56 protein-coding genes, 1 tRNA gene and 1 pseudogene (1 of these 58 running past the window's edge) are annotated in these 57,671 nt (G+C 28.5%); 6 read left to right on the top strand and 52 right to left on the bottom strand.

The window, feature by feature from the left end; translation table 11 throughout:
* Positions 1–1,132, bottom strand: partial view of a DNA topoisomerase IV subunit A gene (parC, locus tag Q0371_RS01515; protein WP_251553140.1) — the start only. The gene continues 1,301 nt to the left of window position 1, outside the view; the window shows 1,132 of its 2,433 coding nt (coding positions 1–1,132); it begins with the start codon at positions 1,130–1,132; its stop codon lies off the left edge, out of view.
* The gene (parE, locus tag Q0371_RS01510; protein ID WP_251553141.1) at positions 1,129–3,099 is read right to left on the bottom strand and encodes a DNA topoisomerase IV subunit B; all 1,971 of its coding nucleotides are present in this window, start codon (positions 3,097–3,099) and stop codon (positions 1,129–1,131) included. Before parE ends, parC begins: the two co-directional genes overlap by 4 nt.
* A 443-nt stretch (positions 3,100–3,542) precedes the next feature.
* Between parE and plsY the strand changes: the two genes are divergently transcribed.
* Positions 3,543–4,148 carry a glycerol-3-phosphate 1-O-acyltransferase PlsY gene (gene plsY / locus Q0371_RS01505; protein WP_251553142.1) on the top strand — a complete coding sequence of 202 codons (606 nt, stop codon included), beginning with the start codon at positions 3,543–3,545 and terminating at the stop codon, positions 4,146–4,148.
* Between the two features lie 122 nt (positions 4,149–4,270).
* Positions 4,271–4,564, top strand: a complete 294-nt coding sequence (locus Q0371_RS01500; RefSeq protein ID WP_251553143.1) for a HesB/YadR/YfhF family protein — start codon at positions 4,271–4,273, stop codon at positions 4,562–4,564.
* A gap of 694 nt (positions 4,565–5,258) precedes the next feature.
* Here Q0371_RS01500 and Q0371_RS01495 read toward each other — a convergent pair.
* The 4 genes from Q0371_RS01495 to Q0371_RS01480 all read right to left on the bottom strand — a co-directional run bounded on the left by Q0371_RS01495 (position 5,259) and on the right by Q0371_RS01480 (position 8,282).
* Positions 5,259–5,876 carry a hypothetical protein gene (locus tag Q0371_RS01495; RefSeq protein ID WP_298467407.1) on the bottom strand — a complete coding sequence of 206 codons (618 nt, stop codon included), beginning with the start codon at positions 5,874–5,876 and terminating at the stop codon, positions 5,259–5,261.
* Positions 5,869–7,629 carry an ABC transporter ATP-binding protein gene (locus Q0371_RS01490; RefSeq protein ID WP_298467404.1) on the bottom strand — a complete coding sequence of 587 codons (1,761 nt, stop codon included), beginning with the start codon at positions 7,627–7,629 and terminating at the stop codon, positions 5,869–5,871. The genes Q0371_RS01495 and Q0371_RS01490 overlap by 8 nt, the downstream gene beginning before the upstream one ends.
* Complete coding sequence (locus Q0371_RS01485) at positions 7,623–8,087, bottom strand: MarR family transcriptional regulator (RefSeq protein ID WP_298467401.1); 465 nt, start codon at positions 8,085–8,087, stop codon at positions 7,623–7,625. The genes Q0371_RS01490 and Q0371_RS01485 overlap by 7 nt, the downstream gene beginning before the upstream one ends.
* Positions 8,088–8,205: 118 nt before the next feature.
* Positions 8,206–8,282 (bottom strand) — tRNA-Glu (locus Q0371_RS01480).
* A 162-nt stretch (positions 8,283–8,444) separates the two neighbouring features.
* Here Q0371_RS01480 and Q0371_RS01475 point away from each other — a divergent pair.
* Positions 8,445–9,203, top strand: coding sequence for a hypothetical protein (locus Q0371_RS01475; RefSeq protein WP_298467399.1), 759 nt, complete (start codon positions 8,445–8,447; stop codon positions 9,201–9,203).
* 37 nt (positions 9,204–9,240) lie between these two features.
* Here the strand turns inward: Q0371_RS01475 and murC are convergent, their stop codons facing one another.
* From murC to Q0371_RS01450, 5 genes are all read right to left on the bottom strand, one after another.
* A complete protein-coding gene (gene murC / locus Q0371_RS01470; protein WP_298467397.1) occupies positions 9,241–10,554 on the bottom strand; it encodes a UDP-N-acetylmuramate--L-alanine ligase in 1,314 nt (437 codons plus the stop codon).
* Positions 10,555–10,684: 130 nt separating this feature from the next.
* Positions 10,685–10,855 (bottom strand): zinc-ribbon domain-containing protein, encoded by a 171-nt coding sequence (locus Q0371_RS01465; RefSeq protein ID WP_021962732.1) that lies wholly within the window; start codon positions 10,853–10,855, stop codon positions 10,685–10,687.
* Between the two features lie 174 nt (positions 10,856–11,029).
* Positions 11,030–11,743, bottom strand: a complete 714-nt coding sequence (locus Q0371_RS01460; RefSeq protein WP_298467391.1) for a hypothetical protein — start codon at positions 11,741–11,743, stop codon at positions 11,030–11,032.
* 92 nt (positions 11,744–11,835) lie between these two features.
* Positions 11,836–12,465 (bottom strand): epoxyqueuosine reductase QueH, encoded by a 630-nt coding sequence (locus tag Q0371_RS01455; protein ID WP_298467388.1) that lies wholly within the window; start codon positions 12,463–12,465, stop codon positions 11,836–11,838.
* A gap of 19 nt (positions 12,466–12,484) precedes the next feature.
* A complete protein-coding gene (locus Q0371_RS01450; RefSeq protein ID WP_298467385.1) occupies positions 12,485–13,084 on the bottom strand; it encodes a histidine phosphatase family protein in 600 nt (199 codons plus the stop codon).
* 113 nt (positions 13,085–13,197) lie between these two features.
* Here Q0371_RS01450 and Q0371_RS01445 point away from each other — a divergent pair, with 113 nt between their 5' ends.
* Positions 13,198–13,944 carry a ZIP family metal transporter gene (locus Q0371_RS01445; RefSeq protein WP_021962728.1) on the top strand — a complete coding sequence of 249 codons (747 nt, stop codon included), beginning with the start codon at positions 13,198–13,200 and terminating at the stop codon, positions 13,942–13,944.
* Here the strand turns inward: Q0371_RS01445 and Q0371_RS01440 are convergent.
* The 3 genes from Q0371_RS01440 to Q0371_RS01430 form a co-directional block, all read right to left on the bottom strand.
* Positions 13,941–15,551: a helix-turn-helix transcriptional regulator gene (locus Q0371_RS01440; protein WP_298467383.1), complete on the bottom strand. Its 1,611-nt coding sequence runs from the start codon at positions 15,549–15,551 to the stop codon at positions 13,941–13,943. The genes Q0371_RS01445 and Q0371_RS01440 overlap by 4 nt on opposite strands.
* A 213-nt stretch (positions 15,552–15,764) precedes the next feature.
* Positions 15,765–17,387, bottom strand: a complete 1,623-nt coding sequence (locus Q0371_RS01435) for a hypothetical protein (protein WP_298467382.1) — start codon at positions 17,385–17,387, stop codon at positions 15,765–15,767.
* Position 17,388: 1 nt separating this feature from the next.
* Complete coding sequence (locus Q0371_RS01430; RefSeq protein ID WP_298467379.1) at positions 17,389–19,452, bottom strand: MMPL family transporter; 2,064 nt, start codon at positions 19,450–19,452, stop codon at positions 17,389–17,391.
* A 182-nt stretch (positions 19,453–19,634) separates the two neighbouring features.
* Between Q0371_RS01430 and Q0371_RS01425 the strand changes: the two genes are divergently transcribed.
* Positions 19,635–20,201 carry a TetR/AcrR family transcriptional regulator C-terminal domain-containing protein gene (locus Q0371_RS01425; RefSeq protein ID WP_298467376.1) on the top strand — a complete coding sequence of 189 codons (567 nt, stop codon included), beginning with the start codon at positions 19,635–19,637 and terminating at the stop codon, positions 20,199–20,201.
* A 27-nt stretch (positions 20,202–20,228) separates the two neighbouring features.
* Here the strand turns inward: Q0371_RS01425 and Q0371_RS01420 are convergent, their stop codons facing one another.
* From Q0371_RS01420 to Q0371_RS01290, 27 genes are all read right to left on the bottom strand, one after another.
* Positions 20,229–21,188 (bottom strand): Ig-like domain-containing protein, encoded by a 960-nt coding sequence (locus Q0371_RS01420; protein ID WP_298467373.1) that lies wholly within the window; start codon positions 21,186–21,188, stop codon positions 20,229–20,231.
* 96 nt (positions 21,189–21,284) lie between these two features.
* On the bottom strand, positions 21,285–22,154 hold the full coding sequence (locus tag Q0371_RS01415) for a DUF362 domain-containing protein (RefSeq protein WP_298467370.1): 870 nt from the start codon (positions 22,152–22,154) through the stop codon (positions 21,285–21,287).
* A gap of 68 nt (positions 22,155–22,222) precedes the next feature.
* Complete coding sequence (locus Q0371_RS01410) at positions 22,223–24,661, bottom strand: ABC transporter ATP-binding protein/permease (RefSeq protein WP_298467368.1); 2,439 nt, start codon at positions 24,659–24,661, stop codon at positions 22,223–22,225.
* A gap of 2 nt (positions 24,662–24,663) precedes the next feature.
* Positions 24,664–26,901, bottom strand: coding sequence for an ABC transporter ATP-binding protein (locus Q0371_RS01405; RefSeq protein WP_298467365.1), 2,238 nt, complete (start codon positions 26,899–26,901; stop codon positions 24,664–24,666).
* Between the two features lie 85 nt (positions 26,902–26,986).
* A complete protein-coding gene (gene cmk / locus Q0371_RS01400; protein WP_298467362.1) occupies positions 26,987–27,619 on the bottom strand; it encodes a (d)CMP kinase in 633 nt (210 codons plus the stop codon).
* Between the two features lies 1 nt (position 27,620).
* On the bottom strand, positions 27,621–28,295 hold the full coding sequence (locus Q0371_RS01395; protein WP_298467359.1) for a uracil-DNA glycosylase family protein: 675 nt from the start codon (positions 28,293–28,295) through the stop codon (positions 27,621–27,623).
* A 158-nt stretch (positions 28,296–28,453) separates the two neighbouring features.
* The gene (locus Q0371_RS01390) at positions 28,454–29,119 is read right to left on the bottom strand and encodes a phenylalanine--tRNA ligase beta subunit-related protein (RefSeq protein ID WP_298467356.1); all 666 of its coding nucleotides are present in this window, start codon (positions 29,117–29,119) and stop codon (positions 28,454–28,456) included.
* Positions 29,120–29,131: 12 nt separating this feature from the next.
* Positions 29,132–30,238: a tRNA 2-thiouridine(34) synthase MnmA gene (gene mnmA, locus Q0371_RS01385; RefSeq protein ID WP_298467353.1), complete on the bottom strand. Its 1,107-nt coding sequence runs from the start codon at positions 30,236–30,238 to the stop codon at positions 29,132–29,134.
* Positions 30,239–30,250: 12 nt separating this feature from the next.
* Positions 30,251–30,472 carry a heavy metal-associated domain-containing protein gene (locus tag Q0371_RS01380; RefSeq protein ID WP_021962716.1) on the bottom strand — a complete coding sequence of 74 codons (222 nt, stop codon included), beginning with the start codon at positions 30,470–30,472 and terminating at the stop codon, positions 30,251–30,253.
* A 14-nt stretch (positions 30,473–30,486) separates the two neighbouring features.
* Positions 30,487–32,679: a heavy metal translocating P-type ATPase gene (locus Q0371_RS01375; protein ID WP_298467348.1), complete on the bottom strand. Its 2,193-nt coding sequence runs from the start codon at positions 32,677–32,679 to the stop codon at positions 30,487–30,489.
* Between the two features lie 13 nt (positions 32,680–32,692).
* Positions 32,693–32,992: a metal-sensing transcriptional repressor gene (locus Q0371_RS01370; RefSeq protein WP_298467344.1), complete on the bottom strand. Its 300-nt coding sequence runs from the start codon at positions 32,990–32,992 to the stop codon at positions 32,693–32,695.
* A gap of 84 nt (positions 32,993–33,076) precedes the next feature.
* Positions 33,077–33,730 (bottom strand): CatA-like O-acetyltransferase, encoded by a 654-nt coding sequence (locus Q0371_RS01365; protein ID WP_021962713.1) that lies wholly within the window; start codon positions 33,728–33,730, stop codon positions 33,077–33,079.
* A gap of 107 nt (positions 33,731–33,837) precedes the next feature.
* A complete protein-coding gene (locus Q0371_RS01360) occupies positions 33,838–35,883 on the bottom strand; it encodes an FtsX-like permease family protein (protein ID WP_298467341.1) in 2,046 nt (681 codons plus the stop codon).
* Positions 35,870–36,637, bottom strand: a complete 768-nt coding sequence (locus Q0371_RS01355) for an ABC transporter ATP-binding protein (protein ID WP_298467336.1) — start codon at positions 36,635–36,637, stop codon at positions 35,870–35,872. The genes Q0371_RS01360 and Q0371_RS01355 overlap by 14 nt, the downstream gene beginning before the upstream one ends.
* Positions 36,638–36,724: 87 nt before the next feature.
* Positions 36,725–37,744, bottom strand: a complete 1,020-nt coding sequence (locus Q0371_RS01350; RefSeq protein WP_298467333.1) for an ATP-binding protein — start codon at positions 37,742–37,744, stop codon at positions 36,725–36,727.
* Entirely contained in the window at positions 37,741–38,403 is a 663-nt protein-coding gene (locus tag Q0371_RS01345; RefSeq protein WP_298467330.1) for a response regulator transcription factor, read from the bottom strand. The genes Q0371_RS01350 and Q0371_RS01345 overlap by 4 nt, the downstream gene beginning before the upstream one ends.
* Before the next feature lie 147 nt (positions 38,404–38,550).
* Positions 38,551–39,282, bottom strand: coding sequence for a hypothetical protein (locus tag Q0371_RS01340; protein WP_298467327.1), 732 nt, complete (start codon positions 39,280–39,282; stop codon positions 38,551–38,553).
* A gap of 3 nt (positions 39,283–39,285) precedes the next feature.
* Entirely contained in the window at positions 39,286–40,326 is a 1,041-nt protein-coding gene (locus tag Q0371_RS01335; RefSeq protein ID WP_298467324.1) for an Mbeg1-like protein, read from the bottom strand.
* Positions 40,327–40,370: 44 nt separating this feature from the next.
* Positions 40,371–40,625 carry a hypothetical protein gene (locus Q0371_RS01330; protein WP_298467321.1) on the bottom strand — a complete coding sequence of 85 codons (255 nt, stop codon included), beginning with the start codon at positions 40,623–40,625 and terminating at the stop codon, positions 40,371–40,373.
* A gap of 95 nt (positions 40,626–40,720) precedes the next feature.
* On the bottom strand, positions 40,721–42,328 hold the full coding sequence (locus Q0371_RS01325) for a hypothetical protein (protein WP_298467318.1): 1,608 nt from the start codon (positions 42,326–42,328) through the stop codon (positions 40,721–40,723).
* Positions 42,325–43,038, bottom strand: a complete 714-nt coding sequence (locus Q0371_RS01320) for an ABC transporter ATP-binding protein (protein ID WP_177542521.1) — start codon at positions 43,036–43,038, stop codon at positions 42,325–42,327. The genes Q0371_RS01325 and Q0371_RS01320 overlap by 4 nt, the downstream gene beginning before the upstream one ends.
* 78 nt (positions 43,039–43,116) lie before the next feature.
* A complete protein-coding gene (locus Q0371_RS01315) occupies positions 43,117–43,668 on the bottom strand; it encodes a transglutaminase domain-containing protein (RefSeq protein WP_177542522.1) in 552 nt (183 codons plus the stop codon).
* 29 nt (positions 43,669–43,697) lie between these two features.
* Entirely contained in the window at positions 43,698–44,189 is a 492-nt protein-coding gene (locus Q0371_RS01310) for an NUDIX domain-containing protein (RefSeq protein ID WP_177542523.1), read from the bottom strand.
* Between the two features lie 8 nt (positions 44,190–44,197).
* Positions 44,198–44,845 carry a putative ABC transporter permease gene (locus tag Q0371_RS01305; RefSeq protein WP_298467310.1) on the bottom strand — a complete coding sequence of 216 codons (648 nt, stop codon included), beginning with the start codon at positions 44,843–44,845 and terminating at the stop codon, positions 44,198–44,200.
* Between the two features lie 25 nt (positions 44,846–44,870).
* Positions 44,871–45,506 (bottom strand): DUF1287 domain-containing protein, encoded by a 636-nt coding sequence (locus Q0371_RS01300; protein WP_298467306.1) that lies wholly within the window; start codon positions 45,504–45,506, stop codon positions 44,871–44,873.
* A 15-nt stretch (positions 45,507–45,521) separates the two neighbouring features.
* Complete coding sequence (locus Q0371_RS01295) at positions 45,522–46,202, bottom strand: hypothetical protein (RefSeq protein WP_298467303.1); 681 nt, start codon at positions 46,200–46,202, stop codon at positions 45,522–45,524.
* A 64-nt stretch (positions 46,203–46,266) separates the two neighbouring features.
* Entirely contained in the window at positions 46,267–47,403 is a 1,137-nt protein-coding gene (locus Q0371_RS01290; protein ID WP_298467299.1) for a Fic family protein, read from the bottom strand.
* Between the two features lie 196 nt (positions 47,404–47,599).
* Here Q0371_RS01290 and Q0371_RS01285 point away from each other — a divergent pair, with 196 nt between their 5' ends.
* On the top strand, positions 47,600–48,433 hold the full coding sequence (locus Q0371_RS01285) for a hypothetical protein (RefSeq protein ID WP_298467296.1): 834 nt from the start codon (positions 47,600–47,602) through the stop codon (positions 48,431–48,433).
* Positions 48,434–48,504: 71 nt separating this feature from the next.
* Here the strand turns inward: Q0371_RS01285 and Q0371_RS01280 are convergent.
* The 11 genes and pseudogenes from Q0371_RS01280 to Q0371_RS01230 all read right to left on the bottom strand — a co-directional run.
* Positions 48,505–48,711, bottom strand: a pseudogene (locus Q0371_RS01280) (MGMT family protein); the annotation flags it as partial.
* A gap of 157 nt (positions 48,712–48,868) precedes the next feature.
* Complete coding sequence (locus Q0371_RS01275) at positions 48,869–49,378, bottom strand: hypothetical protein (RefSeq protein ID WP_298467293.1); 510 nt, start codon at positions 49,376–49,378, stop codon at positions 48,869–48,871.
* 112 nt (positions 49,379–49,490) lie between these two features.
* A complete protein-coding gene (locus Q0371_RS01270) occupies positions 49,491–49,676 on the bottom strand; it encodes a hypothetical protein (protein WP_021962692.1) in 186 nt (61 codons plus the stop codon).
* A gap of 106 nt (positions 49,677–49,782) precedes the next feature.
* A complete protein-coding gene (locus tag Q0371_RS01265) occupies positions 49,783–52,248 on the bottom strand; it encodes an ABC transporter permease (protein WP_298467288.1) in 2,466 nt (821 codons plus the stop codon).
* A 1-nt stretch (position 52,249) separates the two neighbouring features.
* Positions 52,250–52,960 carry an ABC transporter ATP-binding protein gene (locus tag Q0371_RS01260; protein WP_298467285.1) on the bottom strand — a complete coding sequence of 237 codons (711 nt, stop codon included), beginning with the start codon at positions 52,958–52,960 and terminating at the stop codon, positions 52,250–52,252.
* Between the two features lie 272 nt (positions 52,961–53,232).
* Positions 53,233–53,805, bottom strand: a complete 573-nt coding sequence (locus Q0371_RS01255) for a helix-turn-helix transcriptional regulator (RefSeq protein ID WP_177542532.1) — start codon at positions 53,803–53,805, stop codon at positions 53,233–53,235.
* Positions 53,806–53,904: 99 nt separating this feature from the next.
* Complete coding sequence (locus Q0371_RS01250) at positions 53,905–54,840, bottom strand: 3-hydroxyacyl-CoA dehydrogenase (protein ID WP_021962688.1); 936 nt, start codon at positions 54,838–54,840, stop codon at positions 53,905–53,907.
* Positions 54,841–55,178: 338 nt separating this feature from the next.
* Positions 55,179–55,667: a YbaK/EbsC family protein gene (locus Q0371_RS01245; RefSeq protein WP_021962686.1), complete on the bottom strand. Its 489-nt coding sequence runs from the start codon at positions 55,665–55,667 to the stop codon at positions 55,179–55,181.
* Positions 55,668–55,685: 18 nt separating this feature from the next.
* Positions 55,686–56,312, bottom strand: coding sequence for a pentapeptide repeat-containing protein (locus Q0371_RS01240; RefSeq protein ID WP_298467275.1), 627 nt, complete (start codon positions 56,310–56,312; stop codon positions 55,686–55,688).
* Between the two features lie 280 nt (positions 56,313–56,592).
* The gene (locus Q0371_RS01235; protein ID WP_298467272.1) at positions 56,593–57,024 is read right to left on the bottom strand and encodes a GNAT family N-acetyltransferase; all 432 of its coding nucleotides are present in this window, start codon (positions 57,022–57,024) and stop codon (positions 56,593–56,595) included.
* 411 nt (positions 57,025–57,435) lie between these two features.
* Positions 57,436–57,671 (bottom strand): hypothetical protein (locus Q0371_RS01230; protein WP_298467270.1); only part of this gene is annotated, 236 nt, incomplete at its 5' end.

The following is a 57,671-nucleotide window of genomic DNA, read 5'->3' as shown; positions in this document are numbered from 1 at the left end:
CAATATGGAGGCGCTCTTGAGCTTTATTCAGATCATGAATTGTTCTACGAGTAACAACCTCTTTTTGATGATTGATATATGCATCAAGTAATAAAGGCAATGTCATCATAGTTGGTCTTCGATTATGAATGGCGATCATATTAAAATTATAGGTGATTTGTAAATCTGTATTTTTAAATAAGTATTGTAATATACCATGAGCATCAATTTCTTTTTTCATCTCTATTACAATACGCAATCCAGTTCGGTCTGATTCATCTCGAACATCTGCAATTCCATCTAAACGTTTGTCTAATCGTTGCTCGTCAATTTTTTTGACTAGATTAGCCTTATTGATTTCATATGGAATTTCAGTTATGACGATTTGTTCTTTACCGCCTTTGATGGTTTCAATTTCAGCCTTAGAGCGAACAACGATTTTGCCTTTGCCCGTTTCATAAGCTTTTTTAATCCCCTCTACGCCTTGGATAATCCCACCTGTTGGAAAATCTGGCCCTTTAATAACGGTCATGAGTTCGTCCACAGTACATGCTGGATTCTCCATGCGCATTAAAACGGCATCAAGCGCCTCGTGTAGAGCATGTGGAGGTATATCTGTTGCATATCCTGCGGAAATCCCAGTTGCACCGTTTACTAGTAAATTAGGAAAACGAGCGGGGAGAACCATAGGCTCCATGTCCGAGTCATCGAAGTTAGGAATATAATCCACCGTATTCTTATTAATATCTCTTAATAGCTCATGAGAAATCGCAGAAAGCCTTGCTTCTGTATAACGCATAGCAGCTGGTGGATCTCCGTCCACTGAACCGTTGTTCCCATGCATTTCAACCAGCATATGTCGCAATTTCCAGTCCTGACTCATACGCACCATCGCTTCATAGACTGAAGAGTCACCATGAGGATGGTAGTTACCAATTACAACTCCAACGGTCTTAGCTGACTTACGAAACGCCTTGTCATTGGTGTTCCCTTCCTGAAGCATGGCAAATAATATACGACGCTGAACTGGCTTAAGTCCATCTCTAGCATCAGGTAAAGCGCGGTCTTGAATGATGTATTTACTATAACGTCCAAACCGATCACCTATAACTTCTTCTAAGGGTAAATTTTGATATCTTTCGGTTTGTGTCATACTAATTCATCCTCCGTGTGAATTCTGTCATTTTCTAAGATGTTAGAATCATCATCTAAACTAAAGTCAACATTTGCTTCTATCCATTTTCTGCGAGGTTCTACTTTATCCCCCATTAGAGTTGTTATATGTCTCTCGGCACGTGCCCCATCTTCAATCGTTACTCGTATTAAAGTTCGAGTGTCAGGATTCATAGTTGTATCCCATAATTGATCGGCATTCATCTCACCAAGACCTTTATAACGCTGAAGCATAACGCCTTTTCCAATTCTCTCCATCGCTGCATTGAGTTCTTTTTCGGTCCATGCATATTCGGAGACCTCTTTTTTCCCCATTCCTCTATATACCTTGTACAAAGGAGGCATGGCGATATAGATTTTGCCGTTTTCAATCAATGGCTTCATATATCGATAGAAGAACGTCAACAATAGTACCTGGATATGTGCTCCATCTGTATCGGCATCTGTCATAATGACGATTTTGTCGTAAGCAATATCTTCTATCTTAAAGTCTGCTCCAACTCCACCGCCAATTGCATGAATGATCGTAGCAATTTCGATGTTCTTCATGATGTCAGTAAGCTTAGCCTTCTCCGTATTTATAACCTTTCCTCTTAGGGGAAGGATAGCTTGGAAAGTTCGATCTCTACCTTGCTTAGCAGAACCTCCAGCAGAGTCACCCTCTACTAGATAAAGCTCGTTTTTCTTTGCATTTCTAGATTGAGCAGGAGTAAGTTTACCTGATAATAACTCGGATGGTTTGCGTTTTTTCCCATTTCGAGCATCTTCACGTGCTTTTCTTGCTGCTTCTCGAGCATGCTGAGCACGAATCCCTTTTCGGATTAAAGAGGCGGACAACTCGGAGTTTTCTTCGAGGATGTATTGTAGCTTTTCAGACACAACAGAATCTACCGCACTTCTTGCTTCACTAGTACCCAATTTCCCTTTCGTTTGCCCTTCGAATTGCAAAAGATTCTCGGGAATTCTAAGAGATACGATAGCGGAGATTCCTTCACGAATGTCCGAGCCATCTAAGTTTTTATCTTTTTCCTTTAATAATCCTGTTTTTCTAGCATAATCATTAAATACACGTGTCAACGCCGACTTGGCACCTGTTTCATGTGTACCGCCGTCTCTAGTTCTCACGTTATTTACAAAGGATAAAATCGTTTCTGAATAGCCGTCATTAAACTGGAATGCAAATTCCACTTCAATTTCTTCGTGGCTGCCTTCCATATAAAACACTGGATGTAAAACGTCTTTCTCTTCATTCAAATAAGCAACGAAAGCTTCGATGCCTGTTTCATAATAAAACACATCGTGGGCTTCGGTACGTTCATCAAATAATTCGATTTTTAATCCTTTTAAGAGGAAAGCGGATTCTCTAAGTCTTTCGCAAAGTGTTTCATAGTTAAATTTAGTAGTAGAGAAGATTTTGGTATCTGGTAAGAAATGTACGGATGTTCCCGTTTCTTTTGTAGTCCCTATTTGGTTTAGCGATTCGACTACTTTCCCACCATTTTCAAAGCGTTGTGCAAATTTTTTCCCATCTCTATGAATGACTACATCTACATATGAGGAGAGAGCATTTACTACAGAGGCACCTACACCATGTAGACCTCCACTTGTTTTATAGCCGCCTTGTCCAAATTTACCACCTGCGTGTAGTACAGTAAAAATCACTTCCGCAGTAGGAACGCCTGTCTTATGCATACCAGTAGGCATACCTCGTCCAAAATCTCTTACCGTTATACTTTGGTCTGAATGGATTGTAACTATAATATGTTCACCGAATCCAGCAAGGCTTTCATCCACCGCATTATCTACTATTTCATAGACCAAATGGTGAAGACCTCTAGAATCTGTTGATCCAATATACATTCCCGGTCTTTTTCTTACGGCCTCCAAGCCCTCAAGCACCTGAATATCATCATCGCCATAGCTTGTTAAATTATTGTTTTTACTCAATTCGTTCCCTCCAAAAAAACAAAACGTTTGTTCTTCTTTCTATTTAAGCCTACAAACAGATTGTCATTATGTCAATAGCGCTGAAGGACAGGCCAGACTTCAATTGTAGTGAAAGTTCAATTAGAATGCAATCTACCCTTTTCATGCATTCTCTATTCACCTAGATAATTCCTTCTTTACTTTTAAACAATGTTTTCATCCAGTTGCTTAAAAGACCAATTGTATATTAAGTATATCGTATAAACTTGGAATTTTTCATTAGGAACCTACTTAAAATTTTTTTATAATAGGTTTTACACTTACTTTGTGGTCCAAAAAGACTTATATTGCGCTCGAACTCTCCGTGATAACGACATTACTTGTCATTGAATAAAAAGTTGTCTACATGGTAAAATAAGAAAGTTATTATATTCATTAATAGATACATATAGAAGGAGCACACTATGACAATATTCATTTTACTTTTGCTTGCTTATTTAATCGGATCAATCCCATCAGGATTATGGGTTGGAAAGCTATTTTATAACATTGATATACGTGAGCATGGTAGTGGCAATCTTGGTGGAACTAACACTTTCCGAACGCTCGGTAAAAAGGCTGGATTGGCCGTAACAATTATGGACATTCTTAAAGGGACAGCAGCCACTTTGTTAGGCTTGCTTCCGTTTTTTGCTTCAACAAACGTGCATCCTCTAATTTTAGGGGTAGTTGCTGTAATTGGACATATTTATCCTGTGTTCGCTGGGTTTAAAGGCGGAAAAGCAGTGGCTACATCAGGCGGGATCCTATTAGGCTACAACTGGCCAATATTTGTAATATTAGTTGTAGGATTTTTTATTATATTAAAAATAACCAAAATGGTCTCTCTAACCTCTATGTGTTTAGCCATCATTGCACTCATCTACTCTATTGTTTACTATTTTACGGTCAAAGAAGATTGGCCACTAATCGTAATCGTACTTTTACTTGCAATCTTTATTTTCTATCGTCATCGTTCGAATATAGAGCGCATTAAAAATGGAACTGAGCCAAAGGTCAAGTGGATTTAACTATTGAATCGAAGCTTCCTGCTGCTAAAGAGTTAAACAAATTCTTTGCGGAACCTATTAAAAAGCTTTAGACTAAACCCATGAAAAACATCGTAAAATTTAAAGAAAGCTTGGTGGTTCGCATGAAAATCAATATCTCTAGTGATGCTTTAAAATGGTTCCGCGAGGAAATGGAAGCAGAAAAAGGAGACAAAATTCGTTTCTATGCTCGATATGGAGGCTCAAGTCCAATACAAGAGGCTTTCTCACTAGGTGTGACAAAGGATACTCCATTCGAACCATCTGTAACTCTCTTACATGAAGAGATCATGTTCTTTATAGAAGAGAGAGATGAATGGTATTTCACTGGACATGACCTTTATGTTTCATTTAATGACCAATCAAATGAGCTTGAATATTCCTATAAAAAAAGCTAGATAGCGAAAGGCAGTAACGTTTTCAAAAGCGTTACTGCCTTTTTTATTGAAAAGGCTATTTAAATGACTTGTTTGATTTTTCGTAAGATAGTTTTGTTTAAAGTGTTACACTTAAACATCATAGGTTAGTCTAAGTAGGATTGAGCATTAATACGTTGAATACTTTAGGACATATATTTACTTATCCTTCTTCAACCCGTAAATAAATATAATTAAACTTATTATAAAAAAGACAGAAAAAAATAATTTGAAAAGTATATGTGAGGTTACTGCTTCGGATACTTCTCCCGTCAGTTGTCCAATCCGTAAACATGAATAAATAAATCCTAATGAAAATAAGAAAACAAAGCCCATTGCCTTGTATGAAAATGAAATCATCATGTAACCTCCTCTTCTGGTAAATTTTATCATATGGATGAAGTTTTATATAGACAATATTATGATGAAGGTACTTAATTAACTAATGGGTTGTGTTAGAAAAAAATAATATCAAAGTAAAATGAGCCAGGATAAAATATCCTAGCTCATCTTTTATGAGTATTTTTATCAACCTATCCCTTTAACATAGCCATTCAAAAAAGAGCGGTTATTAGACATTCCATTGTAAGTATTTAAGGAATTTTAATTTTTATACTGTCTACCCTGGCTGATTTTATAAAAAACTACAAAAATCGTAATTGTGGTAAAATTAGGGTTATAGTACAATTTGAGGGAGTAGATTTTCACTAATATTTATTTTATTGTCTTTTAGCGAGTTTAATAGATCTATTTTTTCTCGTGTTGAAATGGTTTTTTCTTGGTATGTTGAATCTTTTAAGACTATTTCTAATATAGAATTAGGTAGTGTAGTTAGATTTTTTAGGGCTTCTTCTTGATTTTTGTTAATACTTGTTAAATAGTCTTGAAAGGCTTTTTTATCTGTTTGAGAAATATTACTATCTTGCATTATAGTTATTACTGTTTCATTTGAAAGATTAATATTTAATATTTCTTGTATTCTTTGTTGTTCTTCGTTTGAAGAGAAGTTTGTTGTTATTTCTTTTGTTACTAATTCTAAGTTTTTACTATTTACAACTAGTCCTTTAGAAATTTCATCTGTTAGATCCTTTATTATATTTGGAGTAAATATAGCAAGAATTGAACCTGCTGCTGCTAGAATTAGGGATACTAGAATTAGAAGCTTGAAATCTTTTAAGCCTTGAGTTAGTCTTTTAATAGCTTTTTTTAGATTTTTGGGTTTTTCCATTCCACCATGCATTCCTGGAGGACCATGTCTTCTAGATTCTTTTTCTGTATGTTCTTCGTTATTCATTTTCTAGTTCCTCCTTTGATAATTGAGATAAAGCAATTTGTTTATATACTTCACATGTTTTTAATAATTCTTTGTGTGTACCTATTCCTACACAGTGACCATTGTCTAAGACTACAATTTTATCGGCATTCATTATTGTTCCAATACGTTGAGCAACTATTAGACAAGTAGCATCTTTAGTATATTTTTTTAATTCTTTTCTTAAAACGGAATCTGTTTTATAATCTAGCGCTGAGAATGAGTCATCAAAGATGTAGATTTCTGGACGTCTGGCGATGGCACGAGCTATTGCTAGACGCTGTTTTTGACCACCTGAGACATTTGTTCCGCCTTGAGCTAGGTGAGTGTTGTAACCTTTATCCATTTTCTCGACAAATTCTTTAGCTTGAGCTACTCTGATAGCTTCTTCAATATCTTTTTTAGTCTTTTTCTTACCATTTTCGCCATAAGAAACATTGAAATTTACACTACCACTAAAGATTACAGCTTTTTGAGGAATGTATCCTAATTTATTATTTAGAATTTCCTCTTTATATTTTTTTACATTAATACCATCTACTAGAACTTCTCCTTCAGTAGCATCATAAAATCTTGGTACTAGGTTTATTAGAGTTGATTTACCTGAACCGGTTGAACCTATAAAGGCTATTGTTTCACCTTTATTTACTTTAAATGAAATATTTTTTAATAAATACTCTTCAGCATCTGGGTATTTGAAAGAAACATCTCTAAATTCTACTGTACCTTTCTCTTTAGTATCAATATTATCAAAAGTTCCTTCTTTTATAGAACTATCTTTTTCTAAAACTTCATTGATACGTTCAGCTGATACTTGGGCTCTTGGCATCATCATGAAAATCATTGCTAGCATAAGGAATGACATTATTACTTGCATTGAGTATGATGAAAAGACTACCATATCTCCAAATAAAACTATTTTATTAGCCATTAGGGCATTATTAATTAGTGAAGCACCAATAAAGTAGATTGCTAGGGCTAGACCATTCATTACTAAGTACATTACAGGAGATAAAATAGCAAACATTGTTTGATTAAATAATTGCTGGTTTGTTAGTTTGTTATTAACTTCTTCAAATTTATCTTCTTGATACTTTTCTGCATTAAAAGCACGTACTACTCTAATACCAGTTAAGTTTTCTCTTGTTACACCATTGATTTTATCAATTAATTTTTGAACTATTTTAAACTTTGGCATGACAATTATTGTTAGCATTCCAATTACTGATAGTAATATAACTACAGCTACGGCAGTAGAAACACTCCATTGCCAACTCTTGTTTAGTATTTTTAAGATAGCCCATCCTGCTGTTATTGGGGCTTTTAATAATAATTGAAGTCCCATACTTATTACAATTTCTATTTGAGTTATATCATTTGTTGTTCTAGTAATTAAACTGTTAGTTTTAAATTGTTTAATCTCATTCATGGAAAGACTTTCTACTTTATCAAAGAGGTCTTTTCTTAAGTTCATAGAAAATGATGAGGCTACATTAGCAACGATATATCCTACTATTATAGCGGCTATTAAGCTACCTAGAGCACAACCTATCATCCAGCTACCGTTTGTTATAATGTCAGCCATTTTACTGCCTTCTGTTTGAACGAGTTTTGTTATTTCTGACATGTAGTCAGGCATTTTTAATTCAAGCCATACTTCGACAATTATTAGTAGTAAGGCGATAAATGATAAGAACCATTCTTTCTTTTTAAATTTTTTCAGTAGTTTTAACATATTTTGTCTTTACCTTCTTCCTTTTTTATATTTTCTTTCATTATATTTAATACTTTTAAAAATGTTTCTAAATCTTCTTCAGAAATATTTTTTATTAGTTTTTTTTCAGTATGTTCAATTGTTTTACGCTTTTTTTCAAAAATTTCTTTAGTTTTTTCATTTAGAATAATTTTTTTAGTTCTTACATCTTCTCTATTAGTTACTCTTTTGATGAGATTTTTTTTCTCCATCGTTTGTAATACTCCAGAAATGGTTGCTCGACTTAGATTTAGATGCTTTTCTAAGTCTTTCTGATTTATTTCCTGGTTTTTATTTTCAATAATGCACTCTATTATTTGAAATTGTGTGGGAGATGGAAAAATGTTTTCTGGAATAGTAATATCTTTATTATTGATAAATGTACGAAGAATTTCTTTTTCTAAAGATTTTATTTCATATAAAACATTTATATCAGACATTTTTTACTTCCTTTCTATAATTGTTAGTTGCCTTACATTTATTCATTTTAGTCGTTATTAGATTTTTTGTCAATGGAGAAAAATAAAAAAAGTAGTATCCTACTTTTAGTTTACAATATGGTAGCCTGTACGGAATTCGAATCCGTGAATGTTGCCTTGAGAGGGCAATGTGTTAAGCCTCTTCACCAACAGGCCATATAGTTCGTTCTTTTTTCTAGAACAATAATATTTTAGCATGGAATATTTATTTTGACAATAGTAGATTTATATTTTATTTGTTTAGAGTGATACTAATGTATAAGTTGTTAGCTTTACTATTTAAATAAAATACTTTATACTAATATTAAGGGTGATTATATGGGTTTATTTGATAAGAAATTTGATATTAAAGATGACTTTTTAATGAGAAAGTTTAGTCCTGATAAGGGATATTATTATGTTAAATCTGATGGAAGAGAATTTCATGAGATTGGAATTGATAAGTTAAATAGACGTTCATTAAAAGAATTAAAAAGAGCTAATATTTCTCTACAGGAAGATAGAGAACTTTTAGAAAAAGAGCTTCATCAATATAAAATATCTAAGAGATTTGATAAATTAAAGTCTTTAGGCTTTTCTACTATTGGTTTTGAATATTTAGGACCAGTTAATGGTTCTATTTCTCCAATGCTTAGAGATGAACTTGAACAACTTGTGTCTGAGGAAAATGTTTTAGTTGGAATACATAGAACTAAACACGATACTTCAGTTGAGGCAATTAGTGACATACTTAATAATGGTTTAAGAATAGATGGACATATGGGTGGAATGGTTGCTTCTGAGAAAAAACTTAGTGATACTGTTAGTTATTATCCAGATAATAGTACGGTAATTAAAGAGGCAATGTATGCGAATGCATATAAAAATTCATCTGGGTCAATTATAATTAGAATTCCGGATGAGGATTTAGCTGATACAAGTAAGATTTATATAAGCAATGGAAATGATGTAAAAGTTAATCCTAAATATATATTGGGATATATTCCTGTTACTGCTGATCATCATATTGATAGAATGTATACAAAAAGTGATATAGCTGAACTTGGTAGGCAGATTGATAAACCTACACAAAAATAATTATGTAAAGAAAAACTCGTTTTTAATAACGAGCTTTTTATTTGTTATTTTCTATTACTTTTTTGTAGGCAGATATTAAGCCATCTACATAAGCACAACCCATGAAACATACTACTGATGAAGTTTCATTTTTTAGTTTATCCATGGTATCAACTGATACTATTTCACTATCTTTTAAATTATCTGTAATTATATGAGAAGTTATACCAGGATAATCTTCTTGTTTTTCTCTATTACAATCTATTTCTGTTAGATAAGCTTTATCAGCTACTTTAAAGGCAGCAATAAACTCATTTTTAAAGTCTTTTGTTCTAGAATATGTATTTGGAGCAAAAACTACTACAAGACGTTTATTTGGGTATTTTTGCTTAACTGCTTCTAGAGTTACTTTTATTTCTGTAGGATGATGAGCATAGTCATCAATGATAATACTATCCCCTACTCTTTGTTCTTCAAAACGTCTTTTGGCATTATGGAAAGTTTGTAATAACTTTTCGATTGTGTCTTTTTCTAGACCTAGTTCTTTGGCAATTATAATAGCTGCGGTTGCATCCATTACCATGTGTTTTCCAAATAGAGGAATATTAAAGTGACCATATAATTCATTGTTAATAAATAAGTCAAATTCAGAAGACTTTTCTGTTAAATTCATATTTTTGATTACAACATTATTATTTTCATTAAAACCATAAAATAATACTTTAGTTGCATAGTTGATTTTTCTTACTTCTTCATTATCACCGTTTGCTACAACTAGTTTTTTTGTTTGTCTTGCAAATATTTCAAAAGTATTTCTAATATCATCTAGATCTTTATAACACTCCATATGTTCTCTTTCAATGTTTGTTATAACGGCGTATGTAGGATGATAAGCTGTAAAATGACGATTGAATTCATCACTTTCAACAACATAGTACTTGTTATCTTTTGTAGCATAACCATCACCAGCACCAATAAAGTAATTGCAACCTACGGTTTCCTCTAGGAAATGTCTTATTAGGGATGAAGTTGTTGTTTTACCATGAGTTCCAGATACTCCAATGGTTTCAAACATATCAATTACATCACCCATAATTTCATTATATTTTTTTACGGTTAAACCTAGTCTTTTTACTCTTTGAAGTTCTGGATGATCTTCTTTAAAAGCAACACTATAAGTAACAATTGTATCTTTATCTAATTCATGATTGCCATCATAATAAATTGGAATGTTTCGCTCTTCTAGTCCATCTTGAGTAAACTTATGGCCTCTAGCGTCATCATAACCTGATACTTGATTTCCTAAATCACTCAATATTTGAGCTAAGGTTGACATTCCTGTTCCTTTTATACCAATACAATAATATTTCATTTATCCCACTCCTTGCACATACCAAAGTATATACTATTTTCGTTGATATGTAAAGTTTTCAGTATTTATTATATGTAAAGTGTTAGTTATTTAGAAAGAAAAAAAGTTGAAAAATCAACTTTTAGTTTTCTTATTTAAATTCTTTGTTTTCTCTTGCTGCTTTTCTCTTATCACGACATTCTTTACATCTTTTTGGTTCATTATCTAAACCTTTTTCTTTGTAGAATGCTTGTTCACCAGCAGTAAAAGTAAATTCTTTACCACAATCTTGGCAAACTAATGTCTTGTCTTCAAATTCCATATTCTTGACCTCCTTATTAAAGATTGGACTTTTAGGTAAAAAGATATAGTTTCCAAATTTCATAACGAGGAAAAATATTATCCAATTTTATATCAAAATCCAGTGATAACTCACATTAAATAATATAACATCTTTAATAATAATATGCAACGTGTTAAAGATTACTTTACATTTCTACTTTACTTTTTGATAGGCTTTTTTACTCTCTCCTATAGTTTTTATTTCTTGATTTGATGTATTTTCTAATTCAGTAATCATTAAGTCGAATAGTTGTTCAAAGTTATCACTTTCACCATTTCTTAAAGATTCTCTTAGAGCGATAATTTCAGCTGTTTGAAAATTATTAGCTACTTTAGAACCTATACTATTTAAGATAGTACTATTTAGGATTTGATTCATAGTTTTTGAATATAGATAGTCAGAGGAAGCATCTTTTGCGACTAGACTTAGTTCTAAGTCAATTATACTCATGTGGTCTGATAATAGGATATTGTCTCCACCGATATCTTCTGTTTTAATACCTTGTTTTGCTAATTCTTTTATTTCTGGTTTGATTCCTTTTAGAGAGTCTCTTATTAGAGATAGTTTTGTGTTTTCTGGTAGTTCTTCTAAAGAGATACCTGGCATTATTTTAGATGTATAACCAAATAGTTGTTCTTTACTACAATAGATAGTAACTGGTATTGCGAGTGAAGGTGTTTTTACTTGTTGTAATTCTAATAAGGTTTCTAGTACTTCAACATTTTCTGGTTCATATAGATCTCTATAATCTTCATTTAATAGTTTAAAATATTCATCTGGAGCTACTTTATATATTTTACTACAACTTCCACCATTAATTGGTGTTGTTAGATTTAGTCCTGATATTGAACTGATAATTTTTGACATATAGTCATCCCCTTTTTTATGGCTCCATATTATAACATATTTTTAGAAAAAAATAAAGACATAATGTTTTATGTCTTATTTAGTTTGAGTTTTTAAGTTAGGCGTATCTGTTTATTTTTCTCTTCTTCTCGTTCTAGTTTTGAATAGATACAGCCACAGTAATCTTGACGATACAAATTATATTCTTTTGATAGCTCGATACTTCGTTTATAACCATTTTTCTTTTTAAAATCAGAATATAAGTAAGAAGTTTGATATTTATTAGATAGGTTTTCTCCTATTTCATTAAGCCAGTCAGTTTTTTTATAAGGACTTAGAGTAAGAGTAGTTGCGAAAAAGTCAAAGTTATTTTCTTTAGCAACTTTAGCTGTTTCTTCTAGACGTAATTCGTAACATTTGTAACAACGTTTGCCACGTTCTTTTTCTTTTTCTAGTCCTTTAGATATTTCAAAGAATTCTTTTGGATCATATCTTGTATCTATTATATTGATTGGGTATTTTACTTTAATTTTTTGAATAAAGTTTTTTAGTTCTTCTAGACGTTTTAAATATTCTTTTTCTTCAGTTATATTGGGATTATAGTAGATAATTGTTATCTTAAAGAAATTACTTAGTCTTTCTAGACAAGCTGATGAACATGGTGCACAACAAGCATGTAATAAAAGTGTACTGCCTTCTTTAGTTGATGACATTTGTTCTTCCATTAATTTATCGTAGTTCATATGATCACTTCTTTTCTTTTTAATTATTTGGAGTTTGATACGTATTTAATTTATTTAAATGAATTAATACTGGAGTAAAATCAATATCAATAAATTCTTCTATTTTACCAGTTTTAATATGAGGAGTTTTTAAATTTAGAATTCTTTTCATGTATGAAGTTATTGAACCGTGGGAGATGATTAGAATAGTACTATTGCTGGAGTTTTCTGTTGAAATATCTTTTAAAAATGTAGATAGTCTTAATTCTATTTCAAATTTATTTTCTCCGTAGTCCCCAAACTTAGTGAAATAGTCTCCATTAATTTGTTGTAGACGAATGTTATCTAGTTCTTCATTGTTTTTCTTACCAGAATATTTTCCATAGTTTATTTCACGTAAACGGTTATCTATAATTACTTCGGTAGTTTTATATTTTTCGTAGACTAGATGAGCAGTTTCAATAGTTCTTGGTAAGGGAGAGACATAAATTTTATCAATATTTTTTGGTAAAAGGTTTATTGAGTCTTTTACTTCTTTTATGCCTTTTTCAGTTAGAATAGACCAATATATTTCTTTGTCTGAGAAAAACTCTTCTTTATTATTAGTGGCTTCGCCATGTCTCATAAAAATTAGATTCATTTTATATACCTCGTTTCATTATAATAATATACAAGTTAATGTTTTTCAATATAAAATTTGGATTAGTTTTTTGATAAAGTCATATTTTTTTGATTTTATGTATATAAATTAGTATGAATAGAATTATATTTAGTTTTTTAATTACAACTTTAGCTGGTTTAGCAACACTTCTTGGTATTATACCATGTTATTTGCATAAGTCTAGAGAAAGTATTATTAGCAAATCTTTGGCCTTTTCTGCTGGAGTTATGATTACTATTTCTCTTACTTCTTTAATACCAGAGTCTGTTAGTCTACTCTACTTTGATTATACAAAAGTTTTTGTCTTTTTGATAGTGTTTATTTTTGTAGTTTTAGGAATTATGTTTTCTAGTTCTATTGATCAAAAGATTGATGAGCATTTTTCTAATAATAATCTTTATAAATTAGGACTTATTTCAGTAATTGCTTTAGCACTTCATAATATACCAGAGGGAATTACGACTTTTATTTCGACTAATAGTAATCTTTCTTTGGGTATTACTTTGTCTTTAGCTATTGCTCTTCATAATATTCCAGAAGGTATTTCTATAGCGGTTCCAATATATTATGCGACTTATAACAGAAAGAGGGCTTTTTGGTATACTTTTTTATCTGGATTTTCAGAGTTGTTTGGAGCGATACTTGCCTATTTATTTCTTGCTAGATACATGAATGATTTTATTTTAGCTTTGATACTTGGAGTTACAGCTGGAATAATGATTCATATTAGTATTTATGAATTGTTACCTAATTCTTGGCAGTATAAAAAGAGAAAAGCAACAATATTTTCTTTTCTCTTAGGTATTATGACGATGTTAGTATGTGAGATGTTATTTTAATCATTACTAGTTGCACAATAGAATTTTATAATTTGACCTTTTGAAGTATCTATTTTTTCTTTTTTACCTTCACACCAACTAGGACAAGTTAGAGTATCTGTTGCGGCACTGTAGTATGCAGAACAACCTTGATCATCTTCTTCTAAACGAAACTCAACATTAGAAATTTTATAACCAGTTTCAGTTTTTTCTTGTTCAAATAAATATAGTTTAGAAAAGTTAGTCATTAATTTATTAATTGTTTCTTCATTAGCAATTAATTTCATACTATTATTAAATTCACTAGTAGAATAATCTCTAATAGTATTTTTCTTTAGGTCGTCTAATAAAGTTTTAAATTGTTTTGGAAAATTATTAGTGCTAGTCAAATATGTATCATATTCACGCATATCATAGCTGTAATCTACACTATAAGATATTTTATAGTAATCAGGGTTATATTTATATCTTACTTTTATATCATTTAGACTCATGTTGTTATCTATTATAATTTCATAGTTATGTTCCCAAGTATTCATAATTAACATATTGTCTTTATAAGTTAGATCTATTTCATTTTCTTTGATACTTTTCTCGTCAAAGCCTATAAAATCAATATTTTTAAAACCAAGTAAACCTATACCTAAACCTATTCCAGCTATTGTTATAGCGACTAAAAGGATAGTTATAGGTATTTCTGCTGTTATTTTTTTATTTATAATAAAATTTACAATTAAAATTAAGACTATTATATGAGCTATTATGATACCAAGTGAAGTTAGAGTTGCTCCAGCAAATATTAAGGAATGTAGGGATAAAGATAGACTTATTACTAAACTAATTAGAGATAGTGTCAAAGTAAAGACTAAGAATAAGCCGATAAATGCGATAGTTATTTTTACAAAGAAAATTACTATTTTTGATAGGAGACTTAAGAAAGCAAATGGTTCATGATTAGGATCTCTTAAGATTATTTTTTCTTCATCTTTTCTTTCAAAACTAGTTGTAGTATTTGTTTCTTCTTTTTTATTTTCTTTAACTTTTCTTGAGAATACATTCTTTTCCTTTTCAACTATTTCATCATAGTAATTTAAATAACGAAGTTTAAAAATATGAATAATAGCAATTATAGATATAATAAGCCAGATAGTTTGACATAGACCTTTTATTACATTATAGACAGTATAGTAGCGTCCTGATAGGATAAAGTTTAGAGTTTTACAAATTACATTAGGAATAATTGATGATATTATCATACCAATGAATGCTAGAAGTAGAACAATAATTACTTGTTCAATAAAACATTTTAAGATTGATGAGAATTTCATTCTAGATAACATGTTTATTGTTTTAGTAATAAATTCTAATAGAGAGTCTAGAGCAATATTTAGATTGTTTTTTTCTTTTCTTTCTACTTCTTCTATATCTGTAACTTTGTCATTGATTAAGTCATCCATACTACAATTAAAGATATTACAGATTTGAACTATTTTATCTGTTTCAGGATAAGTATTATTACTTTCCCATTTAGATACTGATTGTCTTGAAACATTTAATTTGTTGGCTAAGTCTTCTTGAGATAAGCCATTTTTCTTTCTAAGTTTAATTAGTTTGTCACCAAACCTCATAATCTCACCTCTTTCGCTATTAATAGTACGATAATTAATGGTTGCTTTCTACCAACTTTGATTGGAAATTTGTAAACTTTAGGTTGCATGTACCTATATAATAGCATATTTAAAGTAGATTTTAGTAAAAATGTTTTTCTTTTAAATGAAAAAAATAGACTAATGAACTTAGTACTATTTAGTTCCATATAGTCTATTTTTATATTTCAATTATTACTTTGTTAATGATTTTATCTTATAGATAAATGTTGAGTTATTAGCAGTAGATGTTTGGTAACCATTATACTCTTTTGATAATTTTACTAGAGATTTTACTTTAGAAGAGTAATTAGATACTATATTTGTATATGAAGATAATTTATTTATTCCTTCGTTATTTATTTGAGTAAGTCCTTCTTCTAGAGCTGTTGTTCCAGTTAAAGCTGAATTTAGACCAGTTGATAATTCTTTAGTTCCTGCTTCCAGTAAAGTTAGACCACTTTTTAATTCATCTAATCCAGCTGTTAGACCAAGCGAACCATCTTTTGCGTCTTTTAAGGCTTCTTCTAGAGTTGCTATCATGGTGTTGATTGTTGTAACAGATGAAGATAATTTTGCATTTAAAGTAGTTATAGCTGTACTATTATTTTCAATTAATAATAGATATGGAATTGCAGATATTTCTTCTGTAGTTAAGCCATGTTTAATTAAACAAATACCTAGTTTTTGTTCATCTGTTTCAGTAGTTAAATTACATTCTACAGCAGCTTTTTTAGCATTTAAAATTCTTGTTTCATCATTATTAAATGCAACTTTTAATTTTGTTAACATTTGAGTATTTGAAGCTTGTAACTCTTTTAAAGATTCTGCTTGAGCAATTGCTTCAGGACTAGTTTGTTCAGCTACTAGTTGTTCTTTTACAGCTTCTAGAGAAGCAATAATTTGTTCAATGCCAGAAGTTAAGTCAATTGAACCATTTTTTATTCTTTCCACTCCACCTAATACTTCACTATATTTACTAGTTAAAGTAGAAGCACCTACTGATAATTTTTCAGTACCAGTTTTTAATTCAGTAGTACCAGATACTACTTTATTCATACTATCTTGTAGAGTATTAATTGAGGAAGATAGATTATCCATCTTATTGAATACAGATAAATCACTTTCAGATAGTAGTTTTGGAGTTGCTACTAAGTAGATATTATTTAAAGTAAAGTTAGTTGTTGTATAGTTAATTTCAACATTATTTAGACTCTTTAAATCCTCTAGACCAATACTTTCATATAATCCAGGTGTAGCAAGAGCTACTAACATACTCTTATTACCAGTTGATGTTACTTTACCATTTGTTACAGTAATATTTGAATTGTTTTTATTAGAAAGAGTTGTGCCAACGGTTACAACAAATGGAGTATATTGTTTGTAATAAGTGCTGTATGAGTTATTAGTTAAATTTAATTTAATAGTAATATTACCTTTTTTACCAATTAAATCTTTTACTTTAGTTTCTTTACCATTTAAATAGTATTTAGCTTCTACTGTAATTGGTAGACTTTCTTTAGTTGTTCCTTGATAATAAATATCTTTACCAGTTGAGTTCCAACTAATTATACCATTATCAAGACTATATTTTTCTTTACCATTAATATTTAGAATTTTTTGTAAATCTGTATCATCAGTAATTGTTCCTTTTTCTAGATTAGATAAATGATTATTAACAGTAGTTTTTTCTACTTTACCATCATAGTTTAAGTTAGCATAAATTGTTTCTTCTTTTGTTAAGGCAAATGTAGAAATTGGGGTTAATAACATACTAGATATTAGGATACCCGAAATAACTTTATTCATATTTTTCATATTATTTTCCTTCTTTCTTAACATTTTTATTTTTTAGAATTATCTTATCACATAGCATTAATAATGATGGTAAGATAAAGATAACTGATATCATACTAATTAGAGAACCTCTTGCTAGTAAGTTACAAATTGAACCAATCATATCTATTTTTGTATAGAAACCAACACTTGCTGTTGCGGCAAAGAAGCATAAAGCTGAAGTTATGATAGATGGAATTGTAAACTTAAGAGTTTCCTCCATACATTTTTGTTTATTGGCACTTTTTTGTCTTTCTTCAATATACTTAGTAGACATTAAAATTGCATAGTCTATTGTTGCTCCTAACTGAATTGTTCCAACAACGATTGAGGCTATAAACGGAAGAGATGTTCCTGAATAGTAAGCAATTGACATATTTACAAAGATAGCAAATTCAATCACTAAACTTAAGACTACTGGTAAACTTAATGATTTTAATACTAATACCATGATTATAAATATTACAGCAAGTGATGTGTAATTAACCATGTTAAAGTCATGATCAGCAATAGTTATTAAGTCTTTCATTAGAGCACCTTCACCGGCTACAATAGCTTTTTTATCATATTTATGAACGATTTTATTTATTGCAGTTAACTGATTATTTAAATCATCAGATGCTATTTCATAAGTAGAATTGGTTAAGACTAATTGATATTTATCATTGTTTAGTATTTCTTGTAGGTTGTCTGGAATTATTGTTTCTAGACCATTGTTTACGAATTCACTTGGTGATAAGACTAAGTCTATTCCTTTAACTGATTTTAATTCATCTGTAAGGGATTCAATATCACTACTTGAAACATTTTTATCCATAATAATTATTTCTGGAGATGTTATACCAAACTTTTTAGCTAAGTCATTGTTTGCTACATTAAAGGCTAAATCTTTTGGAAGTGACTCATCAAGTTTGTAGTAAACATCATAATTACTATTACCAATGTATGCAGGTATCATTAATAGGACAAAAGCTATTAAAATGAATTTTTGTTTTGATATTATAAACTTTGGTAATTTTTCAAATTTAGGTAATAATACTTTGTGTTTTGTTTTTTCTATTTGTTTATCAAAAATTAATAGGAATGATGGGAATATTGTGACAACACATATTAATCCACATAAAACTCCTTTTGCCATAACAATTCCAATATCTTTACCTAATAATAAGTCCATAGTACATAGTGCTAGGAAACCAGCAAATGTAGTTAAGGATGAACCTAATATTGATTTAAATGTTTGAACTATGGCGTCGGCCATGGCTTTCTTTTTATCTTTGATTTTCTTTTTAGAATCTTCATATTTATGATATAGAAATATTGAAAAGTCTGTTGTTACTCCTAATTGTAGTACGGCTGAGATAGACTTTGTAATATAACTTATATCTCCTAAGAAGTAGTTACTTCCCATATTATAAATAATTGCTATACCAATATTTCCTAGTAATAAAAAAGGTATTATGTAGGAATCTGTTGTTGCTAGAAGTATAAGTAAACAGAAAATTACAGCTATTGAAACATAGGCTACTAATTCACTATTTGATAAGTCCATGGTATCAATTACCATAGCGGTCATACTACTTACTTTGTTAGCATCTTTTACAACTTCTCGTAATGATCTAACGGCATCTATTGTTGAGTCTTCAGACGTTGAACCATTAAATGTTACGAAGATTACTGTTTCTTTGTCATTATATAATTTATCTTGTATTTCATCTGGTAACATATCATATGGAATAGTTGTTCCTAAGACATCGGCAATACTACATACTTCTTTAACGTTCTTTATATCTTTTATTTTTTCCTCTAGGGCTAATATTTGTTCTGAATCTCTATCATTTGTCATTACGAAGGCATATGAACCAAGACCGAACTCATCAGTTAAAATGTTTTCTCCCTTTATAGTTTCGATTGTATCTGGTAAGTAAACTAAAATATCATAATTTACTCTAGTGTTTACATAACCAAATATTGATACTATGAAAAGAAGTAAACTTATCACTAGAACTATAACACTGTTATTGGTTATTTTTTCTGCGATTTTTTTCATACTTTTTCCTCCTCTTTGCATAATTAATTCTATGCTTTAAAAGAAAAAAGACCAGTAAAATATATTCTTTTATGTTTGATAACCGACAGTTGTATGCTAAAAGTAGTGTATTTAACCAACTTTGTGTTGTTTATCTTTACATTAGAAGTTTTAGGTATATAATAGTGTATAGGTGATGGAAAATGGATAAAAAGGAAGATTTACGTGTAATTAAGACAAAAAAGAGTTTATATGACGGATTATTAGTCATGATGAAGGATAAACCTTTTGAAGATATTAAAGTGGCGGACATATGTAGAGTGGCTTTAACTAATCGTTCTACTTTTTATGATCATTTTAATGATAAATATGAACTTTTATACGCTTTAATGAAAGATATGGAAATTGCTTTAGTTGATAAGTTAAAGTCTAATACCAATATTTCTAGTACAAAAGATTTTTATATGAAAATGATTGAGTTGTTATTTGAGCATATTAGTGAGAATGTATCTTTCTACTCTTCTATTATTAAGAATAACAATAATAGTGTTGCGAACGACATGATTAGAAATACTTTGTTAATGGATGTTAGAAGTCATATTGAGAGTGAGAAGAATTATAATAGTGAGGTACCTGCAGAGGTACTTACAATGTTTTATGTAAGTGCGGTTATGAATGTATGTTCTATGTATCTTAGAGAACCTAATAAATATACAAAGAATGATATTTTAGGTTACTTAGATAAGTTATTACCTGATAATTTGTATTAAAAGAAAGAGACTAGATTTTAGTCTCTTTTAGTTTGTTTGGTCTTTTAAATAAATTGTTGTTCCGGATATTAGGATGCCGATTACACAAAGTATCATAATAATTGGAGAAGCTGTATCTGGATTTGTTACCATGTCTTGGGTTACTCTTAAGTGTAGTATGTATTCTACTCCGTTTGCTGTTGCGATAATTTCTGTTTCTCCTACTTTTAATGGTTTAATGTTTCCTTCACTATCTACTTTAGCAATACTCGTATCTAGGACTCTGTAGGAAACTGTGGTTTTGGTACTTTCCAAGTCTTTGAAATAACTTTTCATTTTAATGTTTTTTATTTCTGAGATGTTTACTGTTTCGTTAGATTCTTGTTTGACATTTTTGTAATAAAGTCTTATTATTTTTCCACCACATCCATAATTATGTTTGTCTGTATCATAACTTACATAGGTATAGCCCGGCATTTCTTCTATTATTTCATTAATATCATCAACTAAGCCTTTAATTTCATTTGATTCTTTAAGTTCTTCTCCTACTACTTTTCTAAAAAGTATATCGGTAGATATGTAACTAGTACTTGTTGATGATTCAATTAATGCTAACTTGTTTTGATTGTAGGAAAAATCTATATCATCCATGGGCGTTGCTCCATTTTTTACTTCATCTGTATACATTGATACTTTAATTATATATTTACCAATAATATCTTTATAGCATTCTTTATATACACAATAATTGTTTAGTCCAACTATTTTACCATCTTTTATTTCATAAGAATCTCCATAAATTGCATATATTACAAAATTATTATTATCAATACCCCATATTTCATGCGACACATTTTTTGTTTCTTGGATGTCATATTGTTCTTCTGGAAGTAATTCATCTGCATTTATGTATTCTATTATTGTACTTGGCATACAAGCAGCTTTCGTGTTATAAAATGGTGCTATTGCTAGTAACAAAGCAGTTAGTAAAAGTGTTTTCTTTTTCATTATCTCACCTATTCTTCTTAATCTATAATTATTATATAATTAAATCTTTTTTATTTCAAGGTTGTTTAGGTATGAAAAAAGACATCTAATGATGTCTTAATCTATGTTAATTAATTCGTATTCTGTTGTACCAATACCTAGTTTTTCAGCTGATTCTATAGTATGATATCCGTTTCTTGATTCAATTCTTTCTATTAAATGATGTTTTCCTGGATCACTACTGTTATATACCATATCAAGACAAGCTTTATCGATAGCAACGGGATCTGTTGATAGGACTATGCCAATATCTTTCATACATGGATCTTCTGCTACACTACAACAATCGCAATCTACGGACATGTTTGCTAGAACATTTATGTAGACAATTTTATTATTGAATAATTTTACAACAGATGAGGCTGCATCAGCCATGGACTCTAAGAAACTATCATGATCTGCTGTCCATAGATTTTCTGGTACTCCTACTCCATGGATATAGGCTTTACCATATGATGAAGCACAACCAATTGATAATTGTTTTAGAGCTCCACCATAGCCTCCCATAGGATGACCTTTGAAATGAGAAAGAACTAACATTGAATCATAGTTTTTAATGTTTTTACCGACATGATTTTCTTTTATCTTTTTACCATTTGGAATTTGCAAGACTAAATCTGGTCCTTCAGCATCTAATAAGTCAACATCAAAATACTTAGTCCAACCATGATTATCTAATAACTTCTTATGCTTTTCAGTAGTATTTCTAGCACCATCATAGGCAGTATTACATTCTACTACTGTACCATTTACATAATCAATAATATCTTTAAAATACTCTGGATGTAAGAAGTTTTGATTACCTTCTTCACCTGAGTGAACTTTAACAGCGACTTTACCTTCTAGATTGCATTTAGCAGTTTTATATAAGTTTACTAAACTTTCTTTGGTTAAATTTTTTGTAAAATATACTTTTGCTTTTTCCATTATTTATCCCTCCTATATTTATTATAACAAAAAGTAGACAAATTTACTTGTCTACTTTGTATTTTTTTTTAATCTAGATCGGTTCTAGCTAGAATAGCAGCTGGTGTTTTACGTAGGGTAGCAAATACTGGAATTAGTCCTACTATTAGATTAAAAGTATAACAGATTATTATAGAGGCTAAGACAGTTGGAACATTTACCATAATAATTCTTTGCATATATGGTACTGTTGTTAGGACTTTCATTATGTAAGCACAAATTAGAATTCCTGTTAAACTTGTTAAGGTTGTTATAGCGATTATTTCACCTGAGAACATAATGTAAATATCTTTTTTCTTAACACCTATAGCACGATAAATTCCTACTTCTTTTACTCTAGATAAGAATGATGATCTACTCATTAAGAATATTTCGATTAGAGATATGGCTAGAACGATTGTAGCACTAGCTAACATTATGTTATTACTTTTTGCACGTGATGCAATATAATTTTCTCTATCCTTTTGATAATTATCATAAATATTTATTTCATAATTATTTCTAAAGTTTTCAATTGTTTTAGTTTTATTGTCTGTATAGATTGTTAGCTTTTTAGTTTTAAAAATTAGACTTGTTTCTATAGTGTTGGTATTTACAAAGTAATTATTTATTTCATCTGCTGAAGAATAGTAACCAACTACTACTAGTTTACGCTCACCTATTTTAGTTGAAATTTCCTTATTTAATTTCATAGATTCTTCATTACTTATATTGACAATAGTTTCATAATCATTTGTTGGTTCTCTACCCTTGGTAATAGTTATTTTGTCTTTAAATAAGTTATAATCTTGAATACCTGTTGTTCCTTCATTTTCCTCTGCATAAGCATCGTTTACATTTTTTGAGTTATATAACATATCAATAAACATATCTTCACTTACATATATTGAAGGTGATACTAGGTCTGTTATTCCTACTATTGTAAATTCATTCATAGAAGTTATTCTGGCTTTTCTATTTAGGACATCTTTAATAGTCTTAACATTGGCCATTTTGTTAACTCCGTCGCTTGATGAATACATTTTTTCAATAGCTAGTTTATCTACTACTATTTCATAATTATTTTCTGGCATTCTACCATATATCAGATCATCTTTAGTAATCATATTAATTGAAGACATAGAACCTTTTAAAAGCATATTTTGTTTACTCGTTTGATAATAGTCACTTAAAGGTACTCGCATACTTATATTAGAACTTCCTGGTAAGATGTAGTTTACTCCTTCTACTTCTGTATATTTTTGATATGTAGATGGGTCTGTTTTGTTAGTCTCAATAGTTATATAGTTTTTATTAGTTTCAACAAATTCTTTTTCATTTACTCTTGAAGCTGCTCCCATACTACTAGTTGAAATCATTATAAAGATACCAGATAGGAAAAAACCAATTAATAGAATCTTTTTAATTAGAGAATAAGCAAATACTTTTTTAAAACCATTAGTTATAAAAGTAAGAGGATTAAATATTGAAGAGTATCTTAATTTTCTACTTTTATCGATAACATTTTCAAAGTCAAATTCATATTTTTCCAGTTCATTTTTATCAAGTTTATGATAATGGTCATTGATAAACTCAATACTAGAGTCTTCGTCCACTACTTCAATTGAATTATTATTTTTACTACGAATATAAATATTATTATTTTTAATTACTATTTCTACTTGTAGTTTTTCATCATTATCATGATAGATTGTTATATCATTAGTTTTGTCTTTAAAGTTATCTTCTTTTTTAAAGTCTTTTAGATAGAATCTATTATCGATAGCGTAGTCTAGTTCATTAGTATGAGTGTTTTCATAGTCTTTTACGACTTTACCATCAGATATTTCAATAATTCTACTAGCGTAAAAGTTAGCTAAATTTGTTTCATGTGTTACTAGTATTACTAATCTATCTTTAGAAATGGCTTTGATAATATTCATTATTTCTACAGAGTTTTTACTGTCTAAGTTACCTGTTGGTTCATCTGCTATGATGATATTGGGATTTTTTACAATTGCGCGAGCAATACCTACTCTTTGACGTTCTCCACCAGATAACATATTAGCTGGTCGTTTTCGATAACGATACATTCCTACTTTTTCTAGGACATAAGTTACTCTTTTATCTATTTCTTTTTTATCTTTAATACCAATTATTTTTAAACTTAAGGCAACATTATCATAGACAGATAAATTATCTACTAGTTTATAATCTTGGAAAATGTAACCAATATTTAAGTTTCTTATTTTATCTACTTTGTAACTAAACTTACTAGTAATCTTTTGATCATTTATGAATATTTTACCTTTTTGTACCTTGTCTAGACCACCTATAACATTTAAAAGAGTTGTTTTACCAGAACCAGATGGACCAAGTAAAGCTACTAGACCAGTATCTTCTAAAGTAAGAGATGTATTATCAATTACATGAATTTGGTTTTTCTTATGACGATTAAAATACTTATTAATATTTTCTATTTTTATCATTATTACACCTCTTCTCTATAAGAGTTCATGACACTCTTTTTAAATATTTTAGCAGCATATTTTTCGCTTATTAAGAATGATAATAAGACTAGTATTAAATATATTAGACCATAGTCATTAAATGTTAAGTATTCATTTATAGTTTGAAGAGTTGAATTTTTTATAGTACCTAGATGATTTAAATATACACATAAATCAAAAGCAAAATATGCGATATTAGCAACAATAAATAATTCAATTATTAGTAGTTGTCTAGCGACTTTTTTAGGAGCACCTAACATTCTAATGGTTGTATAGTAAATATTTCTAGATTTTAAGATTAGTTTTATAACAAAATATGTGATAAAGAAAAGTGTTGCGACTAAGATGATTGTAACTATTATTTTTAAGACTCTAATAATTACTGAGGCAGTTGGTTGAATTAGAGTGTTTTTAACGACTAGGGTTTTATAATCTAGTTTGTTTAATTCTTTTTCTGTTTCAGCAATTTTGTGAGCATCTTTTACGTAAACACTCATTTGATAGGTATCTTTGTTATATAAATTATTATAGTTTTCAGGATTTATAAATATGATGCCATTATATAAATCAAATTCTTCTTTGTTGTAGTTTGGTAATTCTAGAATGGAAGATATGTTTTTAGAATTATAATACTTAGTTACATGAACATCTATTTTATCTTCATAATATAAGTTACTTATATGGATATTTATGTTTTGGTTTAGACAATTTTCTTTAGGACACTCGTATTTATAATCTTCAGTAATATATGCTTCATTTAGTGGCACCCAGTTATTTGGGACTATTTTATATGCTGGATTCCAACTATTTATTTTATGATTTTTACCTAAGAAGTTAACTATTGTTGTACTGTAGGATTCATTACTTTGTACTTGAAATTTATCAATAGCTTTTTCTGTAAAATATAATTGATATTGGTAGTCTTCAATATCCTTTTTATATTTAATACCTACTATTTTATAGTCCTTTATATCATCTTGAATAAGAGATGAAGAGTTGTTTTCTATATTGTAGGTTTTACTCATTAATTCATCATATTGTTGTCCTAGGTAATAGTCTTTTTTACTACCAACAATAACTATCTCATTATCAGATTCTGGCATTCTACCAACATCTAATTTACCAGATAATTGCTTAATACTTTTTGGAGTTCCATCTATATAGTAACTATTATCTGATGATGATAAGTAGAAAGTTTGGTCAACAATGGAGTCGTTTTTCATAATATGTTTTATATTATCTAGGGAAGCAATTTTATTTATTTCTTCTTCAGAAATACTAGATTTATCTTTTTTATTTACTATGATACGACTTTCATCTAAGTCTTGGAATAAGTAATTATAGCCTGCTTTAGAAGACTCGTATTCACTCTTTTTAAATGATGAGTATTCTGTCATTAAAGCAACAACAATAAATAAGTAAACTATTAATAATAAAATAAATTTAGGAGCAACATTAAAGGTATTTCTAAAACCTAATTTTAGTTTATTGAAGAAGGTAATGTTTTTATAATGATTTTCTTTGGCTTCTCCATATTTTACTTCTTTTAGTTTTTTATCTTCTAATACTTTGCCATCGTGCATAGTTATTTTTCTTGTAGCATAATCACTTATTTGTTCATAGTTATGAGTAACAACAATAACTAGTTTATCTTTTGATAGTTCACTTAGAAGTTTAATAACGCTTTCAGCTGATCTTTTATCTAGACTTCCAGTTGGCTCATCAGCAATTATAATTGGAACATCTTTTGCTAGAGCTCTTGCTATGGCTACACGTTGTTTTTGACCACCTGATAGTTTAGATACTTTAGTCTTGCGGAATTTAGTTAGACCAACTTTGTCTATTAAATCTAAGACTTTAGGTTTAGCCTCTTTTTTAGTTAGACCATTTAATATTAGAACTAATTCAATATTTTGATAAACGGTGTAACTATTTATGAGGTTGAAGTTTTGGTAGATGTTTCCGATATATTTACGACGGTAATCTTCCCAATCTTTTTCTAGGTAATGGCTAGTTTCTTGACCATTAATGTACATTTCTCCTTCTTCGTAAGTATCAAGACCTGATATTACATTTAATAATGTAGATTTACCAGAACCTGATTCACCAGTTATCGCAATAAATTCACCTATTTTAAACTCAAGATTTACTTTAGTGAAGCCTGAGGCAATAACTCCTTTACTATAATAGAATTTTGAAACATTTTTTAACTTTATCATATACTGTTTCCTTTCTTTTAATTAAGATAATTATATGTATTTAGTTGGTTGCATACAAGCAATTTTACTTGGAATTTTGGTAAGTTTACTTTACATTTTTGATTTTTTCTAACATAAGGTCTACTACTTCATCAACGTTTGATGTTGAGGTATCTATTTCAATAGCGTTTTTTGGTTTTAAAAAATTAAGAGATGCTATATCTTTTTGATCGTTTTCTTTTATAATTTCAATTGCTTGTTCAAGAGTTAGTTCTTTTCTTTTTTGAAGTAGACGTTTGGCACGTTTATTAGTACTAGCATATAAATAGAACTTTATGTCAGCGTTTGGCATAATTCTTTCTGAGATGTCTCTTCCTTCCATAATTAAGTTTTTGTTTTTACTGATGAACTCTTTTTGAATAGTTCTAACATACTCTTTTATCTCTTTAATAGTAGAAAACTCTAAAACATTTTGAGAGACATCTTTGTCTTCAAGTCTATTAGTTACATTTTTTTCATTTAAATATAGTCCTTGTGGAGTAATATTTATTTTTATATTTGGTAATCGCTTGATTAGTTGTACTTTATCTTTTGGAGTAATGGAGTTTTCTAATAGATCAAGAGTAATTAGACGATAAATATTTCCAGAATTACAGACTGAATAATTTAGTTTTTCTCCTAGTTTTTTTGAAATACTTGTTTTTCCTACTCTAGTTAGGCCATCTATCGCTACTAACATATTACTCTCCTATTCCTACTTTTTCTTTTAGTTCTTGTTCTATTATCCAGTTTATATCCTCGATTGATTTATCAATATTGAAACGACCATTACCTATTGGATAATAGACCGGATATGTTTTGTATGTTTTATCTTTTATTTTTAAAGGGTGCATTTCTTTTCTAGAAGCTGATACAGATATCTTTTTGTTTAAAACAATACTACTTACTTGGTTACCAAATAGGATAATGACTTTAGGATTTACTATTTCTATTTCTTTTAATAATAAATCTAAATATTCTTTATAGACTCTATCTGGTAAGGGTCTTGCATCTACTTGAGTACATTTACCAAGATTAGTTATAAAAACTTTATGCTTTGCTACATCATCGTAGACAAGAGTGGCAAACTCTTCTGTCCAAGATGATCCTGGTATTTTCTTTATTGTTTTATATAGTTCTTCATCAATTAAGTTAACGGCAGAAAATAAGTCCCAGATGTTTTTAGTACCAATCCAAGGAGACTTTAAACCGTGCCAAGTTTTTTGTGAGGCTATATTTCTACCAGTTGGATTCATAAAAACAAAGCAAATATCAGGATTAGTTTCACAGCCTCCATTATAGATAGAATCTAAATCAGGAGAACCGTATTCTAGTTGAAGTTTGTCATAGTACTTTTGCAAGTCTTTTAATTTCATTGATATCACCTACTAATATAAGTATATCATAGATGTAATTATTATTTGTTTGTTTAACACTATTTTTTAAGACTTTACATAGAAAAAGAATAAAAGTAAAACTATTTTAAGCTTAGCTTTTATCCTTTTAATTTATTATTTAATTTTTTTTTTAACTTTTATCTTACTATTTTAGCAGTGCCACCAGCAAATTTAGTAGTTAATTCAATTAACTTTTCAGCAACAATTTCTAATTCTTCATCTTTAGTTTCTTTATTACCAATGATTAGATATAAAACATTTTTAGATTTTTCCGTTACTTTGGTCTTATCAACTTGTCTAATATCTAGCCAGCAGATGACATCATTATCGTCATCAACGAATGAATATTCTCCAGAATTAATTGGTTTTAACTCTTCACTACCTAGTGGTAAGAACTTTTCTGTACCATCAGTTATTTTTAGAGAAACATTTCCAGATACTTTATCAATGTCATGAGCTCCTAGACATAGTTTTGATTCTATTGATAAGATATTATAAATATCTACAGCTTTATTGATACTAACTAAATCTTCTCTTTTAGTTAGTAATTTTATTAAGTTTTCTGATGAAGGAAGATTTTTTCTTCTTGGTACTCCTACTTCTTGATGTAGTTCATAGAAGCCTTCAACTACTTTATCATTTTTAATATCATAGTCTTTATATTTAGTTATTAGTTCTTGAACTTTGTTTTTTCTCCATGATAAGTATTCTTCAGAAATTGATTCATTATCAATACCTTCAATAATAACTGCTTTTATTTTTACTCCTAATTCTAGGACTTTTTCATCTACTATAAACTTCATATATTACTCCTTTTATAAATACCATAATTTTTTGTTGTTCTTTTGAACTGTTTTAATTATTCCTCCGCCAAGACATTCATCATTATGATAAAGTACACAGGCTTGACCTGGAGTTACTCTTTTTACTCCTTGGGGGTATTTTACTAGTATTTCGTTATTATCTAGCCAAGTTAGTTCAACTGGGACATCTTTTTGACGATATCTGAATTTGGCTGTACAATTAGTAATTTTTTCATCACCTAAGTAATTAACATCTTCAATAATACAAGAGTCTGAAATTAAATAGTCATTATCTTCGCCAATACAAACATATAAAATGTTCTTATCTAGATCTTTTCCAACTACAAACATTCTATCTGAGGTACCACCAATATTTAGACCTTTTCTTTGACCAATTGTGTAATACATTAGACCGATGTGTTTACCAAGTACTTCGTTAGTATCAATATTTACAATATTACCTGGAGTGTTTGGTAAATAATTTTCTAGAAACTTAGCAAAGTTTCTTTCACCGATAAAACAAATTCCAGTTGAATCTTTTTTAGTAGCAGTTAATAGACCATGTTCTTTGGCAATTTTTCGTACTTCATCTTTTTTGATATCACCTATTGGAAATAAAACATTTTTTAATTGTTCTTTACTTACTTGAGATAAAAAGTATGTTTGATCTTTATTTTCATCAATAGCTTTTAATAGTTTACCATTTTCAATACGGGCATAGTGACCAGTTGCGATGTAGTCTGCTCCTAGCTCTTTTGCAGTTTTAGCAAACATATCAAATTTTATATACTTATTACACATAATATCAGGATTTGGAGTTCTACCTTTTTTTAACTCATCTAAGAAGTAAGTAAAAACATAATTCCAATACTCCTTTATAAAGTCTTTACGATGTAGTGGAATACCCAATTTATCACAAACAGCTTTAGCGTCATTATAATCTTTTTCTTGAGGACAAATGCCTTCAGATGTAGTTTGAATTGTATTATATTCTCCATCAGCAAGGGAATCCCAATTACGCATGAATAATCCAATTACATCGTAACCTTGTTCTTTTAATTTTATGGCAGCAACAGAAGAGTCTACTCCTCCTGACATACCTATTACTACTTTTTTCATATTATTCCTCTTTTATTTTACAGATACAAATACGTATCCTAGATTTTCAATAATTTCTTTTATTTTATCTAGTTCTAATTCTTTAGAACTAGTAAATGTTACAGTATTAGTCTTTAAATCTACTGATACTTTTTTTATGTCTTTTTCTTTTTCTAGAGCACTTTTTACACGAGAAGCACAATGCTCACAGCTCATGCCTGATACTTCAATTATAGTTTTTATACTTTTAAACATATTCATATCTCCTTTTAATTTTTTCTTATTTTTATTCTATTTAATCTTAGAGCATTTAACATAACGGTTAGACTACTTAGAGTCATGGCAATGGATGCTAGCATAGGATTCATAGTTATATATTTACTAAGTAGTCCTGCAGCAACTGGAATCATACAGATGTTATAGAAGAAAGCCCAGAAGAGATTTTCTTTTATATTTATGACTGCTTTTTTACTGATATTTAGTAAGTTAATTATACTTACTAAGTTATTATTCATTAAGATGACATCAGCTGAATTGTTTGCTATATCAGTACCGGATGATAATGATACACCAATAGTTGCTGTCTTTAGTGATGGGGCATCATTAATACCATCTCCTACCATTAGGACTTTTTCACCTGATGTGATTAAATCTTTTATTTTAGCGGTTTTTTCTTGCGGTAAAAGACTAGCATATACTTCATCAATTCCTAGATCTTTTGCAATAACACTAGCAGTTATTTCATTATCACCAGTTAGCATTAAAACTCTTTTATTTTGATATTTTAACTCTTTAATTATTCTTTTAGCGTTATCACGTGGAGTATCTTTTAGACCAATTAAGGCAATTATTTTGTTATTTTCTAGACAATAGATAATACTATTGCCTGATTCTTGAAGGGACTTTTCTTTTTCTTTGTGGTTGTTATCAATAGATAGTTTTTCTAAGAGTTTACCGTTACCAAGATAGTAGTCTTTATCGTTAATAGTTGCTTTTACTCCGTAGCCAGAGATGTCTTTAAAGTTAGTTACTTCAAGAGATGAATTTATTTCTTTAAAGGCTTTAGCAATAGGATGAGATGATTTATTTTCAATACTAGCAACTAATTCTAGAAGGGATTTTTCACTATATGAACTATAGTTATAAATCTTATTCACTTGTAATTTACCATAAGTTAAGGTTCCTGTTTTATCGAAAATAATAGTTGTTACTTTATGAGCATTTTCTAGTATTTCACTTGACTTTATTAAAATACCATTTTTAGCAGCAAGACCTTCACTTATTACTATCGCAACGGGTGTTGCTAGACCTAGTGCACAAGGACAAGCTACTACTAAGACTGTTACAAAGTAGATTAAGCTACTAGATAGTGGATCTCTTAATACTAGATGAATTATAAAAGTTAGGACTGCTAAAGCGATAATTACCGGTACAAATACACCTGATACTTTATCGGCTATTTTAGCAAGTGGAGCTTTAGTATTTGTTGCTTCTACTACTAGTCTTACTATTTCAGAAATGGTTGTATCTTTACCGATTTTTTCAGCTTTATACTCTACTGTACCATCAATATTTAGACTACCTGCTATTACTTTTTGTGATGGACCTTTCTTTAATGAAGCACTCTCTCCAGTTATGAATGACTCATCGAAGTGCGATTTTCCTTTAGTAATTGTTCCATCTACAGCTATTTTCATACCTGGTTTGCAAATTAAAATATCTCCTTTTTTTACTTCGTCTATTGTTACTTCTTTTTCTTTATTTCCAATTTTTAAAAGGGCAAAACTAGGAGTTATAGTAACTAGTTCTTGAAGTGCTTCTTTAGTCTTTTCTTTACTCTTTCTATCAATATAACGACCTAATTTTATAAAGTAGATTACAGTTACTACCGATTCATAATAAATAGTTTCCATATAGCTTGTTGATTTGAATAGTACTAGGAAGGTTCCTACTAAACTATAGATAAAACTAGCTAGGACTCCTATAGATACTAATGTATCCATATTAGGAGACTTATGAAGTAAGTTTTTATAACCAGATTTAAAAATATCAAAACCATATATTAGAAAGGGAACTGTTAATACTAGTAATGATATGGTGTAGTTTATGGGATGATGTTTCATGCTTAGAAATGGTATTTCTGGAAGACGTGCCATATGAGCCATAGAAATATATAAAACTAAGATTACTAAAAGTGTGAAAATTATTAAGATTTGTTTGTTGTTTTCTTTTTTTGTTTCTTTCTTTTCATTATATATTCCTAGACTTTTGAAACCAGCTTCTTCAACAAACTTATTTAAATCAGTAATAGTTAGGGACTCATCATACTCAATTAAGGCTTGAGCTAAGACGAGATTTACTGTAGCGTTTTTTATACCCTTTTGTTTGTTTAGATATTTTTCTAAGCTATTGGAACAAGCACTACAACTCATACCAGAAATACTTAAGATTACTTTTGCCATAGTTTTCCTCCTTTTATTTTAATTTACTAAATAAATCTATAATATCATCTACTACTTCGTATTTTTCATCTTTTATATCTTTTACCATACATGTTTTCATATGACTTTTTAGTATTTCATTACCTAGACTTTTTAGTGCGTTTGTAGTTGATGAAATTTGAATTAAGACATCATCACAGTAACGATCGTTTACAATCATTTGCTCTATACCATTGATTTGGCCTGAGATAATACGAAGTCTTCTTATTAAAGCTTTCTTTTCTGCTTCAGTTCTGTGTTTGGATCTAGTGCAATTTTGGCACTCTTTTTTCATATTTATCACCTAGAATTCATTATAGGGAGGGAGGGTATTTGTGTCAAGTGTTTTTAATTAAAAAAAAGTATACTTTTTCGTATACTAATTCAATATTTTATCAACTTCATTTAGAATCTCTTGTATATTATTAAAAGCTTTAGAAATATGAAGACCATCTACAAAGATGTGACTTACAGTAATGTTTAGAGTCATTTCGTATTTACCATTATTATTAACATATTTGCCCCAACATATTCTAGGAACTGTTTGAGAGTGTAATTCTTCAGTCATTGGTTGATTGGCTCCAGTAAAGTTTAGCCAAGGAAGACATGTTATGTAGTATTCGTTCCAAGCATCAGTAAGATTATAACTACTATCAGTTAGCTTTGTTTCGTGCTTGGCTTTATCAATTTCTTGCTTAGATAGATTATAGAAGTCTTGATAATTTTTCTTATTTTCAAAGCGGACATTTTCAAAAACTTCATTTTCAGTCATAACAGTAATTGCAGGATTTATGTCATCAAAAATTACAGGTTTATTATTAACAAAACGCATACGCATTTCTGGTACTTTGTTTAGTCCATTTACAACGATGTATAACATATTAATAAAGAAAGATGTATTGGTTGCTTTAGTATAAGCGACTAATTTAGTTACATCCATAGTAACGTTTATTCCATAAGTTGGATTTTTAAATGACTTAAACCAGTCATAGGTTTTTTTACGTGGAGAATTTTCTATATCTAATTCATGCATTTTATCTACCTCTTTTCTTGATGTTAATTATAGCATGAATAGTACTTTATAGTAAATGTTTATGATCTGTATGATTGCAGCACTTAACACATAAAAAGACTAATTTTTTAATTAGTCCTCTTAGAAATAATATTTTTGCTACATAAATAAGTTAAGATAAAGTATCCTCCATAGATGGTAACTAAAAAGATAGCAGTCATGATATTTGATAAAAGTAGACCTTTAGTACCCATTGATTCTAATAAGAAGTTAGCAAACTTTATACCAAATATGGAATGAATGATTGCTAGAAGGAGTGGTGTTGCAAAGAAGATACCAATTTGTTTAAATAAAGCACTATTTAGCATTTCTTCACTAGCTCCTATTTTTCTTAACATATTATAACGTTCTTTATTATCAGTTGATTCAGATAATTCTTTTAAAGCTAGAATTGCGGCACTTGATATTAAGAAAATTATACCTAAATATAGACCAACAAATGTTACTAGGGAACCTAGACCAACTGATGCTTTTGCTATATCTATTTTACTATTGTAAGTTAACCAAGTTGTTTTGTTGTAATTGTTTGATAGAACTTCATCTATTTTATCTTCTGTTTTTTCTTTATCGTTTTTGTAGTTAGCTACTAAGAATTCTGCTATGGATGTATGATTTTCTAGTGCTTTATCTGGTAAAACGATAAAGCCTGTGTTAGAACGAGAACTATTTAATTCGTAGAAACCATCTTGACATTTTTTATATTTTGAATGATATGTTTCATTGTTTAATAGTAATTCGGGATTATTTTTAAGGCCTGTATTTATAATGCTTGCCATGTAGTCATAATTAACTATAACAATATATTCATTTTCTTTTAGATTGTACTTTTCTAAATTGAATTTTTCAGCTAGAGCATTATAGTCATTTAGTTTCATTAAATCTATTGTTTGATTATATAGAAGGAATGGATATTCTTTATATATTTCATCTAGACTATTAATAAGTAATGATTTTAAAATAATACTTTCATCTTCATAGATATTAAAGGAAAGTGTATCTTTAAATTCTTCTTCTGGATTTAGATTAAGATTTTCTAATGTTTTTTCAATAGAAATTTTTGAGTCGTTTGCTTCTATTTCACTAAAACCATTTCCTTCTTCTCTATTTACTGGTTTAGTAAACTCAATATCCATAGGGACTAATTCTTTTAGATTTTTAGTCATAGAATTTTTTAAAGATAAGGAACTTGATAAAACACAAATTGTTACAAATAACATTAAACAAATGATTGTCATGGAAAAGACCATGGTATTTATTTTACTACTTATTTGTCTTACGATAAAACTATTTAGTCCTTTATAATAGATATTTTTTAGAGACATTACTAGTTTTAGAATTAGACCTGACATAGACCAGAATAAAGTAAATGTTGAAACTATTCCCATAATTATTGGAATTAGTATTTGATCTGCTGTTGTTAGTTTTTCAAAGCCATCTGTTACTAGGTAGTAAGCTAGTCCTAAGACGATTACTGATATAATAAATATTACTATACAGACGTATGGGTTTTTAAGTTTTACTTTTTCAGATTTTTTAGATGATGATAATAAGTCAATTAATTTATATTTATTTATGATTATGGTATTAAAGATAATTACAATTAAGTACATAATACCAAAATAAATTAAAGTTTTAAGACAAGCACTTTGTGAAAAAACAAATTGGAACTTGGTCATATCTGCTTCAAACATATTAGCAACTAAAACACTCATTAATTGAGATAGGAATACACCTAAACCTAGGCCAATTATTAGGGAAATTAGACCTATTAGAAGTGTTTCAAAGAATAAAATTAGGGATATCTTTCTTTTACTCATACCTAGGGTTAAGTAAATAGCAAATTCTTTATTTCGTCTTTTTATTAAGAATCTTGAGGCATATATTATTAGGAAGCCTAGGATAAAGGAGACAAAAACACTTATAGCTGATAAGATACTAGTCATTAATTTTATTATTTCATAGGTTCTTCCTGAAACTTTAAACATTACTGTTTGAGAGTCTATGGCGTTAAAAACGTAAAAGATTGCAACTCCTAGTATTAGAGTAAAAAAGTAGATGGCATAGTCTTTCATACTCTTAGTAATGTTTTTTAGAGATAGTTTACAAAGCATCATTTAGATCGCCACCTAGTAGGGTTACAACGTCTATTATCTTATCAAAAAATTCTTTACGAGTTTGCGTTCCTTTATAGAACTCATTAAAAATTTTACCATCTTTGATAAAGATAACACGACTAGCATAACTTGCTGTAAAGGCATCGTGTGTTACCATTAGTATTGTTGTTTTTAATTCGGTGTTTAAGTAGTTAAACTTCTCTAGTAACATTTTCGATGATTTGGAGTCTAGAGCTCCTGTTGGTTCATCGGCTAAAACTAAGGTTGGTTCAGTTATGATGGCACGAGCTGCTGCTACTCTTTGTTTTTCTCCACCTGACATTTCATATGGATATTTCTTTAGAATTTTTTCAATATTTAATTCTTTTGCTACCATTTTTATTCTACCCTCTATTTCAGGAATAGAACAGTTTTGTATAGATAGTGCAAGAGCAATATTTTCATAAGCAGTTAGAGTATCTAGAAGATTAAAATCTTGAAAAACAAAGCCTAACTCTTCCCTTCTAAATTTGTTTAAATCATTTCCTTTTAATTTAGTAACATCTTGATCATTTACATAGATATGACCTGATGTTACTTTATCAATTGTTGAAATACAATTTAGAAGAGTTGTCTTACCTGAGCCAGAAGCACCCATTATTGCTACAAACTCCCCCTCTTCTACTTCAAAAGAAATATTATCAATAGCTTTAGTTAGACTAGATCTATTGCCATAATACTTTTCTATTTTTTCTATTTTTAATACTTTTTTCATAATTTTACTCCTTTCAATAGCTAGTTTATTATAGATAATAGATTTTGTCGTTATTCTAATATTACAAAACATTTCAATATTGTAAGATTAGTTTTCTATTTTATAATAGTTATTTTTAGAAAAGGTTATAGTGACTTTGGTATATTTATTTACTTCGGATTCTATTTCTATTTTATGACCTAGTTTTTTTAAAAGATTTTTAGCAATATATAACCCTAATCCAGTTGACTTAGTTGTAGTTCTACCATTGGTACCGGTAAATGATTTGTTAAAGACTTTTGGTAGATCATTTTTAGGTATACCAATACCATTATCGGTAATAGTTAAAATTACTTTTTGGGTGGCCTCTTCTACTTTAATTTCTATTTTTGGTACTTTTATATTTCTTTTGTATTTAATACTGTTATTGATTATTTGATTTAGAATAAATTCTAACCACTTTTCATCTGTTAAGACTTTTTCGTTACTAGTTTTTACAATGAATTCAATATTGTTTTCTAGTAGGTCATCTTTATTTTTTAAGGCAACGGAGGTAATTATCTTTTGGAGAGAAACTTCTTTAATAAAAAAGTCTTCTTCAGAAGTATTACTTCTTACGTAATATAGCACTTGATCAATATAATTATCTAGTCTATCTATTTGAGTTGTATATTTCTTTGGAAGTGTTTCTTTAGAGTTATGAGTCATTAAAACAAGACTGGAGATAGGTATTTTTACTTCATGAATCCAGAGTTCAATATATTCTTTGAAATTAGTAAGACTTAGTTTATAGTCTTTTAATTCTTCGATATAGGATTTATTTATGTCATAGAAGATTTGGTAGATTAACTCTTCTTCTGTAGTTTTTGGCTTATCTAACATTTCTAGGACTAGGTACTTTTTATCTAGGTTTATTAGTTTTGATTGAATAGTTTTATAAAATGAGTTTTTCTTGGAGTATTCTATTAATAATAAAGTTAGGACTAGAATAATTTGAAAAGTAATAAATACTAAGATTAGGGATTCGTTACTTTTAAAAGCTATTAAGAGCATAGTAATTATTAAGATGTTTATGATATAGATAAAAATGGGTAGAAATTTATCTTTTAAGTAGTTAGTTATTTTCATAATAATTTATAACCTTGACCTTTCCTAGTTTCAATAACATCTTTTAAACCAAACTCTTCTAATTTTGTTCTTAACCTACTTATATTTACCGTTAAGGCATTATCATTTATATATTCATTATTATTCCATAAGTCTGTCATTAGTTCATCTCTTTTTACAATGTTACCTTTATTATTTAAAAGATAAAGAAAAATTATCATTTCATTTTTAGTTAGGGACAATTCTGATGTTTCACTTTGTAAGATACCTTTACTAGGATTTACAATGATGTTGTTGTAGATAAGAGAAGATGTTGTATTTTCGGTTCTTTTAAGGACATTTTGAATTCGTAATAAAAGTATAGTTGGATTATAAGGCTTAGTTATATAGTCATCTGCCCCATAGGACATAGAAAGTATTTCATCTACTTCTGTTACTCTACTCGTTAACATAATAATGGGCATAGTCGTTTTTTTACGTAGTTCTTTTAAGATTATTTCTCCATTGGCAGTAGGTAGATTAATATCTAGAAGGGCTAGATCTACTTTTTCTTTTAAGATTAGTTCTACTGACTTTTCATAATCAGTAATAACTAAAACTTGGTATCCAGCATTTTTTAATAATTCTTTTAGTTCTAATGCTATAGAAGTATCATCTTCTAGTATTGCTATTTTTTTCATATGAGACCTCCTTAACTATATTATATCATTGAAAGAGGTATTTATTTGTTACAAAAATGTAAGGATAAGAAATAAGTTTTAGTAATAAAAAAAATTGTGTAAAAGAAAAAATATGATACTTAGAGTACCATATTTAAACTTTTAATATTAGATATTTTCGTTATTAATTGCTGCTAAAAGCATATTATATTCGTCTATTAGAGAATCTGATGTGAAGGCAATTGAACCATTTTCTACTTGCCAGTTATCTTTATTTTCTATTAAGAAATTAATTACTTCTTCTTCAGCATTTATTAAATCAATTATACTATTTAGTGAGTCAAATAACTTTTCATCTTCTTCATCACTTTCTAGATTACCTACTACTTCATCTTTATAAAAATCTATGTAATAGTCATCTAACTCTTTATCTAGATATGACATAGCTTTTTCTTCTGTAAAATAATCATTATATTTAATCATACTCTGCTCTAGTGTTTCTTTAGCACTTTTTAGGTATTCTTTTGTTTTTACAAAGTCTTTACCATCTTCTTGGTAATTATCAGCTGTTAAGACGTATGATAGGCGATCATTTCCTAAAACGCTTGTAATATCAGTTAAAATAGTAAAACAATCTTTGGTATATTTTTTGTAAGCTACTTCTACCTTTTTGTAATCGCCTGTTGTTACAGTTCTATTTAGTATTTTATTAACTTCTTTTTCATCATAGTCTTCTTTATTAGTTATTTCATATAGATAATCTAGTTCTTCTTTTAACTTTTTTTCTTGGTTTAGATCAACTACTACTCCATAGATAATTAATCCTGCTATAACTGCTACTATGGCACCAATTATAATTAATATTTTCTTTTTACTTTTCTTTTCTTTCTTATTTTTCATAAACTACTCCTTTTCTTTTGTATAAGTTGATTTTATCATAGAATCAACAATTGTGTCTAAATAATTTCTTACATCCGGATCAATGTTACGCATGTTTTTGTAAAACTCTTTGAAATCATTAAGATTAAGTTTTAAGTCACTAGAATATTCACTTGGTAGATTGGAAAAGATAGTTTCAACTGTATCTTTTACTTTTTCTTGATCAAGTTTTTCATAGGCAGTAGTTGTTGTTTCATGGAACTGTTTACTGATGCTTGATAGTTCGCCTTTTATAAAATGTTCTCCAAAACAACACCAAGAAGTTGGATAATGTTCATTGAAGGCATACTCAGTACTTTTTATTACATGATAATCTTTATTATTTAAAATAGTTCCTACTACTGAACCTGTTGGGATAATATTTACTAGCTTTTTATGTAGTCTTTCATATTGAGGACTTTTATATTCTTCTTTTCTAAAACCAGGGCCATCAAAGTTATATACCGCTACTAGTCTGTTGTAAATATCATCACTTGCGGACATGATGCTTGACATTGCAAGGTTACCACCTTTAGAGTGACCTGTTACATAGACTTTTTTATCTTCTTTGGTTAGAGTTTTTAAAAGATATTTTTGAGCTAGAACTTGAGTATATGTTGGATATTCATAACCTAGGCGAAAGTTTTCCATCCAACCAATTAGAGAACCATCAGTACCTTTATAACTAATAATAGTTAGATCATTAATTCGAATGGTTACTGCTCCAAATTGAGTATTATTATCTCTTACTTTTTCAAAGTTAGATATTTTTAAGTTTTTATATCTTTTAGAATCTTTAATTAACTCTAGTAATTCATAAGATAAGGGTGCCATTACCCCTGATGATTTATCTTTTTTAAAAGATATGGCATAGTCATAAAACTCTTTTAGACTTTTTGCCTCTTCAAATGATTTAATTGGTAGATAGACAATGATTGCTGCTAAAAGAAGGTCTTGAGCATTCCAATGAACTTCTTCTAGAGAATTATCTTTATAAAAATTTATATAGTCTTTTATTGTATACATATTATTACCTCTTAGTTATTATATTATAAAATCATAGATATTTATTACTTTATCTTCTTTTCCCATAATTTTCTTATGATATTTAGTGATGCAGTTGAAAGGGTAAAACCAATTACTGGTACTAGGGATGATAAAAATATATTATTTATTTTAGTAGTTAAATAAGAATAAAATACAACTACAATATAGGTTAAAATCATTATACAGATTCTTCTAGTCCAACTAGTTTCCCAACTTTTATTTAGTTCGACTTTCTTATTTCGTTCTTCTATTTTATTAACTCTTTCTTCTAGTCTCATAGTAATTTACCTTCTCTTCTTCAATATTTTTAATAATCTTATTATATAGTTTTTTTACTTTTAATTCAAGTGATGTTACAGATAGAAAAAGAAAGTTAAATGCTTAACTTTCTATATTCTTTTGGTCCTATTTTCATAAGTAATTTATATAAGATAAAAGTTATTATCATTAATAATAGAACGTGTATAAGCATTAGATTTGTTAGAGGATAATTTTCGCTAAAGTAACCTATTCCAAAAATACTTATAATAGCAAGACCCATACCGGTAAAGATAGAAATCATACTACTAAGACTTTGTTTTACTACTTCTGTATCACTTGAGAAATTTAGTTTAGGATATTTTAAATTTACTAATAGTCCAATAATAGCAGTTAGTGTTGGAACTATTAAACCTAGTAATATTAAAGATATTGTATAAGTAATATTTGGAGTAAATTTAATGATAAATAATATAATTGATAGTAAGATAAATGGGAGTTCTATTGTTAGAGCCATTAATATTTTAGAGTTTAAAATTGTTTTTTCTGATACAGGTAGACTCTTGGTAATATTAATAGTTTTTCCTTCTAGAGAAATACTAGATGATGTTATAGAAGTTAACATACCAGCAAATAATATAATTGTGTAGAATAAAAGATTTATTGTAGTGTTAATATCAAAATCCATTGATTTTAACATACCTTTAAATTCTGTTTCACCTTTTATAAAGAGAAAGCAGGACATGATTAAGATTAAGATTAGGCTAAAACAGGTATTAAACATATATACTGGTGATGAAAAATATCTTTTTAATTCTTTTATAGTTAGGGCTTTTAATGGTGTTTTCTTTTCTTTAAAGTCCTTGTCTTTTAATTTTTTAGACTTAGTAGAAATTTCTTTAGAATTAAAGACTACTTTAAAGTAGAATTTTGAACCTATATAGATAAATATTAATAGTGGAATTAGACATATTAAAATTAATTTTATTAATGTTAAAAAATTGAAATTAGTTATTAATTCTATATACGCTCCAATTGGATAATATATTTTAGTTAACATATCATTGATACTAGTTGCTTTTGTGGCAATGTTTTCAATAAAATCATTTAATCTTAAACTTAGAATATAGATTATTAGAAAAACAATTATAGATAGTATAGTTTGAATTATTTTTTTAGCTTTAAATTTACTAGATATTGTCTTTACTAGATAACCTATTATACTGGATACTACGGTTGGTATTAAAGGTATTAGAATAGTCATTAGAATAGATATTAAGTAGAAACTTAAACCAGGTCGTTCAAAAATGATATAGACTATAAATGCTGGTAATAAGAACATTAAGTTATAAATATACTGAAAAAGTATTAGTTTAAATATTCGTAAAAAGAGAATATTTGATCGTTTTATAGGTAGAGAAAATAGCAAATCACTATCTTTAGCATCAAAGAGAATTCCTTGAGACTTATAAATACCTGACATGAAGGTTAGAATTGTTACTAAAGTCAAAAACATAGATAACATGACATAAGTTAGATTTACTTTATGTAGTGGTTCTGCTAACATATAGGCATAAGCTCCGATTGATACAGAAACTATTCCAAAGAGAAATATGGGAAAGAGAACTTTTTTTAATTTATTGGAGTTTTTTACAGTGTTATATTGGAACATATTCATATCTTGAGATAGACTGGCTTTGAGAAGTGAAAGTATTTTTTTCATTTTTTATCACCTAATTCTAAGAAGACTTGTTCTAATGACTCGTCACCTTTAATGTCTGTCATCTTACCAGTTTTCACTATTTTGCCAGATTTAATTATAGCAACATGATCACATAGTTTTTCAGCAACATCCAGAATATGAGTTGAGAAGAATACGGTTTTACCAGCTTTTGCCATTTTCTTCATTAACTCTTTCATATCATAAACAGCGTGGGGATCTAGTCCGACGAATGGTTCATCCATAATTAAAACTTTAGGATTATGAGCTAAGGCAGCAATAAGGGCAACTTTTTGTTTCATGCCATGAGAATAACTTGAAATATCATCGACTAATTTGTTTTCTAGATCAAACATTTTAGCATACTTTTCAATATTCTTATTTCTTTCTTCTGTTGGCACTTCGTACATATCACAAATGAAGTTGATAAAGTCAATTGCTCGCATATTTTCATATAAGTCAGGATTATCTGGAACGTAGGCCATTTCCATTTTACTATTAATTGGATCAGTCTTAATAGATTTTCCATTAATTAAAATATCTCCCTCTTCGAAATCTAAAATACCAACAATTGACTTAATCATAGTTGTTTTACCGGCACCATTATGACCAATGAAAGCGAATATTTCTCCAGAATCAATTTTTAGATTTACATTATCTAGGGCTTTTTTAGTACCATTGTAAGTTTTACTTACATTTTTTATTTCTATCATAGTTATACTTTCCTTTCATATTTATGCTATGTAGCCTTATTGTATCATACGATACAATATTTGTATAGAAAAACAATTCTATTTTTGTTTAGAATTGTCAAGACTGTTAATATAAGTATTAAACTCTTTAAAAGTTTGATTTGGAGTTACTGTTGGATACTCTGTTACTGGTCTTGCTACGCCATCAGCTTTTTTTTCGTAAATAGCATTAATTTTTTCTATAGCTTCTTTTTCTGATGCAAAATGATAGATATCTACTCTTTCCCAGTCAGGATGTTCTATTTGATGAACTTTTCCTTCTTTAGTATCTTGATAGTATAAAACAAAGCAGTGCATATGTTCTTCGGCATCTAAATCGTTAAAGTCATCTTTTTCATATACCCTAGTACAAAACATTTTGTTAGGAATACCTAGTATGTCTAGGAGATAATGCATTAAGTTTACTTGTTCGATACAAGTTCCTAGGTTATGTTCTAGAGACTCTTCGATACTAGCGGTACGATATAGTCTACGAATATTTTCTAGGTTACCGATGTGTTCTTCATCATTTATATCTAACCAGCCATATCTTATATTTTCTTTCATAAAATGTAAAATATCATCTGGAGTTTTTATATCATTTATTGTCATAGTAATTCTCCTTTCTAATTTAGAATTTATTATTTTATATTGGTTTTATCTAACATCTTTTTAAACATTAAACCATGAGATTTGACCATTTTCTCAGTTTCAATTAGTTTTAAAATCTCAGCTTTTGTTAAATATTCTACTTGTTCTACTTCTTCTTGCTGAAGTTTTAATTTAGCTATATCAAGATCTTTTTTTAGATAGTATATTTCTCCAAAGGGGATGCCAAATAGTAAATCACCAATATAGATGATATTTTCATTAGAAACATCTAGGCCTAACTCTTCTTTGGTTTCTCTGATGATTGCTGTTTTTGGTGTTTCACCAGATAAGACATGGCCACCAGTAGTTGCATACTTTTCTCCTTTTTCTTTAGATGTTTTCTGAATCAAATATTTTCCTTCACTATTTTCAATAAAGATAACGGCGACTAAGATATGCTCATTATCTAAGAGTTTGTCTCCTCTTTTAATCTTTTTATTTAATTTTTCTTTCTTTTCATTATATATATCTAAGTATTCCATATTTTCTCCTATTTAAAATGAACATAATTAAAGCCTAGACGACTATATACATCATATGCTCTTGGTGTTTTTAAGATTCTTGCAAATATTAGGTTGTAAAATTCGTCAAATAAGAATATAGAACAAACAATTATACTTATAGTCATAAAACGTTTTTTGGGAATCTTTTTTGCTTGTGAAAAACAAAATGGTATTATGACATACATCAATAGTAGGGCTGATAATCCAAAAAACAAGACACTTCTTAGACAAACAAAGCCGTTGATGTTACCAAAGTTTAGAATTTCTTGATTGTAATCCCAGCATCTTTTCCCATTTCCAAGAGTATACATTCCAAGTCCTGAAAGGTATTCTAGTATACCAGTTGAAAAAAAACTTAGTAAAAATACTTTCCATGGTTTCTTACGATGTTTATAAGTAAGTAGATAAATCATGATAGAACCTGTTGCGTAAATATTAATCCAAGGTAGGAAGTTTCCACCTCTCCAATAAAATTCTTTCATACCTCCATTAAAATAATAGAAGATAAATTCATATAACCAACCAAATATTCCTGTTATTACAATTACTAAACAAAAGATTCCAATTATGGTTTCTTTATCAAAATTATGATCTTTGTTTAGATAGTTTTTATATTCTTTTTTGAAATTTTTCATACTACATTTTACTCCCTTTATTCTTTTAACTTATACGATAATGTCCTATTATATCAGTTCTTTTTTCTAAAATATCTTCTTCATAATAAACTTGAAACTCATTGGCGTGATGAATAACAAAACTTATTCCTTTTTTATTTCTTTTATCCGATACTATACCAATATGTTTTTTAAAGATAACAATATCTCCACCCTGCCAAGCGGCTATATCATGGATGTTAGTTGTTAGAGATTTAGCATTGTTTGTAAAATATACTCGTAAGTTTTTTACTCTTCTGAAATCAATGTTTTTGTCTATTATGTCAATATTATATAAATTTTTATGTTTTTTTATATCTTCATTTACTAACTCTTTTAAGTCATATCCTGCATCTAGCAAGGCAAAAGCAACAACATCTGTACATACTCCATAATTATCGTTTGGATAACCGGTTTCATAATATTTACTTTTATATTTTGGATGTTTAGCAATATATTTTCTTGTATTTTGCAAGATATCTGTTTGATCATCTAGACCATCATTATCTTTATCAATTTTACTTGTATATGTTTCTATATTGAAGTCTCTGTTAGTATACGTTTTGTGAGGTATGATTTTTTGTGAAAAAATAGATACTACAATTATAATTACGATGAGTGAAATAACTATCTTTTTATTCATAGTACACCTTACTTTCTAATCTTCTACAGTTTTCTTTATAGCTTTTTCTAATACTTTTGACTTTTGTAAAGTATCTGCATTTTCTCTAGCTAGATAGAATACTTGCTCTACAGTAGATAGTGGAAGACTTTTATATTTTGCTTTTTCCTTTGTAGCTTTACGTGGAAGAAGTATTTGACCTTCTTCTTTATCTCTCATATATTCAAATGAAACTCTTCCTAAACTACCTAGCAAACTAAAACTAACAAATTCATAAGCTCCAGCATCAAAGTAGTCAGTTACTTCTATATCAGTATATTTTTTATTTCTTAATGATGCATTAAGTGTTGAGTCGTTCTTTATTTTTTCTTTATAACTTTCTTTTAATATTCTTTGAATGTTTTCTAAAAATGTTAAATATCTGGCTCTTATTTTTTCATCTTCAAGTAGTTCTTCTTCATTAATTTCTGTGATTGTCTCTGGAGTTAAAGTATAGTTTTCTATTTTATCTCCACTATAATCAACTATTCTACCAAGGGTGGCGTTACAATAATGTGTTTTCTTTCCAGATATTATTCTTATTATCGAACCACCGTATAGAGTTTTTATTAGTAATGATACTAAATCACTTTCACCAATATCTTCATTTTCTTTATTTTTGGTTTCACCATTACAAGCCTTTTTTATAAGTTCATGTAAATTCTGCATAAAAATCACCTGTTCTCTCCTATAAATTTATTTTAACATAGAAAAGGACTATTTTCATCTTTTTGTTGTTAATTTAAAAATACCTTTGAAGAGATAAATGCTTTACTTTCGCAGGATTTACATCTATTACATTGGGATTTAGACTAAACTTAGTATTAGGGATAGTTCTAGTTATCATTCCTTTTGTTTTTTCTCTTTGTAAGATTACACCTTTTTCTACTAAGGGAATTATTCGTTCTTGTAAAAGTATACGTGGTTTTTTAGGTGGGTTGTATCCATTATAGAAAGTTACTAAATCCTTTATTGTTAGTTGACTTTTCATAGTTAAGACGTAATTTAGTAGTTGTAAATCTTCATTCGATAGTGTTTCTTCTGTATTTTCAACTATGCTATGAAGAACATGTTCTTTTTCTAACTCTGTTTCCACGTGAGTTATCATATATTTTAGAAATAAAGTTATATCACCATGACTACGTCCGGCAATAATAGCTTTTTCATAATCCTGTTTAGCAAATGCAATTGCTTGATTAAATATTATATATGGATAGGCCTTAGTATTTAATAAGTGCCATAGTGATAAAGTTCTACTGGTTCTACCATTTATATCAAAAAATGGATGAATGTAGACAAAATAGAAATGCATTACTTGTGACTTTATAAAGTTTTCTATTTCATCTTTTGGATTGTCCTCATTAATATAGGCAAAGAATTGATCCATATAATAGTCTATTCTGTCGGCAGCCATTCCAGTAAACATATCGTCGCCTATGTGAATTCCTTTTAAAATATAAACTGGTTTAGTACGATAATATTCTCCCATGTTTTCTTTATCGTATTTTGATAATAATTCAGCACTTAAAATTCGATATAGTTCTTTTAAGTGCTCCTTGTCTATTTTTTTATGAGTTAAGACGTATTGATAGCCATGATATAGATTTATAATTCTTTTTCTTTCATGTTCTGAAAGAGAAGATTTTTTCTTTATAACTTCATCTATTCTAGTTAAATCATCATTAATACCTTCAATAGTGTTATTAGACTTTAGTTCTTGAGACATCATCATTCTTTTAGCAAAACTAATTTTTCTCATATAATCTTCACCTGATAAAAGTTCTACTAATTCTGTACAAAATTTTTCCAAGTAAGCTTCATTGTAACGAATTTTTTGACCGTTTGCAAACTCTAGATTTAAACGCTTGAATGAATTCATATGATTACTTCTTTCTTTATTAGTGTCCTTTATTATAACACTACTTTTGGTAAATATAAATGTCAATGTTTTTGGATAATGTTGACACTTTTGTTACTGATTTTTTTTATTTTTAATTTTAAGAGCTGATAGTTCTTGAATGAATATGATTATTCTGTTATGATTAGTTATAGTAGAAAGTAAAGGAGTTTTTTAAATGAATCAAGACAATAATAGTAATAATTTTAATAATATGGGAAATGGGTTCAATAATCAAATGCCTAATCCAAATGATGGACTTGGTAATCAAGCAATGCAAAATAACAATGGATTTAATAGTCAAAATAATGGATTTAATAACTTCCAGGGCAATAATCAAAATAATCAACAAAATCAATTTAACAATTTTCAAAGTAATAATGGAATACAAAATAATGGATTTAACAGTATGAATAATAACAATGTTTCTAATGAGTTTAATGGATATGGAAATCAAGGCAATAGTCAAATGAATTCACAATTTAATGGTAATAATAGTTTTCAAAATAGCCAAGGTATGGGAGCTGGCAATATGAATCAAGCACCAGCATCATCTAAGAGTAATAATGGTAGCAAAAAAAATTTACCTATTGTGATTGGGGCTTTGGTAGTTGTTGCTGCTGTTGTTGGTTTATACTTTGGAGTTTTAAAAGGAGAGGTTGTTACTTGTACATCTACTAGTGATTTAGCTGGAATTAGTTACACTTCTAAAGCTGTTGTTAATTTTAAAAATGATAAAGCTATTAAGGCAAGTGCAGAAATGGTATTTGATTTAAGTTCTCAAAATACAACTATAGTTGATGAGTTTTATAATAGTTTAAAAGAAAGTGGAGAAAAAGAATATGGTTCTAAATTCAATATTTCTAAGAAGGATAAAACTATTATGGTTGAAATGAGTGCTAGTTCTAAAGAAAATGAGTTTGAAGCAGTATTATCTACAAGTACTGATACTACTTTAGATAATTATATTAAAACAATGGAAGCAAATAGTTTCACTTGTGAAAAGAAATAAGTAAATAAAAAAGCAAAGTTATGATATCTACTCTAGAAAAGTTTCTTAGATACTTTGCTTTTATTGTGGAATTATTTTGATAAATAGTGCTTTTTATTTTTAGGTAACTTTAAAGTTATCTTTTCTTTTTGTTCTAATTCTAAGAGTTTGACTTTGTTTTCTATGCCCCCACCATAACCAGTTATATTATTATTCGTGCCTATTACTCGGTGACAAGGAATAATTAAACAGATAGGATTCCACCCTACTGCTCCTCCTACAGCTTGAGCAGACATTTTTTCTAGACCTTTGATACTTTTTTGTATATTTCATAGCATCACCTTCTTGTTTTATTATAGTAACGAATGATTAGTACTTGATTAAGTGAATGTCCTCTTTAGTGACAAGTTTTATGACTACTTTGTGTTAAGAAAAAATTAGACCTCGAGATCTAATTTATTGTCTTGTTTTAAACGTTATCCATTGTCCATTTATTAAGACATCTATGGTACTGCTGTTACCTAGTTGATAACTAAAGTCTCCAGAAAAGTTTGATTGATTGTTTTTAGTTGGGATTTGATCATTTTCAACATGAGAAGTAATTTTTCCATCCATGACTCCACATCTAGCCTCTTCACTTACCTCACCAGTATCATAATAGAGTTTATCATTTACTTTGATGATTCTTTCATATAACTCGTTTTCTAATTTGCCTTGTTCAAAAACTATTATTTTTTGACTTTTTATTTTTTTAATGTCGCTAGATGAGAAAACCCTTTTATAAAATTCTTCTTGAGCTTCAGTATTATTTTTCTTTAAACCAACCACTACGGCGTTTTTACCCTCATCTACATAGTTATAGCTATAATTTGGTATTTCATCTAAATTAGACGTCATATAGTTTATGATCTTACTATTGACTTCTGTTGGAGTTAGGTTATTTGCTTTCTTATTTAAATAACTCATAGTAAAGCCTACTATTAAGCCTATGACGAAGATAATTGATAAGATGATGATTCTTTTTCTTTTCATATTTTTAACGTTACAAATTATATTTTTGTTTGTTCCTTTCTTTTACTTATATTTTTATTTTAACACATTTTTTAACTTTACCAAACCTAATACAATATGAGAAAAAGTTTTTATGCTTTTTTCCTAGAATTTTGTCAATTTCATTAGCGACTTTTACATTTTTCTCTCGATCATCAAAGAAGATAGTCTCTTCTTTTTTACGTAGTAGTAAAATCTTTTCATTTATATTCATAAGCTTTCCTCATTTTCGCTTTTAAGTATATCAAAACCAATTTATTTGTCTAGCAAATGTCTTTGGAAGTTTGTAAAAGTTATTTGGCAGTTAGTAAAGAAATTATTTATTCTACGTTTTTTAAGGAAGAGACCATATTGATCTTTTTTAGGTTATAATGAGTTACTATATTTACGATGATTGTAAAAATAATAGTCATTAAAGCTGATAAGATGTAGCTAATTGTGTCAACTCTCCTATCAAATAATAAATAGTCTGGTTCACAAGTTGAAATAATATAATGACATAAGTATGAACCGGATAGTAGACCTAGTGTAATACCAATGGCAGTTAGAATAATAGTTTCTCTAGTTATATATCTATCAACTTCACTAGGATAAAAGCCTAGAACTTTTAGAGTAGCAATTTCCCTTTTTCTTTCACTTATATTAATATTAGATAAATTATATAAAACAACAAAAGCTAGTAAGGCTGCTGCAACTATTAAAATGGCAACTATTGAGCCAATTGATCCGATTATATCGTTCATAGTATTTTTCATATCGATGTTATTTACAATAGAAGTTATTTCACTTTTACTAATGTATCCTTCATCAAAATTATTTTTTTCTTTGGCGCTTACATTATTTAATTTTACAAGATAAGAATTTGTTTTATAGTTGCCAAAGATCTTTTCATAAGCTGTTTTTGATAAATATAAATATTGGTTTATGTAGTTCTTGACGATTTTGTCAACTTTTACTTGGTGTTTTTTATTGTTATCATCTAAGATTGTTATTTTATCTCCTACTTTGATGTTTAGTAGTCTAGATGTTTTTTCACTGATTATACAAGTGTTATCTTTAGGAGTAAGATTTTCTTTTTTATTGTCACTTACGTCTATTAGATTGATAACTTTTTTCAATTCTTTGCTTACCTCTGGAACGATTATAGTTACTTCTTGTTCTTTTTTATTATAAGAGATAGTAGCAGTATTAATATTTGTTTCAACTACTTCTTTAACGATAGGGTTGTTTAGTAGTTCATTTTTTAAAGTACTTGTATTTGCTGTTTCACTTAGCATTAGCATTTTATCGTATTTAAAAATATTAGTAAATTGAAAATTATTAATACCTTTTATGGAGTCTCTTAGACCAAATCCAGTTAATATTAGAGCTGTACAACCAGTAATACCAATTATGGTAGTTAGAACTCTACTTTTATATCGAAAGATATTTCTGATGGTTATTTTACTAGAAAATTTTAATCTTTTCCAAATAAAAGTTATGTGTTCTAGAAGAATCTTTTTACCTATTTTAGGTGCTTTAGGACGCATTAGATTAGCTGGTACATCTTTTAAGTTTTTAATACAAACAAAGATTGCCGTACCACAGATACAAATAATACAAATTAATAGCCCAATTATATTAGCTGATGTATCAATATCACAAATAAATTTTGGAATGGTAAACATAGTTTTGTAGGCATTCCAAACAACTCTTGGGATAAGTAATGAACCCATAACTATGCCTAAGAGACCTCCTATTACAGTTGCAAACAAGGAATAAATTATGTATTTTGATGTTATTTGGAAACTGTTAAAACCAAGTGACTTTAGAGTGCCATTTTCAGTTCTATCTTCTTCAATCATGCGCATCATAGAAATTAGACTTACTAAAATAGCGATACAGAAGAAAATTATAGGGAAAACATTACCTATTTGTTTTAGATTTTCACTACCGTTGATAAGTTCTTTGTAAGAATTATTGTCTGTTCTATCAAAGATATACCACTTAGGAGTTGTAAGAGCTGTTTTGTCTAGAGGTATGTTGTATGTTTCTGCTTGTTTGATAATGTCACCATATAGTTCATCATACCTAGCAGTTTCTCTATCTTTTTTTATTTTTTCAATATTAGTGGTTGCTTTTTCAATACTCTTTTTATACTCTTTACTGTTAGTTATTTTGTCTTTAGCGCCTTTTATGGTTAGATAGACATTGGTATAGACATCTTGTTTTATTACGTTTTCATTTAGGTAGACAAGGTAGTTTACTTTGCCATTACCAAGAGTAGTAGTTGGCCTATCATTACTGAAATATAGAGGACTTAGCATAGTACCAACTATTTTATAGTTATTATTCTCAATACTTATACTGTCATTTATCTTTAGGTTATTATCTTCTAGTAAGGCTTTTTCTACTACTATTTCATTATTGTTACTTGGTAGTCTTCCTTCTTCTAGATAGACGTTATTTATTTCTTTGTTTAGACCAATTAGTTTTAAAACATACTGTTTATTGTTAAGATTTAAGTAAGCATCTTTAGAGTATGTTCCAACTACTTTTTCAATATTTTTGACTTTTGATAGTTCTTTGACATCTTCTTTGGTCAAGCCTAAGTTAGAGACAACTTCGATGTCATAAACATTATTTTCATCATAGAAGTTATCAAGTGTTTTAATCATGTCCGGACTAGCAGCTTGAATTCCAGCATAAAAACCTACTCCGAGTAAAGCCATGCAAAGTAGTGATAAAAATCTTTTATAGTTATCTTTTATTTTCATAAAGATGTGTTTTAATAATTTATTTTTCATATTACCACTCGATTTCTTCTATGTCTTTTGGTTTTTTATTGATAATAACATCTGCAGTTGCTCCATTTTTAAATTTAATAATTTTATCGGCCATAGGACTAATTGCAGAATTATGAGTAATAATAACGACTGTCATATTTTCTTTACGACAAGTGTCTTGTAGTAGTTTTAGGATTTGTTTACCTGTTTTATAATCTAGTGCTCCAGTTGGCTCATCACAAAGAAGTATTTTAGGATTTTTAGAGATGGCTCTAGCAATCGCTACACGTTGTTGTTCACCACCTGATAGTTGAGCTGGAAAGTTACTTTTTCTATTTTCTAGACCAACATTATCTAGAATTTTATTTGGATCTAGATGATCTTTACATAACTGAACGGCAAGTTCGACATTTTCTAAGACTGTCATATTTTGAATTAGATTATAGAATTGGAAGACAAAGCCAATGTCATTACGACGATACTTAGTTAATTCTTTTTCATTTAATTTATTTATAATCTTACCATCTACAATTACTTCACCGGATGTTAGACGATCCATTCCTCCTAGAATATTTAAACAAGTAGTTTTACCGGCGCCAGATGGGCCTAAAATGCAGACTAGTTCTCCCTTTTCTATTTCAAACGAAGTATTATTTAAAGCATTTATTTCAACTTCACCCATTTTATAAATTTTATTAACATTTTTAAATTCAATATATGCCAATACTATCATCTCCTTTTTTAGAATGTTCTAATATAAAGTGTTTTTAATAACAAATTATTTTTATATACTCTTCATCCTTTATATAATCATATTCTCTTTAATATCTGCATTAAATACTATATTCATTTATATTATATAACATTTTCTTTACTTTTAATAGATACTTTTTGTTCTAAATGTTAGTACCAATAATACTATTTATCTTATACTTTTGTTAATTCATTTTTACATATAAAAAACAGACGTAAAAATTTATTTTAATAAAACATCTGTTTATTTTATTACTTTTCTATAAGACAAGAACCGTTGTGTTCTTTAAAATAGTCTTCTACATTAGCAACAGCTTTATTAGCATCATCATATGAGTCCACATCTGTATGATTATAAATCCAAGCATCTCCACCAGAATTTATTACTTGATAGTTTTTATTGTATTCTATACTATATGAATATTGTTTCTTATCTATTTTACATGTAAGAACGTATTTTCCAACTACTTTATTACTCTTAGAATTAGTGTTAATATTAAAGATGATGAAAACCAGTATCTCAATTATAACTAAAACTAATAGACCAATTCCTACTACTTTTAAAATTTTAATGATTATGCCTGCAAGTTTTTCAGTATTACTAACCTTCTCCACTAAAATACTGTTTATGTCGTTATTAGTTAATTCATCCAGACTGACTTTGAATATTTCTGATAAAGCTTTAGCTTGTTTGATATCTGGAGCAGTCTCTTCCAATTCCCATTTTGAAATGGTTTGTCTAGTCACGCCTACTTTCTCAGCTAATTCTTCTTGTGAAAGATTATTTTTCTTTCTTAAATTTACTATCTTCTTTCCTAAATCCATATTCATTCTCCTTTCACAAATAATATATCAGTTTTTATTTTTTTACTCTACCAATAATCAGTGGAACTTTCGCAATTATTCTTAACAAGTTACTTTTTTCTATTTATATTTATAAAAACCTTCACCAGTTGATTTACCAAGTTTATTGTTATCAATGTATGTTTTTAATAATTTTTCCATACCCTTAAAATTATATGGAGCTAAGAAACTTGGTACTTTAGCGTATTTCTTTACTATTTCGTAGGCTGTTTTTAGACCAACTACATCTAGTATTTGAAATGGACCTTCTTTAGCTGATGTCCCTAGTACCCAAGCTTTATCAATTGTTTCTGGATTAGAAATGTTATTTACATATAAGTCTAAAGCAGAAAACAAAAATGGTATTAACATGGAATTTAGTAAGTAGCCTTCTTTTTCTTTTTGAAGAGGTAGAACAATCATATTTATCTCTTTAGCAAAGTCTATTACTTTATTAAAGCTATCATCGGAGGTTTTACTATGTTTCATTACTTCTGCTGTATTATTTTTCCAGATTGAATTTGCAAAATGTAGAGCTAAAAATTTATCTGGTCTTTTCGTGTATTTAGCAAGACTACTTGGTAACATAGTAGAAGAATTTGTAACAACAATAGTTTTCTCTTCCAAAATTGGAGCAAGTACTTTATATAAGTCTTTCTTGGCATTAAAGTCTTCGGTCATCGACTCAATTACTAAGTCGGCATCTTTTATAGCATCTTCTAAACTTAGCGTGAATTTTATATTTTTAAAAGCTTTTTTTACTTGAGATAGACTTTTTTCTTTATCAAAGTTATCGTAATCACTTATTCCCATACACCAAGCAGATAGGGTTTTATTTTTAACCATTTTATTAATTTCATTTGTATAAGTTTGTTTTAATGATTCTATTTTCTTTTTAGTCCTTTCAATACTTTCTTTACTTCTGGCCCAAATAGTTACGTTAAAGTTTGTATAGGCAACTTGGAAGGCTATTTGGGAACCTAATACTCCGCCACCTATTATTGTTATGTTTTTCATATTTACTCCTTTTAAAGATATTATTCTAGTTTTGGTATTCTTTTTATAATGATTATTTTTTAATTATAGATATATAAATCTGGTTTTTTCATATCTATTTTTTATAATTAATGTTTTAGTCTAGTAGTTTTAGAATGTATTTTATTTCTGTTTCTCTAACCGTTATTTTTATTTGAAATGTTTTTGCCTTATAATATATATTTTATTAGATATGGTACACTTCCATTTTTTTTATTTTATAGACAACTCTTAATCTATTTTTCTAATTATAGATTAAAAGTTGGACTATTACCAGTCTCATGAAGCTTTTTGGAAATTTTTTTGTTCTAGTTTTTTTATTATATTTGTACTTGATAAACTTTGACATTATTTTCTTTTAGGATAGTTATTAAATCTCTAGTTTTTAACCAGACTGTTGCGGTGTTCTCGTTTGGATGAACTCCTATTATTCCTGGTTCCTCTAGAAGTTCATTATCAATGAAAAATTCTACTTTATGTTCTTTATCATTTAATAGACCTAAAGGTGTAACTGATCCTGGTTTTAAATTAAGTAGCTCTAAGAGTTCTTTTTCGTTAACAAAACTTAGTGGTCTAGTATTGTTTTGATGTCTAAATTCTTTTAAATCTACTTTTTTTGTGCCTTTTACTGTTATTAAATAATAATTTCTTTTTTTATCATCACGGACAAATAAGTTCTTAGCATCACCTTCTGGATATGGAAGATCTACATCCTGTAAATCTTTCATATTATAGACAGCTTTATGTTTGGTTATTTCATACCAAATATTTTTTTGTTTTAGATAGCGATATATTTGTTCTTTGTTCATAATTATTTCTCCTCTACTTTAATTTTTTATTTTTACACCAAATAAGCAGGCAATATTCATAGCTTGAAAGCCATCTATTACTATGCCTTTTAATGAAGTTTGATCAAATAAAATATTAGTAATATCGCATGTCGAAAAATCAGTATCTTTTAGATTTGTTCTTATAAATTCAGTGCTATGTAATTTTACATTGTTTAACTCTAAATTAGTTAGATCTAGTCTTGAAAATGTTGATTCACTAAAATCACTTTCTTCTATTTTTAAATTTACTAATTTACCTGATGAAAAATTTATGTATTTAGCATTACAATTAATAAATTCTATATTCTTTAAAGAGGCATCTATAAAGCTTACACCTATTAACTTACAATTTTCAAATAACACTCGTCTTAAAAATTGTTTATCAAAGTTTTGATTAGATAAATCACAATTTTTAAAATGGACGTCTATTAAATCAACATTTTCTAGTTTTATCTTGGTAAAGTCAATATTTTCAAAAACACAGGTATCAAAAGTTATATCTTTTATTATAATATCATCTTCTGGTTTTTCTTTAAATAAGCCATTCGTAAAATTTTTTGTTTCTAAACAATCTAATATTTTCTTTTCTTCTAAATTGTGGAGTTTTGGCTTTTCTAATTTCATTAAATCATTCCTTTGTGATAGGTATTACTTTTTAATTATATCATTTATTAAAAAAAGAACCAATTTTATTCGATTCTTTAATCTCTAAATTTACAGTTTAAAATTCAGATGTAAATTCTTTTATTGTTTCTGGAGAGGTTGTGGATGATAATCTCTTTCATTGTTGAATATTCTTCCATATTGGTTAATTTTTTTGTGATGGCTGGTTGCAATGACTGGTTTTCCATTTCTATTGTTGTTGCGCAGTCTTGATATCTATTAATGTTCATTTATAATATATTTAAAGAGTCTTTCTCAATTTTACCTCAAGTTCAGTAAAACCTAATTTCTTATAAAGTTCTAGAGCTATTTTGTTTTCTAACATAACGTTAATATCAATATAGTTTACATTTAACTCCTGGCATTTTTTTAGTGCTTCTATTAACAAGCTTTTGGCAATCTTTTTATTGCGATGTTTCTCTAATACGTATAGTCCGTCTAATAAGCAGGTATTTTCCTCTATTTTTTTGATTAGTATATAACCAACAATTTCATTATTTAAGTAATATGCCAATAATTTAATATTTTTATCATTTAACAGTTTACTAAAGTAGTCCTTTATGACAGTATTTTCACTGATTGCCTTATTATATTTTCTTTCATCTAATATTAATTTTGTTAATAGTTTATCACATACATTTGCATCTTCAATACTAGTTACTTCTTTTATCATATAAATACCCTCTTCTTTTTTATTTATTCTATATTTTTAAAATGTTATGAATTTGATTATAATCATAGCTTTTGATAACTTGTTTTAGGTTACTGGGGATGATTTTAACTTTATCAATATTATTTATACTTATCCAATGAAATGTTTGGTCCTCTCGATCTAGACAATTAAATATTTCTTTTTCTATCGAGCCATAGTAAATGGCTTTATATAAAAATTCATATTGCATGATTTTTATGTTAAACTTATTACTTTTTTTGATTTGAAAATTCATACACACTCCACATGTGTGGAGTGTGACTAATTACATTTATATATATTTGTTAGTTATTTACATTATATTACTTATAAAACCATAAGGCACTATATATGTAATTGGTATGTCCTTTATATATATAAATTGTAATTTGATTAGCAATGACCTTCGTTATCTTCAAAATATGATTCAATATATTTTACTAAAACTTTAGCTTTATTAAATTGTTTATCTTTAACAACATTTATAATATAATCACTACCACTTGCATCAATAATATTATCATCTTTATCATATTCTATTAGATAAGTATACTTTTTACCATTAAGTTGGCATTTAAGAAGAACAGTTTGATTTTCTTTTATAGTCATAGAGTCTTTTTTTGCACCAA

This window comes from uncultured Psychrobacillus sp., from assembly GCF_938022135.1.
Lineage (GTDB): Bacteria > Bacillota > Bacilli > Bacillales_A > Planococcaceae > Psychrobacillus.
This window is presented reverse-complemented; position numbering and strand designations above follow the sequence as displayed.

Coding starts and splice junctions, on each gene's coding strand:
- plsY (WP_251553142.1), top strand. CDS start 3,543: ATGACAATATTCATTTTACTTTTGCTTGCTTATTTAATCGGATCAATC.
- Q0371_RS01500 (WP_251553143.1), top strand. CDS start 4,271: ATGAAAATCAATATCTCTAGTGATGCTTTAAAATGGTTCCGCGAGGAA.
- Q0371_RS01495 (WP_298467407.1), bottom strand. CDS start 5,876: ATGAATAACGAAGAACATACAGAAAAAGAATCTAGAAGACATGGTCCT.
- Q0371_RS01490 (WP_298467404.1), bottom strand. CDS start 7,629: ATGTTAAAACTACTGAAAAAATTTAAAAAGAAAGAATGGTTCTTATCA.
- Q0371_RS01485 (WP_298467401.1), bottom strand. CDS start 8,087: ATGTCTGATATAAATGTTTTATATGAAATAAAATCTTTAGAAAAAGAA.
- Q0371_RS01475 (WP_298467399.1), top strand. CDS start 8,445: ATGGGTTTATTTGATAAGAAATTTGATATTAAAGATGACTTTTTAATG.
- murC (WP_298467397.1), bottom strand. CDS start 10,554: ATGAAATATTATTGTATTGGTATAAAAGGAACAGGAATGTCAACCTTA.
- Q0371_RS01465 (WP_021962732.1), bottom strand. CDS start 10,855: ATGGAATTTGAAGACAAGACATTAGTTTGCCAAGATTGTGGTAAAGAA.
- Q0371_RS01460 (WP_298467391.1), bottom strand. CDS start 11,743: ATGTCAAAAATTATCAGTTCAATATCAGGACTAAATCTAACAACACCA.
- Q0371_RS01455 (WP_298467388.1), bottom strand. CDS start 12,465: ATGAACTACGATAAATTAATGGAAGAACAAATGTCATCAACTAAAGAA.
- Q0371_RS01450 (WP_298467385.1), bottom strand. CDS start 13,084: ATGAATCTAATTTTTATGAGACATGGCGAAGCCACTAATAATAAAGAA.
- Q0371_RS01445 (WP_021962728.1), top strand. CDS start 13,198: ATGAATAGAATTATATTTAGTTTTTTAATTACAACTTTAGCTGGTTTA.
- Q0371_RS01440 (WP_298467383.1), bottom strand. CDS start 15,551: ATGAGGTTTGGTGACAAACTAATTAAACTTAGAAAGAAAAATGGCTTA.
- Q0371_RS01435 (WP_298467382.1), bottom strand. CDS start 17,387: ATGAAAAATATGAATAAAGTTATTTCGGGTATCCTAATATCTAGTATG.
- Q0371_RS01430 (WP_298467379.1), bottom strand. CDS start 19,452: ATGAAAAAAATCGCAGAAAAAATAACCAATAACAGTGTTATAGTTCTA.
- Q0371_RS01425 (WP_298467376.1), top strand. CDS start 19,635: ATGGATAAAAAGGAAGATTTACGTGTAATTAAGACAAAAAAGAGTTTA.
- Q0371_RS01420 (WP_298467373.1), bottom strand. CDS start 21,188: ATGAAAAAGAAAACACTTTTACTAACTGCTTTGTTACTAGCAATAGCA.
- Q0371_RS01415 (WP_298467370.1), bottom strand. CDS start 22,154: ATGGAAAAAGCAAAAGTATATTTTACAAAAAATTTAACCAAAGAAAGT.
- Q0371_RS01410 (WP_298467368.1), bottom strand. CDS start 24,661: ATGATAAAAATAGAAAATATTAATAAGTATTTTAATCGTCATAAGAAA.
- Q0371_RS01405 (WP_298467365.1), bottom strand. CDS start 26,901: ATGATAAAGTTAAAAAATGTTTCAAAATTCTATTATAGTAAAGGAGTT.
- cmk (WP_298467362.1), bottom strand. CDS start 27,619: ATGTTAGTAGCGATAGATGGCCTAACTAGAGTAGGAAAAACAAGTATT.
- Q0371_RS01395 (WP_298467359.1), bottom strand. CDS start 28,295: ATGAAATTAAAAGACTTGCAAAAGTACTATGACAAACTTCAACTAGAA.
- Q0371_RS01390 (WP_298467356.1), bottom strand. CDS start 29,119: ATGAAGTTTATAGTAGATGAAAAAGTCCTAGAATTAGGAGTAAAAATA.
- mnmA (WP_298467353.1), bottom strand. CDS start 30,238: ATGAAAAAAGTAGTAATAGGTATGTCAGGAGGAGTAGACTCTTCTGTT.
- Q0371_RS01380 (WP_021962716.1), bottom strand. CDS start 30,472: ATGTTTAAAAGTATAAAAACTATAATTGAAGTATCAGGCATGAGCTGT.
- Q0371_RS01375 (WP_298467348.1), bottom strand. CDS start 32,679: ATGGCAAAAGTAATCTTAAGTATTTCTGGTATGAGTTGTAGTGCTTGT.
- Q0371_RS01370 (WP_298467344.1), bottom strand. CDS start 32,992: ATGAAAAAAGAGTGCCAAAATTGCACTAGATCCAAACACAGAACTGAA.
- Q0371_RS01365 (WP_021962713.1), bottom strand. CDS start 33,730: ATGCATGAATTAGATATAGAAAATTCTCCACGTAAAAAAACCTATGAC.
- Q0371_RS01360 (WP_298467341.1), bottom strand. CDS start 35,883: ATGATGCTTTGTAAACTATCTCTAAAAAACATTACTAAGAGTATGAAA.
- Q0371_RS01355 (WP_298467336.1), bottom strand. CDS start 36,637: ATGAAAAAAGTATTAAAAATAGAAAAAATAGAAAAGTATTATGGCAAT.
- Q0371_RS01350 (WP_298467333.1), bottom strand. CDS start 37,744: ATGAAAATAACTAACTACTTAAAAGATAAATTTCTACCCATTTTTATC.
- Q0371_RS01345 (WP_298467330.1), bottom strand. CDS start 38,403: ATGAAAAAAATAGCAATACTAGAAGATGATACTTCTATAGCATTAGAA.
- Q0371_RS01340 (WP_298467327.1), bottom strand. CDS start 39,282: ATGAAAAATAAGAAAGAAAAGAAAAGTAAAAAGAAAATATTAATTATA.
- Q0371_RS01335 (WP_298467324.1), bottom strand. CDS start 40,326: ATGTATACAATAAAAGACTATATAAATTTTTATAAAGATAATTCTCTA.
- Q0371_RS01330 (WP_298467321.1), bottom strand. CDS start 40,625: ATGAGACTAGAAGAAAGAGTTAATAAAATAGAAGAACGAAATAAGAAA.
- Q0371_RS01325 (WP_298467318.1), bottom strand. CDS start 42,328: ATGAAAAAAATACTTTCACTTCTCAAAGCCAGTCTATCTCAAGATATG.
- Q0371_RS01320 (WP_177542521.1), bottom strand. CDS start 43,038: ATGATAGAAATAAAAAATGTAAGTAAAACTTACAATGGTACTAAAAAA.
- Q0371_RS01315 (WP_177542522.1), bottom strand. CDS start 43,668: ATGACAATAAATGATATAAAAACTCCAGATGATATTTTACATTTTATG.
- Q0371_RS01310 (WP_177542523.1), bottom strand. CDS start 44,189: ATGGAATACTTAGATATATATAATGAAAAGAAAGAAAAATTAAATAAA.
- Q0371_RS01305 (WP_298467310.1), bottom strand. CDS start 44,845: ATGAAAAATTTCAAAAAAGAATATAAAAACTATCTAAACAAAGATCAT.
- Q0371_RS01300 (WP_298467306.1), bottom strand. CDS start 45,506: ATGAATAAAAAGATAGTTATTTCACTCATCGTAATTATAATTGTAGTA.
- Q0371_RS01290 (WP_298467299.1), bottom strand. CDS start 47,403: ATGAATTCATTCAAGCGTTTAAATCTAGAGTTTGCAAACGGTCAAAAA.
- Q0371_RS01285 (WP_298467296.1), top strand. CDS start 47,600: ATGAATCAAGACAATAATAGTAATAATTTTAATAATATGGGAAATGGG.
- Q0371_RS01275 (WP_298467293.1), bottom strand. CDS start 49,378: ATGAGTTATTTAAATAAGAAAGCAAATAACCTAACTCCAACAGAAGTC.
- Q0371_RS01270 (WP_021962692.1), bottom strand. CDS start 49,676: ATGAATATAAATGAAAAGATTTTACTACTACGTAAAAAAGAAGAGACT.
- Q0371_RS01265 (WP_298467288.1), bottom strand. CDS start 52,248: ATGAAAAATAAATTATTAAAACACATCTTTATGAAAATAAAAGATAAC.
- Q0371_RS01260 (WP_298467285.1), bottom strand. CDS start 52,960: ATGATAGTATTGGCATATATTGAATTTAAAAATGTTAATAAAATTTAT.
- Q0371_RS01255 (WP_177542532.1), bottom strand. CDS start 53,805: ATGGATTTAGGAAAGAAGATAGTAAATTTAAGAAAGAAAAATAATCTT.
- Q0371_RS01250 (WP_021962688.1), bottom strand. CDS start 54,840: ATGAAAAACATAACAATAATAGGTGGCGGAGTATTAGGTTCCCAAATA.
- Q0371_RS01245 (WP_021962686.1), bottom strand. CDS start 55,667: ATGAACAAAGAACAAATATATCGCTATCTAAAACAAAAAAATATTTGG.
- Q0371_RS01240 (WP_298467275.1), bottom strand. CDS start 56,312: ATGAAATTAGAAAAGCCAAAACTCCACAATTTAGAAGAAAAGAAAATA.
- Q0371_RS01235 (WP_298467272.1), bottom strand. CDS start 57,024: ATGATAAAAGAAGTAACTAGTATTGAAGATGCAAATGTATGTGATAAA.